Annotated in this window: 52 protein-coding genes (1 of these 52 running past the window's edge); 33 read left to right on the top strand and 19 right to left on the bottom strand. The window is 72.5% G+C overall.

The features are described from left to right. Together ACZ6C6_RS03545 and ACZ6C6_RS03540 are read right to left on the bottom strand one after the other, a co-directional pair. Positions 1-372, bottom strand: partial view of a DUF3097 domain-containing protein gene (locus ACZ6C6_RS03545; protein WP_469198650.1) — the start only. Its footprint begins 447 nt before the window's first position; 372 of the gene's 819 nt are visible here — the first part of the coding sequence; the start codon lies at positions 370-372; its stop codon lies off the left edge, out of view. A 108-nt stretch (positions 373-480) separates the two neighbouring features. Next, positions 481-1,203: an MBL fold metallo-hydrolase gene (locus tag ACZ6C6_RS03540; protein WP_469198648.1), complete on the bottom strand. Its 723-nt coding sequence runs from the start codon at positions 1,201-1,203 to the stop codon at positions 481-483. 186 nt (positions 1,204-1,389) lie between these two features. Between ACZ6C6_RS03540 and hrcA the strand changes: the two genes are divergently transcribed. The 9 genes from hrcA (at position 1,390) to ACZ6C6_RS03495 (ending at position 11,947) form a co-directional block, all read left to right on the top strand. Further along, on the top strand, positions 1,390-2,406 hold the full coding sequence (gene hrcA / locus ACZ6C6_RS03535) for a heat-inducible transcriptional repressor HrcA (protein WP_018103247.1): 1,017 nt from the start codon (positions 1,390-1,392) through the stop codon (positions 2,404-2,406). Beyond that, complete coding sequence (gene dnaJ / locus ACZ6C6_RS03530) at positions 2,407-3,543, top strand: molecular chaperone DnaJ (protein ID WP_469198646.1); 1,137 nt, start codon at positions 2,407-2,409, stop codon at positions 3,541-3,543. Positions 3,544-3,652: 109 nt separating this feature from the next. Beyond that, complete coding sequence (locus ACZ6C6_RS03525; protein ID WP_469198644.1) at positions 3,653-4,726, top strand: nitronate monooxygenase; 1,074 nt, start codon at positions 3,653-3,655, stop codon at positions 4,724-4,726. Further along, positions 4,723-5,469, top strand: coding sequence for a 16S rRNA (uracil(1498)-N(3))-methyltransferase (locus ACZ6C6_RS03520; RefSeq protein ID WP_469198642.1), 747 nt, complete (start codon positions 4,723-4,725; stop codon positions 5,467-5,469). Before ACZ6C6_RS03525 ends, ACZ6C6_RS03520 begins: the two co-directional genes overlap by 4 nt. Before the next feature lie 72 nt (positions 5,470-5,541). Next, positions 5,542-6,075, top strand: coding sequence for a hypothetical protein (locus ACZ6C6_RS03515; RefSeq protein WP_469198640.1), 534 nt, complete (start codon positions 5,542-5,544; stop codon positions 6,073-6,075). Between the two features lie 124 nt (positions 6,076-6,199). After that, complete coding sequence (locus ACZ6C6_RS03510) at positions 6,200-9,418, top strand: S41 family peptidase (protein ID WP_469198638.1); 3,219 nt, start codon at positions 6,200-6,202, stop codon at positions 9,416-9,418. A gap of 242 nt (positions 9,419-9,660) precedes the next feature. Continuing rightward, a complete protein-coding gene (locus ACZ6C6_RS03505; RefSeq protein WP_329025086.1) occupies positions 9,661-10,020 on the top strand; it encodes a histidine triad nucleotide-binding protein in 360 nt (119 codons plus the stop codon). Next, entirely contained in the window at positions 10,020-10,928 is a 909-nt protein-coding gene (locus ACZ6C6_RS03500; protein ID WP_469199313.1) for a ribonuclease Z, read from the top strand. The genes ACZ6C6_RS03505 and ACZ6C6_RS03500 overlap by 1 nt, the downstream gene beginning before the upstream one ends. A gap of 26 nt (positions 10,929-10,954) precedes the next feature. Continuing rightward, the gene (locus ACZ6C6_RS03495; protein ID WP_469198636.1) at positions 10,955-11,947 is read left to right on the top strand and encodes an adenosine deaminase; all 993 of its coding nucleotides are present in this window, start codon (positions 10,955-10,957) and stop codon (positions 11,945-11,947) included. Here ACZ6C6_RS03495 and ACZ6C6_RS03490 read toward each other — a convergent pair. Next, a complete protein-coding gene (locus tag ACZ6C6_RS03490) occupies positions 11,911-13,263 on the bottom strand; it encodes an MFS transporter (RefSeq protein ID WP_469198634.1) in 1,353 nt (450 codons plus the stop codon). The two genes, ACZ6C6_RS03495 and ACZ6C6_RS03490, sit on opposite strands and share 37 nt — an antisense overlap. Positions 13,264-13,567: 304 nt before the next feature. On the opposite strand from ACZ6C6_RS03490, the gene ACZ6C6_RS03485 reads away from it, so the two are divergent. From ACZ6C6_RS03485 to era, 7 genes are all read left to right on the top strand, one after another. Then, a complete protein-coding gene (locus ACZ6C6_RS03485; RefSeq protein ID WP_469198632.1) occupies positions 13,568-14,674 on the top strand; it encodes a carbohydrate kinase family protein in 1,107 nt (368 codons plus the stop codon). Between the two features lie 121 nt (positions 14,675-14,795). After that, positions 14,796-15,848 (top strand): PhoH family protein, encoded by a 1,053-nt coding sequence (locus tag ACZ6C6_RS03480; protein WP_469198630.1) that lies wholly within the window; start codon positions 14,796-14,798, stop codon positions 15,846-15,848. 9 nt (positions 15,849-15,857) lie between these two features. Continuing rightward, the gene (gene ybeY, locus ACZ6C6_RS03475) at positions 15,858-16,355 is read left to right on the top strand and encodes an rRNA maturation RNase YbeY (RefSeq protein WP_391265145.1); all 498 of its coding nucleotides are present in this window, start codon (positions 15,858-15,860) and stop codon (positions 16,353-16,355) included. Further along, positions 16,352-17,647: a hemolysin family protein gene (locus ACZ6C6_RS03470; RefSeq protein ID WP_365679959.1), complete on the top strand. Its 1,296-nt coding sequence runs from the start codon at positions 16,352-16,354 to the stop codon at positions 17,645-17,647. The genes ybeY and ACZ6C6_RS03470 overlap by 4 nt, the downstream gene beginning before the upstream one ends. Further along, a complete protein-coding gene (locus ACZ6C6_RS03465; RefSeq protein WP_018103261.1) occupies positions 17,644-17,997 on the top strand; it encodes an MmcQ/YjbR family DNA-binding protein in 354 nt (117 codons plus the stop codon). Before ACZ6C6_RS03470 ends, ACZ6C6_RS03465 begins: the two co-directional genes overlap by 4 nt. 61 nt (positions 17,998-18,058) lie before the next feature. After that, the gene (locus ACZ6C6_RS03460; RefSeq protein WP_469198628.1) at positions 18,059-18,421 is read left to right on the top strand and encodes a cytidine deaminase; all 363 of its coding nucleotides are present in this window, start codon (positions 18,059-18,061) and stop codon (positions 18,419-18,421) included. Positions 18,422-18,515: 94 nt separating this feature from the next. Then, the gene (gene era, locus ACZ6C6_RS03455) at positions 18,516-19,490 is read left to right on the top strand and encodes a GTPase Era (protein WP_203601714.1); all 975 of its coding nucleotides are present in this window, start codon (positions 18,516-18,518) and stop codon (positions 19,488-19,490) included. A 193-nt stretch (positions 19,491-19,683) separates the two neighbouring features. Here era and ACZ6C6_RS03450 read toward each other — a convergent pair whose 3' ends face one another. Both ACZ6C6_RS03450 and ACZ6C6_RS03445 read right to left on the bottom strand, forming a co-directional pair. Continuing rightward, complete coding sequence (locus ACZ6C6_RS03450) at positions 19,684-19,950, bottom strand: protealysin inhibitor emfourin (RefSeq protein ID WP_469198625.1); 267 nt, start codon at positions 19,948-19,950, stop codon at positions 19,684-19,686. 24 nt (positions 19,951-19,974) lie between these two features. Beyond that, positions 19,975-21,051, bottom strand: a complete 1,077-nt coding sequence (locus ACZ6C6_RS03445) for a M4 family metallopeptidase (RefSeq protein ID WP_469198623.1) — start codon at positions 21,049-21,051, stop codon at positions 19,975-19,977. Between the two features lie 315 nt (positions 21,052-21,366). Between ACZ6C6_RS03445 and leuA the strand changes: the two genes are divergently transcribed. The 7 genes from leuA to ACZ6C6_RS03410 all read left to right on the top strand — a co-directional run bounded on the left by leuA (position 21,367) and on the right by ACZ6C6_RS03410 (position 29,964). Next, complete coding sequence (leuA, locus tag ACZ6C6_RS03440; RefSeq protein ID WP_469198621.1) at positions 21,367-23,154, top strand: 2-isopropylmalate synthase; 1,788 nt, start codon at positions 21,367-21,369, stop codon at positions 23,152-23,154. 209 nt (positions 23,155-23,363) lie between these two features. Further along, positions 23,364-24,041, top strand: coding sequence for a TerB family tellurite resistance protein (locus tag ACZ6C6_RS03435; RefSeq protein WP_469198619.1), 678 nt, complete (start codon positions 23,364-23,366; stop codon positions 24,039-24,041). Positions 24,042-24,192: 151 nt separating this feature from the next. Next, positions 24,193-26,292, top strand: coding sequence for an MMPL family transporter (locus ACZ6C6_RS03430; protein WP_469198617.1), 2,100 nt, complete (start codon positions 24,193-24,195; stop codon positions 26,290-26,292). A gap of 50 nt (positions 26,293-26,342) precedes the next feature. Beyond that, entirely contained in the window at positions 26,343-27,650 is a 1,308-nt protein-coding gene (locus ACZ6C6_RS03425; protein WP_469198615.1) for a sensor histidine kinase, read from the top strand. Then, complete coding sequence (locus ACZ6C6_RS03420) at positions 27,647-28,318, top strand: response regulator (RefSeq protein WP_469198613.1); 672 nt, start codon at positions 27,647-27,649, stop codon at positions 28,316-28,318. The genes ACZ6C6_RS03425 and ACZ6C6_RS03420 overlap by 4 nt, the downstream gene beginning before the upstream one ends. Before the next feature lie 59 nt (positions 28,319-28,377). Then, positions 28,378-29,124 carry a DNA repair protein RecO gene (gene recO, locus ACZ6C6_RS03415; protein ID WP_073965270.1) on the top strand — a complete coding sequence of 249 codons (747 nt, stop codon included), beginning with the start codon at positions 28,378-28,380 and terminating at the stop codon, positions 29,122-29,124. A gap of 21 nt (positions 29,125-29,145) precedes the next feature. Then, positions 29,146-29,964: an isoprenyl transferase gene (locus tag ACZ6C6_RS03410; protein WP_469198611.1), complete on the top strand. Its 819-nt coding sequence runs from the start codon at positions 29,146-29,148 to the stop codon at positions 29,962-29,964. Between the two features lie 38 nt (positions 29,965-30,002). Here the strand turns inward: ACZ6C6_RS03410 and ACZ6C6_RS03405 are convergent, their stop codons facing one another. The 4 genes from ACZ6C6_RS03405 to ACZ6C6_RS03390 all read right to left on the bottom strand — a co-directional run bounded on the left by ACZ6C6_RS03405 (position 30,003) and on the right by ACZ6C6_RS03390 (position 33,209). After that, the gene (locus ACZ6C6_RS03405) at positions 30,003-30,437 is read right to left on the bottom strand and encodes a Fur family transcriptional regulator (protein ID WP_469198606.1); all 435 of its coding nucleotides are present in this window, start codon (positions 30,435-30,437) and stop codon (positions 30,003-30,005) included. A 65-nt stretch (positions 30,438-30,502) separates the two neighbouring features. Beyond that, positions 30,503-31,396, bottom strand: coding sequence for a metal ABC transporter permease (locus tag ACZ6C6_RS03400; RefSeq protein WP_469198600.1), 894 nt, complete (start codon positions 31,394-31,396; stop codon positions 30,503-30,505). Between the two features lie 2 nt (positions 31,397-31,398). Then, complete coding sequence (locus ACZ6C6_RS03395; RefSeq protein WP_469198598.1) at positions 31,399-32,181, bottom strand: metal ABC transporter ATP-binding protein; 783 nt, start codon at positions 32,179-32,181, stop codon at positions 31,399-31,401. 74 nt (positions 32,182-32,255) lie between these two features. Further along, on the bottom strand, positions 32,256-33,209 hold the full coding sequence (locus tag ACZ6C6_RS03390; protein ID WP_469198596.1) for a metal ABC transporter substrate-binding protein: 954 nt from the start codon (positions 33,207-33,209) through the stop codon (positions 32,256-32,258). A gap of 143 nt (positions 33,210-33,352) precedes the next feature. Between ACZ6C6_RS03390 and ACZ6C6_RS03385 the strand changes: the two genes are divergently transcribed. Then, positions 33,353-34,735: a glycine--tRNA ligase gene (locus ACZ6C6_RS03385; protein ID WP_469198594.1), complete on the top strand. Its 1,383-nt coding sequence runs from the start codon at positions 33,353-33,355 to the stop codon at positions 34,733-34,735. Positions 34,736-34,980: 245 nt separating this feature from the next. After that, a complete protein-coding gene (locus tag ACZ6C6_RS03380) occupies positions 34,981-35,211 on the top strand; it encodes a DUF6243 family protein (protein WP_469198592.1) in 231 nt (76 codons plus the stop codon). Positions 35,212-35,290: 79 nt separating this feature from the next. Here the strand turns inward: ACZ6C6_RS03380 and ACZ6C6_RS03375 are convergent, their stop codons facing one another. Beyond that, entirely contained in the window at positions 35,291-36,763 is a 1,473-nt protein-coding gene (locus ACZ6C6_RS03375) for an MFS transporter (protein ID WP_469198590.1), read from the bottom strand. A gap of 112 nt (positions 36,764-36,875) precedes the next feature. Between ACZ6C6_RS03375 and ACZ6C6_RS03370 the strand changes: the two genes are divergently transcribed. After that, positions 36,876-37,766 carry an MmyB family transcriptional regulator gene (locus ACZ6C6_RS03370; RefSeq protein ID WP_469198588.1) on the top strand — a complete coding sequence of 297 codons (891 nt, stop codon included), beginning with the start codon at positions 36,876-36,878 and terminating at the stop codon, positions 37,764-37,766. Here the strand turns inward: ACZ6C6_RS03370 and ACZ6C6_RS03365 are convergent. Then, positions 37,736-39,205, bottom strand: a complete 1,470-nt coding sequence (locus ACZ6C6_RS03365) for an MFS transporter (RefSeq protein WP_469198586.1) — start codon at positions 39,203-39,205, stop codon at positions 37,736-37,738. The two genes, ACZ6C6_RS03370 and ACZ6C6_RS03365, sit on opposite strands and share 31 nt — an antisense overlap. Before the next feature lie 15 nt (positions 39,206-39,220). Beyond that, entirely contained in the window at positions 39,221-40,141 is a 921-nt protein-coding gene (bla, locus tag ACZ6C6_RS03360) for a class A beta-lactamase (protein ID WP_469198584.1), read from the bottom strand. Positions 40,142-40,296: 155 nt separating this feature from the next. Here bla and dusB point away from each other — a divergent pair, with 155 nt between their 5' ends. The 4 genes from dusB to ACZ6C6_RS03340 all read left to right on the top strand — a co-directional run bounded on the left by dusB (position 40,297) and on the right by ACZ6C6_RS03340 (position 46,583). Then, positions 40,297-41,445, top strand: coding sequence for a tRNA dihydrouridine synthase DusB (gene dusB, locus ACZ6C6_RS03355; protein ID WP_469198581.1), 1,149 nt, complete (start codon positions 40,297-40,299; stop codon positions 41,443-41,445). Between the two features lie 418 nt (positions 41,446-41,863). Beyond that, entirely contained in the window at positions 41,864-44,575 is a 2,712-nt protein-coding gene (gene ppdK / locus ACZ6C6_RS03350; RefSeq protein ID WP_469198580.1) for a pyruvate, phosphate dikinase, read from the top strand. Positions 44,576-45,078: 503 nt separating this feature from the next. After that, positions 45,079-46,065 (top strand): ArsR/SmtB family transcription factor, encoded by a 987-nt coding sequence (locus ACZ6C6_RS03345; RefSeq protein ID WP_469198578.1) that lies wholly within the window; start codon positions 45,079-45,081, stop codon positions 46,063-46,065. A 113-nt stretch (positions 46,066-46,178) separates the two neighbouring features. Next, a complete protein-coding gene (locus ACZ6C6_RS03340; protein WP_469198576.1) occupies positions 46,179-46,583 on the top strand; it encodes a VOC family protein in 405 nt (134 codons plus the stop codon). Position 46,584: 1 nt separating this feature from the next. Here ACZ6C6_RS03340 and ACZ6C6_RS03335 read toward each other — a convergent pair whose 3' ends face one another. The 3 genes from ACZ6C6_RS03335 to nirB all read right to left on the bottom strand — a co-directional run bounded on the left by ACZ6C6_RS03335 (position 46,585) and on the right by nirB (position 50,547). Beyond that, the gene (locus tag ACZ6C6_RS03335; RefSeq protein ID WP_469198574.1) at positions 46,585-47,508 is read right to left on the bottom strand and encodes an oxidoreductase; all 924 of its coding nucleotides are present in this window, start codon (positions 47,506-47,508) and stop codon (positions 46,585-46,587) included. An 85-nt stretch (positions 47,509-47,593) separates the two neighbouring features. Next, positions 47,594-47,953 carry a nitrite reductase small subunit NirD gene (gene nirD / locus ACZ6C6_RS03330; protein ID WP_469198572.1) on the bottom strand — a complete coding sequence of 120 codons (360 nt, stop codon included), beginning with the start codon at positions 47,951-47,953 and terminating at the stop codon, positions 47,594-47,596. Further along, positions 47,953-50,547, bottom strand: a complete 2,595-nt coding sequence (gene nirB / locus ACZ6C6_RS03325) for a nitrite reductase large subunit NirB (protein ID WP_469199311.1) — start codon at positions 50,545-50,547, stop codon at positions 47,953-47,955. Before nirB ends, nirD begins: the two co-directional genes overlap by 1 nt. A 282-nt stretch (positions 50,548-50,829) precedes the next feature. Between nirB and ACZ6C6_RS03320 the strand changes: the two genes are divergently transcribed. Beyond that, complete coding sequence (locus ACZ6C6_RS03320) at positions 50,830-51,618, top strand: sulfite exporter TauE/SafE family protein (RefSeq protein ID WP_365679917.1); 789 nt, start codon at positions 50,830-50,832, stop codon at positions 51,616-51,618. A gap of 18 nt (positions 51,619-51,636) precedes the next feature. Here ACZ6C6_RS03320 and ACZ6C6_RS03315 read toward each other — a convergent pair whose 3' ends face one another. From ACZ6C6_RS03315 to ACZ6C6_RS03305, 3 genes are all read right to left on the bottom strand, one after another. Beyond that, positions 51,637-52,260, bottom strand: coding sequence for a class F sortase (locus ACZ6C6_RS03315; protein WP_469198570.1), 624 nt, complete (start codon positions 52,258-52,260; stop codon positions 51,637-51,639). A 98-nt stretch (positions 52,261-52,358) separates the two neighbouring features. Further along, entirely contained in the window at positions 52,359-53,180 is an 822-nt protein-coding gene (locus tag ACZ6C6_RS03310; RefSeq protein ID WP_469199360.1) for a hypothetical protein, read from the bottom strand. A gap of 426 nt (positions 53,181-53,606) precedes the next feature. Further along, positions 53,607-54,407, bottom strand: coding sequence for an aminotransferase class IV (locus ACZ6C6_RS03305; protein ID WP_469198568.1), 801 nt, complete (start codon positions 54,405-54,407; stop codon positions 53,607-53,609). Between the two features lie 93 nt (positions 54,408-54,500). Here ACZ6C6_RS03305 and ACZ6C6_RS03300 point away from each other — a divergent pair, with 93 nt between their 5' ends. Both ACZ6C6_RS03300 and cutA read left to right on the top strand, forming a co-directional pair. Continuing rightward, on the top strand, positions 54,501-55,124 hold the full coding sequence (locus ACZ6C6_RS03300; RefSeq protein ID WP_469198566.1) for an NADPH-dependent FMN reductase: 624 nt from the start codon (positions 54,501-54,503) through the stop codon (positions 55,122-55,124). 67 nt (positions 55,125-55,191) lie between these two features. Then, the gene (cutA, locus tag ACZ6C6_RS03295; protein ID WP_469198564.1) at positions 55,192-55,533 is read left to right on the top strand and encodes a divalent-cation tolerance protein CutA; all 342 of its coding nucleotides are present in this window, start codon (positions 55,192-55,194) and stop codon (positions 55,531-55,533) included. 7 nt (positions 55,534-55,540) lie between these two features. Here cutA and ACZ6C6_RS03290 read toward each other — a convergent pair whose 3' ends face one another. Beyond that, positions 55,541-56,275 carry a SanA/YdcF family protein gene (locus ACZ6C6_RS03290; RefSeq protein WP_469198562.1) on the bottom strand — a complete coding sequence of 245 codons (735 nt, stop codon included), beginning with the start codon at positions 56,273-56,275 and terminating at the stop codon, positions 55,541-55,543. Between the last annotated feature and the right edge of the window lie 92 nt (positions 56,276-56,367).

Raw genomic sequence — 56,367 nt, 5'->3', positions numbered from 1 at the left:
CAGCTCCGCGTCGTGCCGCCCCTCCACGTAGATCCGCCCGGCCCGCGCCACCCGCGCCCGCGCCCCGGGCACCGCCACCGAACCGGAGGCCGTACGCGTGGGCCGCACCGGGCCCCCGGCCGACGGGCGGACCAGCGTGACGACCCGGCCGTCGAGCAGGAAGCCGCGCGGCGTCATCGGGAAGACCCGGTGCTTGCCGAACCGGTCCTCCAGGGTCACCGTCGGCCCCTCGGCGGTCTTCTCGCACCGGATGACCGCGCCGCAGAAACCGGTGACGGCCTCCTCCACGACCAGATCGGTCTCGGCGGGCACCTCCGGGGCGGGGGCGGACTTCTTCCACGGCGGGGTCAGATCGGGCTGGTAGCTGCGCATCGCACGACGATAAGCGGGGAAGACCCACGACACGCCGAACCGGGTGGCCGTCCGGCCGCCCCTCTTCCCGGCCGGGACGCGGTCGGACCCCACCGCCCCCACGACGCGCTACGACACCCCGAACCGCCCCGCCAGCGCCTCCCGCTGGGCCCGGACGAAGGCCGCGTCCACCACCGCCCCGTGCCCCGGCACGTACAGCGCGTCGTCCCCGCCCAGCTCCAGCAGCCGGTCCAGCGCGGCCGGCCAGCGCGCCGGAGCGGCGTCCGGGCCCGCCTGCGGCTCGCCCGACTCCTCGACCAGGTCCCCGCAGAACACCAGCGCCGGGGAGCCCGGGACCAGCACCGCCAGGTCGTGGCCGCTGTGCGCCGCGCCCATGTTCACCAGGACCGCCTCCCGGCCGCCGCCCAGATCCACCGTCAGCTCCCCGCGCACCTCGTGGCGCGGGGCCACCAGCAGATCGGCGGACCCGGCCGCGTCCGCCTCGGGCAGCCCCTGCGCCACCGCGTCCGCGTACAGCTCGGCGGCCCCGCGCCGCAGCAGCTCCGCCGTGCCCTCGGAGCCGTACACCTGTGCCCCGGCGAACGCGGCCGTGCCCAGCACATGGTCGAAATGGGGGTGGCTGAGTGCGATGTGCGTCACCCTCCGGCCGAGCAGCGCCTCGGCCTGGGTGCGCAGTTCCACCCCCTCGCGCAGTGACGAACCGGTGTCGCAGAGCAGCGCGCCGTGCGGGCCCGCCACCAGCAGGGCCGTCGCGTCCCAGACCGGAAGGCGCCGGCGGCCGGTTCCGTGACCCAGCCGCTCCCATCCGAAGTCTTCCCAAGAGACATCCATGCGGCGACGCTATCGGCAGCGACCTGCGCGGTCGGGTGGCACCGTGGCCGGTCGCCCTTGCTAGGGCACCACCCCGTCGCCGTACACTGGCCGGGGATCGCTGGCACTCGTACGCACAGAGTGCCAGGAGGAATCCCGGGAACGGCCCGGGAGCCACCGACGTGGAGAGCTGGAGGTGTGCGCGCGATGCTCAGCGAACGCAGACTCGAAGTGCTGCGCGCGATCGTCCAGGACTACGTCGGGACCGAGGAGCCCGTCGGCTCCAAGGCGCTCACGGAGCGGCACAAGCTGGGGGTCTCCCCGGCGACCGTCCGCAACGACATGGCGGTGCTGGAGGAGGAGGGCTTCATCGCCCAGCCGCACACCAGCGCCGGGCGTATCCCGACGGACAAGGGCTACCGGCTCTTCGTGGACAAGCTGGCGGGCGTCAAGCCCCTCTCCTCGCCCGAGCGCCGCGCCATTCAGAACTTCCTCGACGGCGCGGTCGACCTGGACGACGTCGTGGGCCGCACCGTGCGGCTGCTCGCGCAGCTGACCCGGCAGGTCGCCGTCGTGCAGTACCCCTCGCTGACCCGTTCGACGGTGCGGCACGTGGAGCTGCTGTCCCTGGCCCCGGCGCGGCTGATGCTCGTGCTGATCACGGACACCGGCCGGGTCGAGCAGCGGCTGGTGGACTGCCCGGCGCCGTTCGGCGAGACCTCGCTCGCCGATCTGCGGGCCCGGCTCAACAGCCGGGTGGTGGGGCGCCGGTTCGCCGATGTCCCGCAGTTGGTGCAGGACCTGCCGGAATCCTTCGAGAGCGAGGACCGGGGAACCGTGTCCACCGTCCTCTCGATCCTGCTCGAAACCCTCGTCGAGGAGACGGAGGAGCGGCTGATGATCGGCGGCACCTCCAACCTCACCCGCTTCGGACACGACTTCCCTGTGATGATCCGGCCGGTGCTCGAAGCACTGGAGGAGCAGGTCGTGCTGCTGAAGCTGCTCGGCGAGGCCAAGGACTCGGGCATGACCGTACGCATCGGGCACGAGAACGCCCACGAGGGGCTCAACTCCACGTCCGTCGTCGCGGTCGGCTACGGTTCGGGCGACGAGGCAGTCGCCAAACTCGGCGTGGTCGGACCGACCCGCATGGACTACCCCGGAACGATGGGAGCGGTACGCGCAGTGGCACGTTACGTCGGACAGATCCTGGCGGAGTCGTAAGTGGCCACGGACTACTACGCCGTACTCGGCGTGCGCCGCGACGCTTCCCAGGACGAGATCAAGAAGGCATTCCGGAGGCTCGCCCGCGAGCTGCACCCGGACGTCAACCCCGATCCGAAGACCCAGGAGCGGTTCAAGGAGATCAACGCCGCTTACGAGGTCCTGTCGGACGCGCAGAAGAAGCAGGTCTACGACCTCGGCGGGGACCCGCTCTCGCAGTCCGGCGGCGCCGGCGCGGGCGGCTTCGGCCAGGGCGGCTTCGGCAACTTCTCCGACATCATGGACGCGTTCTTCGGTACGTCGTCGCAGCGCGGGCCCCGTTCGCGCACCCGGCGCGGCCAGGACGCCATGATCCGGCTGGAGATCGACCTCACCGAGGCGGCCTTCGGCACCACCAAGGACATCCAGGTCGACACCGCCGTCGTCTGCACCACGTGCAGCGGCGAGGGCGCGGCCCCCGGCACCTCGGCGCAGACCTGCGACATGTGCCGCGGCCGCGGTGAGGTCTCCCAGGTCACCCGGTCCTTCCTCGGCCAGGTCATGACCTCGCGGCCCTGCCCCCAGTGCCAGGGCTTCGGTACGGTCGTGCCGACCCCGTGCCCGGAGTGCGCCGGCGACGGCCGCATCCGCTCGCGGCGCACGCTGACCGTGAAGATCCCCGCCGGTGTCGACAACGGCACCCGCATCCAGCTCGCGGGCGAGGGCGAGGTCGGCCCGGGCGGCGGCCCCGCCGGGGACCTCTACGTCGAGATCCACGAGCTGCCGCACGCGGTGTTCCAGCGCCGCGGCGACGACCTGCACTGCACGGTGACCATCCCCATGACGGCGGCGTCCCTCGGCACCAAGGTGCCGCTGGAGACGCTGGACGGCCTGGAGGAGGTCGACATCCGGCCGGGTACCCAGTCAGGCCAGTCCGTCCCGCTGCACGGGCGCGGCATCACCCACCTGCGGGGCGGCGGACGCGGCGACCTCATCGTGCACGTCGAGGTGACCACCCCGGTCAAGCTCGACCCCGAGCAGGAACGCCTGCTGCGCGAACTGGCCAAGCTGCGCGGCGAGGAGCGGCCCACCGGGCAGTTCCAGCCGGGCCAGCAGGGCCTGTTCTCCCGCCTGAAGGACGCCTTCAACGGCCGCTGACGGCTCGCGCACACGGTACGGACCCGGGCTCCGGGTCCGTACCGCGCTCCGCCCGGCCCCGTCGCGGGGCGGGCATCACGGGACAGGCAGGACATGACACGATGCGGTCATGCCCTCCGCGCTGACCGCTCTCTGCCGGTATCCCCTCGTGCAGGCCCCCATGGCCGGCGGTCCGTCCTGCCCGCAGCTCGCCGCCGCCGTCTCCGAGGCCGGCGCGCTCGGCTTCCTGGCCGCCGGCTACAAGACGGCGGACGCCCTGCGCGACGAGATCCGGCAGGTGCGCGCCCTGACCGGGCAGCCCTTCGGCGTCAACCTCTTCATGCCGCAGTGCGAACCGGCGGACCCCGCCGCGCTGGCGGACTACCGCCGTCGGCTCGCGAGCGAGGCCACCGGTTACGAGACCGCCCTCGGCGACCCGGACGTCCCCGGCGACGACGGCTACGAGGACAAGCTCGCCGTGCTCCTCGACGCCCCGGTCCCGGTCGTCTCCTTCACCTTCGGCTGCCCCTCGCGCGACACGCTCGACGCCTTCGCGGCCGCCGGTACGTACACCGTCGTCACCGTCACCTCGCCGGAGGAGGCCCAGGCCGCCGAGTGGGCCGGGGCCGACGCCGTCTGCGCCCAGGGCACCGAGGCGGGCGGCCACCGCTCCACGTTCCACGACGACCCGGCGACCGAGGACGGCGGGACCGGGCTGCTGAGCCTGGTCGCCCAGGTCCGCGAGACCGTGCAGATACCAGTCGTGGCCGCCGGGGGCCTGATGCGCGGCGCCCAGATCGCCGCCGTCCTCGCGGCGGGCGCCGACGCCGCCCAGCTCGGCACCGCCTTCCTGGCCTGCCCGGAGTCCGGCGCCCACGTCCTGCACAAACAGGCCCTGACCAACCCGCTGTTCGTCCGGACCACCCTGACCAGGGCCTTCTCCGGGCGCCCGGCCCGCGGCCTGGTCAACCGCTTCGTGCGCGAGCACGGCCCGTACGCCCCCGCCGCCTACCCCCAGGTCCACCACATGACCTCCGTGCTGCGCAAGGCCGCCGCCCGCGTCGGGGACGCCCAGGGCATGGCGCTCTGGGCGGGGCAGGGCCACCGCATGGCCCGCGAGCTGCCCGCCGGCCGGCTGGTCCGGCTGCTCGCCGAGGAACTGGACGCCGCACGGACGGCAGTGAGCACAAGGAGCGCACAGTGACGGCACCCGTCTTCGTCGTCGGACACCTGCCGGACGCACCCGAGTTCGTCCTCGACGGGCCCGAGGGACGCCATGCCGTCTCCGTGAAGCGCCTGCGCAGCGGCGAGGAGGTGGTCCTCACGGACGGCCGCGGCCGGTGGGCCCAGGGGGTCGTGCGCGCCGCCGAGGGCAAGGACCGGCTGGTCGTCGGCGACCTGGCCGAGGTCCACGAGGAGCCGCGCCCCGCGCTGCGGATCACCGTCGTCCAGGCCCTGCCCAAGGGGGACCGGGGCGAGGTCGCGGTGGAGACGATGACGGAGACCGGCGTCGACGCGGTCGTCCCGTGGCAGGCGGCGCGCTGCATCACCCAGTGGAAGGGCGACCGCGGCCTCAAGTCCCTGGCCAAATGGCGTGCCACGGCCCGGGAGGCCGGCAAGCAGTCGCGCCGGGTGCTCTTCCCGGACGTGGCGGACCTGGCCACCACCAAGCAGGTCGCGGGCCTGCTGGCCGCGGCGGACTTCGCGGCCGTGCTGCACGAGGACCGCGACTACCCGAGCGAACCGCTGGCCACCGCCGCCCTGCCCGACGAGGGCGAGATCGTGCTGGTCGTCGGCCCCGAGGGCGGTGTGTCGCCGGACGAGCTGACCGCGTTCGCCGACGCCGGGGCCCGCACCTGCCGCCTCGGCCCCACGGTCCTGCGCACCTCGACGGCGGGCACCGCGGCCACCGCGCTGCTCCTGGGACGCACGGGGCGCTGGTCGTAAACCGTCCCCGATGGGGTGGTTGTGCCCGGAAGCGGTCTACCGCGTCGTCAGACGGGGTGGGAAGCTGCCCGTATGGGGACATCAAGGGCACGGGGCCATCATGCGGCCCGTCGTTTTCCGGCCGCGCTCTGCCTCGCCGCGGCCGCCGTCGCCGGGCTCACCGCCTGTGAACCGGGCGACGCCACCGGCGCGTTGAACACCGCGTCCGTCGCCTTCACCACGGACCGGACCGCCACCCGCGCCCTGGAGCACGAGGGCGTCCAGGTGCGCTGGCTGACCTGCACGGCCGCCCTCGACGGAGGCGGCGCCGCCCGCTCGACGGCGCCCACCGCCACGCGCCGGGCGGCCGAGGTCCACTGCGACGGCAAGACGAGGTCCGGCGGCGACATCGCGCTGGACGGGCAGGTGACCTACGCGGTCGAAGGCCGGTGCGTACGCGGCGACATGACCGCCAGGACCGGTGGGCGCGCCGTCTTCCGGGCCACCCTGCTCGGCGACTGCACCGCCGCCCCGGCCACGACCGCGCCGCCCGCCGGAGCCCCGGGCCCGGGCAACGGCCCGACGGCCACCGTGACGGTGACCGTCACCGCTTATGCCGGCAAGTAGCGTCGCGACCGCGGCGGTTGACGGGCGACCCGGTGCGCAGGCCCCCGGGGGCACCGGCGCCGGCGCATGACGTACTCCGGCCAACCCCGTGCCACCAGGCACACCAGCGGCCTAGGGTGATCGTGTGACACAGCCTTCCTACCTCCGGTACCCCCATGTCCAGGGTGATCTGATCGCCTTCACCGCCGAGGACGACGTCTGGCTCGCCCCGCTCGACGGTGGCCGGGCGTGGCGGGTCAGCGCAGACAACCGACCCGTCACCCAGCCGCGCATATCTTCCGACGGCACCCTCGTCGCCTGGACGTCCACCCGCGACGGCGCGCCCGAGGTGCACATCGCCCCCGCCGACGGCGGGCCCTCCCGGCGGCTCACGTACTGGGGCGACGCCCGCACCACCGTGCGCGGCTGGACCCCCGAAGGCGACGTACTGGTCACCAGCACCCAGGGCCAGGTCTCGCTGCGCCGCAGCTGGGCCCGGGCCGTCCCGGTCGACGGCGGTCCCGCGCGGACCCTCCCGTACGGCCCCGTCGGCTCCCTCGCGTACGGACCCGGCGGACGCGTCCTGCTGCTCTCGGCCACCATGGGCCGCGAGGCCGCCAGTTGGAAGCGCTACCGGGGCGGCACGGCCGGCAAGCTCTGGATCGCTGCGGAGGACGACCCGCTGGAGTTCGCCCGGATCCACGAGGACCTCGACGGCAACATCGAGTGCCCGATGTGGGTGGGCGAGCGCATCGCGTTCCTCTCCGACCACGAGGGCACCGGCGCCCTCTACTCCTCGCTGCCCGACGGCACCGGCCTGCGCCGGCACACCCCCGTCGACGGCTTCTACGCGCGCCAGGCCACCACCGACGGCACCCGGGTCGCCTACGCCTCGGCCGGTGAACTCTGGCTCCTGGACGGCCTGGAGGGCGACGAGCCGCGCCGCGTCGAGATCCTGCTGGGCGGCCAGCGCGCCGACCTCCAGCCCTACCCGCTGCACGCCGACAGCCACCTGACCAGCGCCTCGCCCGACCGCACCGGCCGGGGCAGCGCCGTCCTGTCGCGGGGCGCCGTGCACTGGGTCACCCACCGCGAGGGCCCGGCCCGCGCGCTCGCCGCCGAGCCCGGCGTACGGGCCAGGCTGCCGCGCACCTTCCAGGCCGACGGCGACCAGCACGTCGTGTGGGTCACCGACGCCGAGGGCGACGACGCGCTGGAGATCGCCGCCGCCACCGGCACCGCACCCGGCGCCGCGCCCCGCCGCCTCGCGGCCGGCCGGCTGGGCCGCGTCCTGGACCTCGCCCCCGCCCCCGACGGCAGCCGGTTCGCGGTCGCCGCGCACGACGGGCGGGTGCTGATCGTCGAGCGGGAGAGCGGCGAGATCCACGAGGTGGACCGCAGCGAGAACGGCGACGCCTCCGGCCTGACCTGGTCGCCCGACTCCGCGTGGCTCGCCTGGTCGCACCCCGGCCCCGAGCCGCTCAGCCAGCTCAAGCTGGCCCACATCGCCGACCTGTCGGTCTCCGAGGCGACGCCCCTGCGGTTCCGGGACTTCGCGCCCGCCTTCACGGCCGACGGAAAGCACCTGGCCTTCCTCTCCGAGCGCGCCTTCGACCCGGTCTACGACGCCCACGTCTTCGACATGGCGTTCATCGGCTCCTGCCGGCCGCACCTGCTCACCCTCGCGGCGACCACGCCCTCCCCGTTCGGACCGCAGCTGCACGGCCGCCCCACCGAGAAGGAGAAGGGCGGCGACGGCGAGGACAACCCCACCGCGCTCCCCATCACCCGCATCGACCTGGACGGCCTCGCCGACCGGATCGTGCCCCTTCCCGTCGAGGCCGCCGTCTACTCCTCGCTGCGCACCGCGCGGGACGGGCTGCTCTGGCTGCGCCACCCGCTCACCGGGGTCCTCGGCACCAGCGGCGCCGGTCCGGACGCCCGCCACCCGGACACCGTCCTGGAGCGGTACGACCTGGAGAAGCTGCGCTGCGAGGAGCTGTCCTCGGACGTCAGCCGGTTCGCGGTCAGCGGTGACGGGAAGCGGCTGGCGATCGTCCACCACGGCAAGCTGTCCGTCGTCCCCTCCGACAGCCGGGTGTCCGTGGGCGACGACGACCACGACGACGCCGTCACCGTCGACCTCTCCCGCATCCGCCGCATCCTCGACCCGGCCGCCGAGTGGCGCCAGATGTACGACGAGGCCGGGCGCGTCATGCGGGACAACTTCTGGCGCCCCGACATGGGCGGAGTCGACTGGGGCGGGGTCCTCGACCGCTACCGCCCGGTCCTGGAGCGCGTCGCGACCCACGACGACCTCATGGACCTGCTCTGGGAGGTCCAGGGCGAGCTGGGCACCTCGCACGCCTACGTCACCCCGCCCGGCGGGTGGCGCGACGACGCGGCCCGGCAGGGGCTGCTCGGGGCGGACCTCTCCCGTGCGGAGGACGGCAGCTGGCGCATCGACCGCGTGCTGCCCTCCGAGACGTCGGACCCGGCCGCCCGCTCGCCGCTCGCCGCGCCGGGCGTCGCGGTCCGGGCGGGGGACGCGATCGTGGCCGTCGACGGACACCCCGTCGACCCGCTCACCGGGCCCGCGCCGCTGCTCACCGGCTCGGCCGGAAAGCCCGTCGAGCTGACGGTCTCCCCGGCCGACGGGGGCGACCGGCGCCACGTCGTCGTGGTGCCCGTCGCCGACGAGGAGGCCCTGCGCTACCACGCGTGGGTCGCCGGCCGGCGGGCCTACGTGCGTGAGCGGTCCGGTGGGCGTCTGGGCTACCTCCACGTCCCCGACATGGTCGGCGGCGGCTGGGCCCAGATCCACCGCGACCTGCGCACCGAGATGGCGCGCGAGGGACTGGTCGTGGACGTCCGGGAGAACCGCGGCGGCCACACCTCGCAGCTCGTGGTCGAGAAGCTGGCCCGCCGCATCGTCGGCTGGGACCTGCCGCGCGGCATGCGCCCCGCGAGCTACCCGGGCGACGCGCCGCGCGGGCCTGTGGTGGCCGTGGCGAACGAGTTCTCCGGGTCGGACGGCGACATCGTGAACGCGGCGATCAAGGCGCTGAAGATCGGGCCCGTGGTCGGGGTCCGGACGTGGGGCGGCGTGGTCGGCATCGACAGCCGCTACCGGCTGGTGGACGGGACGCTGGTCACGCAGCCGAAGTACGCGTTCTGGCTGGAGGGATACGGGTGGGGCGTCGAGAACCACGGCGTGGACCCGGATGTGGAGGTCGTGATGACGCCGCGGGATCACGCCGAGGGGCGTGATCCCCAGCTGGACGAGGCGATCCGGATCGCGCTGGAGTCGCTGGAGCGGGTGCCGGCGAAGGTGGCACCGGACCTGCCGGGCCTGCCGGACTGAGGCGGCGGGGCGGGGCGACGCCTGCGGCGGGCCTGTTCCCCACCCCGCCCCTTCCCGTAACCGGGGCTCCGCCCCGGACCCCGCTCCTCAATCGCCGGAGGGGCTGAAAATGCCGCCGCAGATGTGAGGCGGCAGCGGCAAATTCAAGCCCCTCCGGCGATTGAGGAGCGGGGGACCGGGGGCAGCGCCCCCGATAGGCTGGACCGCAACGGATCACCCGAGCCCAAGGAGCGCGTAAGCGAATGGCAGGAGAACCGCAGCCCGACTGCCTGTTCTGCAAGATCGTCTCGGGGGAGATCCCGGCCACCCTCGTTCGCGAGACCGACACCACCGTCGCGTTCCGCGACATCAACCCCCAGGCCCCCACCCACGTGCTCGTCATCCCGCGCCTGCACTACCCGGACGCCGCATCGCTCGGCGCCGCCGAACCGCAGGTGCTGGCCGACGTGCTGTGCGAGGCGGGCAACGTCGCCGCCGACGAGAAGATCGACGGCACGGGGTACCGGGTCGTGTTCAACACCGGCGCCGGGGCCGGCCAGACCGTGTTCCACGCGCACGCGCACGTCCTGGGCGGCCGCGGTCTGGAATGGCCGCCCGGATAGTGTCCGCCCGCGAACTCGTCGTGCTCGGGACCGCCAGCCAGGTCCCGACACGGCACCGGAACCACAACGGCTATCTGCTGCGCTGGGACGGCGAGGGCATCCTCTTCGACCCCGGCGAGGGCACCCAGCGCCAGATGCTGCGGGCCGGGGTCGCCGCGCACGACATCAACCGGATCTGCGTCACGCACTTCCACGGCGACCACTCGCTGGGCCTGGCCGGGGTGATCCAGCGGATCAACCTCGACCAGGTCCCGCACCCGGTGACCGCTCACTATCCGGCGAGCGGGCAGCGCTTCTTCGACCGGCTGCGGTACGCCACCGCCTACCGCGAGACCGTGCTGCTGACCGAGTCCCCGGTCGCCGCCGACGGACCGCTGGCCACCACCGCCGCGTACACGCTCGACAGCCACCGGCTCTCGCACCCCGTCGAGTCGTACGGCTACCGGCTCACCGAGCCCGACGGGCGGCGGATGCTGCCCGCGAAGCTCGCCGAGCACGGCATCAGGGGGCCGGACGTCGGACGCCTCCAGCGCGAGGGCGTCCTCGGCGGGGTCACCCTCGCCGACGTGTCCGAGCACCGGCGCGGACAGCGGTTCGCGTTCATCATGGACACCAGGCTCTGCGACGGGGTCCACGCCCTCGCCGAGGGCTGCGACATGCTGGTCATCGAGTCGACGTTCCTCGACGCGGACCGGGGGCTGGCCGCCGACCACGGCCACCTGACCGCCTCACAGGCGGCCCGGGTCGCCAGGGAGGCGGGCGTACGCCACCTCGTCCTGACACACTTCTCCCAGCGCTATCCGGAGCCGGAGGCGTTCGAGGCCGAGGCCCGGGCGGCCGGCTACGAGGGCGAACTGACCGTCGCCCAGGACCTCACCCGCGTACCGCTCCCGAGCCGGAACGCGTAGCAACACCCAGACGATTGAGAAACACCGTGCACCTCCCCAAAGCCGAACTCCACCTCCACATCGAGGGGACCCTCGAACCGGAACTGGCCTTCGCGCTCGCCGCGCGCAACGGTCTGACCCTGCCCTACGCGGACACCGAAGCCCTGCGCACCGCGTACCTCTTCGAGGACCTGCAGAGCTTCCTGGACCTCTACTACGCCCTGATGACCGTGCTGCGGACCGAGGACGACTTCGCCGAGCTCGCCGACGCCTACCTCGCCCGCGCCGCCGCCCAGGGCGTCCGCCACGCCGAGATCTTCTTCGACCCGCAGGCGCACACCGCGCGCGGCGTGCCCATCGGCACCGTGGTCGAGGGGCTGGGCCGGGCGCTGGAGCGCAGCGAGGAGAAGCACGGCATCTCCACCCAGCTGATCATGTGCTTCCTGCGCGACCAGTCCGCCGAATCGGCCCTGGAGACCCTGGAGGCGGCCCGGCCGCACCTGCACCGGATCAGCGCCGTCGGCCTGGACTCCGCCGAGGTCGGCCACCCGCCCGCGAAGTTCCGCGAGGTGTACGAACGGGCCGGGGAGCTCGGCCTGCGCAAGGTCGCCCACGCGGGCGAGGAGGGGCCGCCCGAGTACATCCGCGAGGCGCTCGACGTCCTCGGCGTGGAGCGCATCGACCACGGGCTGCGCTGCATGGAGGACCCGGACCTCGTGAAGCGGCTGGTCGCGGAGCGCGTACCGCTCACGCTGTGCCCGCTGTCCAACGTGCGGCTGCGCGCGGTCGACACCCTGGAGCAGCACCCGCTGCCCGCCATGCTGGAGGCCGGGCTGCTCTGCACGGTGAACTCCGACGACCCCGCCTACTTCGGCGGGTACGTCGGTGACACCTTCCACGCCGTCCACGAGGCGCTCGGCCTGGACCGCGAGCAGCTGCGCACCCTGGCCCGCAACAGCTTCCGGGCGGCCTTCCTCGACCACGACGAGGAGCGCAGGGCGCGCTACTTGTCCGAGGTCGAGGCGTACGCGTTCGACTGACCGCCCTCCGGGCCGGCCGTCCGGAACGCGTTCCTGCCGAGGCGCCTGCGGCGCAGGGCCGGGATGCTGATCTCCGCGACGGCCTGCTCGGGCGCGCCCAGCCTGGGGACCGCCCCGGGCACCGCGCCCGTGGTGACCGCCAGCAGGGCCGCCGGCGCACCGCCCCGGCGGCGTACCGAACCGGGCACCAGCGGACGGCCGCCGGTGTGCAGGGCGACGGCGGTCACCGGCAGCGCGACCAGCAGGGTCGCCGCGCCCAGGATCAGGCCCATCCCCGGGAACCCGGCCTCCTCCGACAGCACACTGCCGAGCACCGGCCCGCAGGCGACGCCCACGGACGACGCGGACCCCGCGAGGACCGCCCAGCGGCCGCGTACGTCGAGCGAGGCGGCCAGACCGATCAGGTACGACAGGACCACCGGATAGACGGTGTTCCACAGGATCTCGCCGGTCGCGAAGGAGCCGAGGCTCCCGGCGGACGAACTGAGCACGATGCTCCCCGCGATGACGGCGGTGCCCACACCGATCGGGACCGCGCGCCCCAGCTTCGAGCCCAGCACCCCGGCGCCCATCACACCGAGCAGCCCGGCGCCGAGCGCGGCGGCGAAGACGGCGCCGATCGTCACCTCGGACAGCCCGACCTGGTCCACGCCGATCCGGCTGCTGACGCCCCACAGCGCGTTCTGCGCCATCGACCAGACGAGCATGCCGCCCGCGAGCACCAGTCCGGAGCGGCGGTGCGGCAGCCGGCCCTTCGCGGGGACGGCCGGTCCGGCCGCGGCCGAGCCGCCGAGCCGGGAGGTGGCCGGCCAGACCAGGAGCGCGACCAGGGCGATCGAGGCGAACGGCAGCCGGTGACCGCCGCCCAGGTGCGGCACCGTCAGATACAGGGCGCCCGCGGTCGCCGAGACGCTCAGCAGGCCCAGGGACGAGGTGCGGTGCGGGTCGCTCTGGGCGGCGATGCCCGCCGCCGCGACGGCGGTCGCCGTACCGGAGCCGAAGCCGCCGACCACCGCGCCCGCGACCACCAGCGGCACGGTGCCGGCCAGCGCAGCGCAGCCGTACCCCACCGCGCACAGGACCAGCCCCACGCGTGCCGGTCTGCACGGCCCGTACGTCTCCACGCGTCCCGCCAGGGAGAAGCCGGCGGAGGCCGAACTCAGCAGCAGCGCACTGCCGACGAGCCCGGCCTGAGCCGTGCTGAGGCCCAGGTAGACGGAGAGCCGTCCCACGATGGTGGGGAGGAGGTAGGCGGCGAGGTAACCGGCGGTGAACACGGCGACCAGGGGCCACGCGGCGCGAGGGCGCGAGGACATGGGCGTTCCTGAAGACGTGCCGAGATACGGCAGAAGGCAGAGGGGGGAAATGCGAAGAGATCGGCGCTTCCGTCGGGTACGTCTCCAACGGTGCTCGCGGGCCAATTTGTATCAAGTGCTCCCGGCCCACCGAAAGCCGGAGTTCTGTGATCTGGGCCACTTTTGTGTTTACTGGGGTCGCCGATGGGTAGCGAGGCATATTTGCGCAGGTCAGCGACTGTGAACACACGCACGGCGCGCACTCGTCCATCACCGCCGCGTATCGGGCACACTGGCCGCAACCGCCACGACCGGGGAGTGCAAGGTGAACGCTGACCTTCCGCAGATCGACCCGCTGGACGGCCTGCGCGCTCCGCAGGACCCCGACTGCGACGTCTTCCTCACCGGCACGGTCTTCCTGGACATCGTCTTCACCGGCCTGGACAGCGCCCCCGTGCGGGGCACCGAGTCCTGGGCGCGCGGCATGGGCTCCAGCCCCGGCGGCGTCGCCAACATGGCGACCGCGCTCGCCCGCCTCGGCCTGCGCACCTCCCTGGCCGCCGCGTTCGGCGACGACCACTACGGCGAGTACTGCTGGGACGCGCTCGAACAGGGCGAGGGCATCGACCTCTCCGGCTCGCACACGGTCCGGGGCTGGCACTCTCCGGTGACCGTCTCCATGGCGTACGAGGGCGAGCGGACGATGGTCTCGCACGGCCACGAGGCCCCCTCGCTCCCCACCACCGCCTCGCCGGAGGCCCCGGCCTTTCCCCGCTGCCCGCCCAGGGCCCGGGCCGCCGTCACCTCGCTCGTGCCCGGCCGCACCGAACCCTGGGTCGCCGAGGCCGCCCGCCGGGGGGCCCTGATCTTCGGGGACGTCGGCTGGGACGAGACCGGGCGCTGGGACCTGGACGCCCTGAGCGGCCTGGAGCACTGCCACGCCTTCCTGCCCAACGCCGAGGAGGCGATGCGCTACACCCGTACCGACTGCCCCCGGGCCGCCGCGCACGCCCTCGCCGAACGCGTACCGCTCGCCGTCGTCACCCTGGGCTCCGAGGGCGCCTACGCGGTCGACGCCGCCACCGGTGCCGCAGCCGAGGTCCCGGCCATCGAGGTCGAGGCGCTGGACCCGACCGGCGCCGGCGACGTCTTCGTGGCCGGCTTCGTCACCGGCACCCTGGCCGGCTGGCCCCTCGCCGACCGCCTCGCGTTCGCCGGGCTGACCGCGGCCCTCTCCGTCCAGGAGTTCGGCGGCTCGCTCTCGGCCCCCGGCTGGGCGGAGATCGCCGCCTGGTGGCAGCAGGTGCGCACCTGCGCCGGACAGGACCCGGCCGCGCTGAGGCGCTACGCCTTCCTGGACGACCTGCTGCCGGCCGCCGCCCGGCCCTGGCCGCTGCGGCGGGCCGTGCCCACGATCGGGTTCCGTCCGTAACCCCACCGCCCCGTAAAACCTCTGGTGTTGTCAGTGCGGAGTCGTAGGCTTGAGGGACACGAGGTTCTCGAGCGGCGAGGACCCTGCAACAGGAGGTATGCGCAGGCCCGAGGGCCGGCCCATGACTCAGTCACCCACACAGCCGCAGGCGCGTGCCCACATCAGCATCCCGGCCGCTCACCCGATGGTGATGCTCCTGGGAGCGGGCGACTCGCTGCTGCGCGTGATCGAAGCGGCGTTCCCGGCGGCCGATATCCACGTCCGGGGCAATGACATAAGCGCGACGGGCAACGCGGCGGACATCGCCCTGATCCAGCGCCTGTTCGACGAGATGGTGCTGGTGCTCCGCACCGGGCAGCCGATGACGGAGGACGCCGTGGAACGGTCGATCGCGATGCTCAAGGCCACCGACAACGGCCAGGCGGACGGCACGGAGACCCCGGCCGAGGTGCTGACGCAGAACATCCTCTCCAGCCGGGGCCGCACGATCCGCCCCAAGACGCTCAACCAGAAGCGGTACGTCGACGCGATCGACAAGCACACGATCGTCTTCGGAATCGGCCCCGCCGGTACGGGCAAGACCTACCTGGCCATGGCCAAGGCGGTCCAGGCCCTCCAGTCCAAGCAGGTCAGCCGGATCATCCTGACCCGCCCCGCCGTCGAGGCGGGCGAGCGCCTGGGCTTCCTCCCCGGCACGCTGTTCGACAAGATCGACCCGTATCTGCGCCCGCTCTACGACGCCCTGCACGACATGCTCGACCCCGACTCGATCCCGCGCCTGATGGCGGCGGGCACCATCGAGGTCGCGCCCCTCGCGTACATGCGCGGCCGGACCCTGAACGACGCGTTCATCATCCTGGACGAGGCGCAGAACACCAGCGCCGAGCAGATGAAGATGTTCCTGACCCGGCTCGGCTTCGACTCCAAGATCGTCGTCACCGGTGACATCACGCAGGTCGACCTGCCCACGGGGACCAAGAGCGGTCTGCGCCAGGTGCAGGAGATCCTGGAGGGCATCGACGACGTGCACTTCTCCCGGCTCACCTCGCAGGATGTCGTCCGGCACAAGCTGGTCGGCCGTATTGTCGACGCGTACGAGAAGTACGACAACAGCAAGGGCGAGCAGGACGGCGGGGGCCCTCGGGGTCGCGGCCGTCACAACGGGAAGCAGTAGCAGCGCACCATGTCGATCGACGTCAACAACGAGTCCGGAACCGAGGTCGACGAGCAGGCGATCCTCGACATCGCCCGCTACGCGCTCGCGCGCATGCGGATCCACCCGCTCTCCGAGCTCTCGGTGATCGTGGTGGACTCCGCGGCCATGGAGCAGCTGCACATCCAGTGGATGGACCTCCCGGGCCCGACCGATGTCATGTCCTTCCCGATGGACGAGCTGCGTCCGCCGGCCAAGGACGACGAGGAGCCTCCGCAGGGGCTCCTCGGTGACATCGTGCTCTGCCCCGAGGTCGCCAAGAGGCAGGGCGAGGAGGCCGAGACCCAGCACTCCATGGACGAGGAGCTCCAGCTGCTCACCGTCCACGGGGTGCTGCACCTGCTCGGCTACGACCACGAGGAGCCGGACGAGAAGGCCGAGATGTTCGGTCTCCAGGCGGCCATCGTGGACGGCTGGCGCGGTGAGCGCGGGCTGACCGGTCCGTCCCCCGCCCCGACCGTCTCGTGAGCCTGCCACTGATCTTCGGCGTCGTCCTGCTGCTCGTCGTCGGCTGGCTCGCGGCCTGCGCCGAGGCGGGCATCGCGCGTACGTCGAGCTTCCGGGCGGCCGAGGCGGTCCGCTCGGGCCGGCGCGGCAGCGCCAAGCTGGAACAGGTCGCGGCCGACCCGACGCGCTATCTCAACGTCGCCCTGCTGGTGCGGGTCGCCTGCGAGATGGCCGCCGGGGTGCTCGTCACGTACGCCTGCCTGAAGGAGTTCCCGGAGACCTGGGAGGCGCTGGCCGTCGCCATCGGCGTGATGGTCCTCGTCTCCTACGTCGCGATCGGCGTCTCCCCGCGCACCATCGGCCGCCAGCACCCGCTGAACACGGCGACCGCCTCGGCGTACGTGCTGCTGCCGCTGGCCCGCATCATGGGGCCCATCCCGCAGCTGCTGATCCTCATCGGCAACGCGCTGACGCCCGGCAAGGGATTCCGCAAGGGCCCGTTCGCCAGCGAGGCCGAGCTGCGGGCCATGGTGGACCTCGCCGAGCAGGAGTCACTGATCGAGGACGAGGAGCGCCGCATGGTGCACTCCGTCTTCGAGCTCGGCGACACGCTCGTGCGCGAGGTGATGGTCCCGCGCACCGACCTCGTCTGCATCGAGCGCTACAAGACCATCCGTCAGGCGCTCACCCTCGCCCTGCGCTCCGGCTTCTCCCGGATACCGGTCACCGGCGAGAACGAGGACGACGTCGTCGGGATCGTCTACCTCAAGGACCTGGTCCGCAAGACGCACATCAACCGGGACTCGGAGGCCGATCCGGTCTCCACCGCGATGCGCCCGGCGTCGTTCGTGCCGGACACGAAGAACGCCGGCGACCTGCTGCGCGAGATGCAGCAGGAGCGCAGCCACGTCGCCGTCGTGATCGACGAGTACGGCGGCACGGCGGGCATCGTCACCATCGAGGACATCCTGGAAGAGATCGTCGGCGAGATCACCGACGAGTACGACCGCGAGCTGCCCCCCGTCCAGGAGCTGGAGAACGGCTGCTTCCGGGTCACCGCCCGGCTCGACATCGGCGACCTCGGCGAGCTGTTCGGCCTGGACGAGTACGACGACGAGGACGTGGAGACGGTCGGCGGGCTCCTCGCGAAGGCGCTGGGCCGGGTCCCGATCGCCGGCGCGTCCTCGGAGGTCGAACTGCCCGACGGGCGGCGGCTCCGGCTGACCGCGGAGTCCCCGGCGGGCCGGCGCAACAAGATCGTCACGGTGCTGGTGGAGCCGGTGGCTCCCGAGGAGGAGGAGACGCCGGAATGACCCCGCAGCAGCTGAGGGCCTTCTGCCTGAGCTTCAACGCGAGCGCCGAGGAGTTCCCGTTCGGGCCCGAGGCGTCCGTCTTCAAGGTGCTCGGCAAGATGTTCGCGCTCAGCGCGCTGGACGGCCGGCCGCTGACGGTGAACCTCAAGTGCGACCCCGACGAGGCCGTGCGGCTGCGCGAGGAGTACGAGGCCGTGGTGCCCGGCTGGCACATGAACAAGCGCCACTGGAACACCGTCACCGTCTCCGGACTGCCCGACGCGAAGCTGCGCGAGCTGATCGAGGACAGCTACGACCTGGTGGTGGCCGGGCTGCCGAAGGCCGAGCGGCTGCGGCTCGACCGCCCCTGAGGCGCACCCGGCCGGGCCTCCCGCCCGCCCCGGCCCGCGCCGGGCTTCGTATGCTCGGCACATGACTGAGAGCACCGGCACCCCCGACCTCGGCGCCGAGGACCGCAAGATCGTCACCCTGGCGCGCAGCGCCCGCGCCCGCAACGGCGTCCCTGAGGGCGCGGCCGTCCGGGACGAGACCGGACGCACCTATGTGGCCGGGACCGTGGAGCTGGAGTCGCTGAAGCTCAGCGCGCTGCGGACGGCCGTCGCGATGGCGGTGGCCAGCGGGGCGAAGTCCCTGGAGGCCGCCGCGATCGTCTCCGAGGCGGACGCCCCCTCCGACGAGGACCGGGCCGCCGTACGGGACCTGGGCGGGGCCGGCACGCCGGTGCTGCTCGCCGGGCCGGACGGACAGCTCCGGCTCAGCGTCACGGCCGGCTGACCCCGCACGGGGGGCGGGGCCCGGGGCCGTCCGGCCGGGGCCCGGAGGCCGTGGCGGGCGCCTCGGTGCCCCGGCGCTCCCGGGATCGGGGACAATGGGCGCCATGAGCGTTCGACCTAACCCTGAAGCCGCCGCGCGGCAGGCCGAGAACCCCGCCCCCCACCGGGCCGGCTTCGCCTGCTTCGTGGGCCGCCCCAACGCGGGCAAGTCCACCCTGACGAACGCTCTGGTCGGCAGGAAGGTGGCCATCACCTCCAACCGTCCCCAGACGACCCGGCACACCGTGCGCGGCATCGTGCACCGGCCGGACGCCCAGCTGATCCTGGTCGACACCCCCGGGCTCCACAAGCCGCGCACCCTGCTGGGCGAGCGGCTGAACGACATCGTGCGCACCACCTGGGCGGAAGTCGACGTGATCGGCTTCTGCCTGCCCGCCGACCAGAAGCTCGGCCCTGGCGACAAGTACATCGTCAAGGAGCTCGCGGGCATCCGGAAGACGCCCAAGATCGCGATCATCACCAAGACCGACCTGGTCGACTCCAAGCAGCTCGCCGAACAGCTGCTGGCCGTCTCCCGGCTCGGCGAGGAGCTGGGCTTCGAGTGGGCGGAGATCATCCCGGTCTCGGCCGTCAAGGACCAGCAGGTCGACCTGCTCTCCGACCTGATCGCCCCGCTCCTGCCCGAGAGCCCGCCGCTCTACCCCGAGGGCGACCTCACCGACGAGCCGGAGATGGTGATGGTCGCGGAGCTGATCCGCGAGGCCGCGCTCGAAGGCGTGCGCGACGAGCTGCCGCACTCCATCGCGGTCGTCGTGGAGGAGATGCTGCCGCGCGAGGACCGGCCGGCGGACAAGCCGCTGCTGGACATCCACGCCAACGTCTACATCGAGCGCCCGAGCCAGAAGGGCATCATCATCGGCCCGAAGGGCAAGCGGCTGAAGGACGTCGGCACGAAGTCCCGCAAGCACATCGAGGCCCTGCTCGGCACTCCCGTCTACCTCGACCTGCACGTCAAGGTCGCCAAGGACTGGCAGCGCGACCCGAAGCAGCTGCGCAAGCTGGGGTTCTGAGCGGCACCGGGAACCGGCGGCCGGAGGTCGACGCAGCCGCCCGAAGCCGCTGAGGCCCCCAGGGGCCGAAGGGTGCGAGGGGGGCGGTGGAGATGGGTCCCGAAGCAGCTGCGGAAGCTGGGGTTCTGAGGGGCGGGCTCCTCGGTCTCCCCGTCTCAGGGCTTCCCGCCCCGTACCCGGCGGCCACCCCGTCTCACGCGCCCTCCTTCAGGACGCGTGAGATCAGGGCACGCTGGGCCTCGGTCAGGCGGGGGTCCGCGCAGTGCACGGTCCTGCCGTCGACCGTTATCCGGTAGCTGAAGCCGTCCGGGACGCCCCGGGGCGCGGCGGCCTGGCCGTCGGCGAGCGCCGAGCCGGCCAGGGCCTCCCACTCCTGGGCGTCGGGCCGCCCGGAGGTGTCGATCTCGCGGTGGCGCGCGATGCCGGCGAAGCCGCCGGTCCTGCTCACCTGGATCCGCATGCGGTGTCCTCCAAAGGAAAAGCCCTAGTCGGTCGGAACACCCACCTCCGACCACGCCTTGAGGACGGCCTCGACCTCGTCGCCCTCGCCGAAGCGGCTGCGCGCCGCCGCCACGGTCAGCCGGGCGAAGTCCGCGAAGTCCGCGTCCACCGCCAGTTCACCACCTGTGAGCACATCGAACCAGAGCTGGCCCGCCCGCTCCCAGGAACTGCCGCCGAGCGCGGTCGCCAGGAGGTAGAAGGCGCGGTTGGGGATGCCCGAGTTGAGGTGGACCCCGCCGTTGTCGTCGCCGGTGTGGATGTAGTCGTCCATCGACGCCGGCTGCGGGTCCTTGCCGAGCACGTCGTCGTCGTACGCCGTGCCGGGTGCCTTCATCGAGCGCAGCGCCACACCCTGGACCCGGGGCGCGAGCAGCCCCTCGCCGATCAGCCAGTCCGCCTGGTCGGCGGTCTGGCCCAGCGAGTACTGCTTGACGAGGGAGCCGAAGACGTCCGAGACCGACTCGTTGAGCGCGCCGGACTGTCCGTAGTAGCTCAGATTGGCCGTGTACTGCGTGAGCCCGTGGGCCAGTTCGTGGGCGATCACGTCGAGGGCGACGGTGAAGTCGAGGAAGATCTCCCCGTCCCCGTCGCCGAAGACCATCTGTTCGCCGTCCCAGAAGGCGTTGTTGTACTTCTCGTCGTAGTGGACGGACCCGATCAGCGGGAGTCCGTTGCCGTCGATGGAGCGGCGGCCGTAGGCGGTGAGCAGCAGGTCGAAGGTGGCGCCCAGGCCCGCGTACGCGCGGTTGACGCTGGCGTCCTTCGTGGGCTTCTCGCCCTCGCCGCGGACCTTGGTGCCCGGCAGGTCCGTGCCGTGGCGGCAGTCGTAGAGCGTGCGGCGGGGCTTGGCGGCGCCCTCGTCGTCCGGCTCGGCGGGGGTGGTGGGCCGGGCGGCGGTCGTCACCTGGCGGCGGGTGCGGCGGGCCGCGTCGGACTCCAGGGTGCGGCGGGCCGGATCGGCGAGGACGGGGTCGTCGGACTGGGACAGCTTGTCGAGGACGTGGGGCGGGACGATGGTGCAGAAGACGGGGTGGAACCCCTGCTGTGAACGAGGCTGCATACACACGACTGTGGCAGTACGTGAGCACGGTGTCACTGGTTGCAACCGGGGTTGCTGAAATGGAGTGATTGGTCACTGTTGGGCGTTTAGACCGTCCCGTACGGGTAAGAGCGGCCGCCGATCCCGCATACTGAAACGGCACCCACGTCTCGGGCGCCCCTCGGCTAGTCTCGACGCATCATGCGTTTCGGGCTGCTTCTTCTTAGCTGCCGCGGCGAGGGCCTGTAGTCGAGGCCGACCCCCTCCCCGCGGAGTCTGGTGTTGCAGTAACACAGTCGGCCGTCCCGGAGAAGGACACCCGAGGAGCCCTGCGCCATGACCGAAGTGAACCCCGCCCAGACCCCCGCCTCGCACGCCGTCGGCCGGCCCACGCCGATCACCAACGCCACGGTGCTGCAGAAGCCGTCCGGGATGCCGGTCCACAAGTACGGCCGCTACGAGGCCGTCGACATCCCCGACCGCACCTGGCCCGAGAAGCGGATCACCAAGGCGCCCCGCTGGCTCTCCACCGACCTGCGCGACGGCAACCAGGCCCTGATCGACCCGATGTCGCCGGCCCGCAAGCGCGAGATGTTCGACCTGCTCGTACGCATGGGCTACAAGGAGATCGAGGTCGGCTTCCCGTCCTCCGGCGAGACCGACTTCGCCTTCGTCCGCTCCATCATCGAAGAGGGCGCGATCCCCGAGGACGTGACGATCTCCGTCCTGACGCAGGCCCGCGAGGAACTGATCGAGCGCACCGTCGAATCACTGGTCGGCGCACGCCGTGCCACCGTCCACCTGTACAACGCGACCGCCCCGACCTTCCGCCGCGTGGTCTTCCGCGGCTCCCGCGAGGAGGTCAAGCAGATCGCGGTCGACGGCACCCGGCTGGTCATGGAGTACGCCGACAAGATCCTGGGCGACGAGACGATCTTCGGCTACCAGTACAGCCCCGAGATCTTCACCGACACCGAGCTGGACTTCGCCCTGGAGGTCTGCGAGGCGGTCTGTGACGTCTGGCAGCCCGAGGAGGGGCGCGAGATCATCCTCAACCTGCCCGCCACCGTGGAGCGTTCGACGCCGTCCACGCACGCGGACCGGTTCGAGTGGATGTCGCGCAACCTGTCGCGCCGCGAGTTCGTCTGCCTGTCCGTCCACCCGCACAACGACCGCGGCACCGCCGTCGCCGCCGCCGAACTGGCCCTGATGGCCGGGGCGGACCGGATCGAGGGCTGCCTGTTCGGCCAGGGCGAGCGCACCGGCAACGTCGACCTGGTGACGCTGGGCATGAACCTGTTCTCGCAGGGCGTCGACCCGCAGATCGACTTCTCGCAGATCGATGAGATCCGCCGCACCAGCGAGTACTGCAACCAGATGGAGGTCCACCCGCGCCACCCCTACGCGGGCGACCTGGTCTACACCGCCTTCTCCGGCTCCCACCAGGACGCCATCAAGAAGGGCTTCGACGCCATGGAGGCCGACGCGGCCGCCCAGGGCAGGACCGTGGACGACATCGAGTGGGCCGTTCCGTACCTGCCGATCGACCCGAAGGACGTCGGCCGCTCCTACGAGGCGGTCATCCGCGTCAACTCGCAGTCCGGCAAGGGCGGCATCGCGTACGTCCTGAAGAACGACCACAAGCTGGACCTGCCCCGCCGGATGCAGATCGAGTTCTCCCGGATCATTCAGGCCAAGACCGACGCCGAGGGCGGCGAGGTCACGCCGACGCAGATCTGGAGCGTCTTCCAGGACGAGTACCTGCCCAACCCGGACAACGCCTGGGGGCGCGTCCAGATCCGCTCCGGCCAGAGCACGACCGGCTCCGACGGCCGCGACACGATCACCGTCGAGGCGACCGTGGACGGCGCCGACACCGTGCTGACCGGCACCGGCAACGGGCCGATCTCCGCGTTCTTCGAAGCGCTGCAGGCCATCGGCATCGACGCCCGGCTGCTGGACTACACCGAGCACACCATGAGCGAGGGCGCGAGCGCGCAGGCCGCCTCGTACATCGAGTGCGCCATCGACGGAAAGGTGCTGTGGGGCATCGGCATCGACGCCAACACCACCCGCGCCTCCCTGAAGGCGGTCGTCTCGGCCGTCAACCGCGCCACCCGCTGACCCGGCGCCCGAAGGGCCCGAAGTCGTACGGTCCGCGAACCCCGCCCACCCGCTTCCGGGGGGGCGGGGTTCGGCCATTCTCCGGGCGTTTGTGACGGGCGGGGTGCTGACGGCACCACGGGGATGTGGTTAACATCACGTCGACACGGCAGTGTTGCCGGAGTGTTACGGAGGTGTGCGACGTGCGGTCAGCCCTGGGACAACGCGCCATGAAGCTGCGTATCTGCGGCATCCGTACGCTGTGGGACGCCACCGGGGACGGGGAGTTCTTCTGCCCCGGCTGCGGCGGTGACCGCAACTACCGCCGCCTCACCGGCCGCCGCCGCTTCGCCGTGCTGGGCGTGCCCCTGCTGCGGCGCGGCACCACGGACCCGGTCGTCGAATGCGCCGCCTGCCACCAGCACTTCGACCCGGAAGCGCTCGACCACCCCACCACCACCCGGTTCTCCGCGATGCTCAGGGACGCCGTGCACACCGTGGCACTCGGCGTCCTCGCGGCCGGCGGCAGCACCTCCCGCACGGTCCTGGAAAGCGCCGCCGAGACCGTGCGCGGCGCCGGCTTCGAGGACTGCACGCCCGAACAGCTCGCCACCGTGGTCGAGGTGCTGTCCGCCGACATCGGCCAGGGCTCCGCGTTCGACCCGGCGGCCGAGGCGTGCGGCGCGGCCCTCGCCATCGAGCTGCACGAGGCGCTGGAACCGCTCGCCCCGCACCTCGCCCCCACCGGGCGCGAATCGATTCTGCTCCAGGGCGCCCGGATCGCCCTCGCCGACGGCGCGTACAGCACCGCCGAGCGCGAGGTGCTGACCACCGTCGGCGGGGCGCTGAGGCTGCGTGCCGAGGACACCGCCCGGCTGCTCGCCGAGGCGGCGCGTACGCCCTCCTGATCCACCCCGGTCCGTTACTCCCCAGGGAGTAACGGACCCGCCGCGCCCACCCCGGCAGTAGCCGGGAAGTCGGCCCCTGGCGCGACGAAGTTCCCCCGCCCCGACGGGAGTCTGGACACGACCGGACACCCGAACGGAAGGGGGGCCTCCCATGAGGACCGCGGAACAGGACAGCGGCAGACGCACACGAACGGTGAGCCGGTGGCGGCTGCTGCCCTGGGCGGTCGTCGCCCTCTGGGCCGCCGCCATGGCCGTCGCCGGACCGTTGGCGGGCAAGCTGGGGGACGTACAGGTCAACCGGGCCGTCGACTACCTCCCGGCGAGCGCGGACTCCACCCAGGTCGCGAAGATCCAGGACGCCCTGCCCGGGGGCGAGTCCACCGACCTCGTCCTCGTCTACCACCGCGACGGCGGCCTCACCGCCGCCGACCGGGCGCTCGCGGCCCGGCAGACCGCCGAGGTGGCGAGCGGCCACACCCTCACCGCGCCCCCGCGCGCCGTGCCCTCGGAGGACGGCACCACGCTGATGTACCCGGTCTCCACGACCGAGCCGGGCCAGGACGACGAGGCCCGCACCGCGTTCGTGGACGGCATCCGCGAGACCGTGCGCGGCGGCGGGGGACTGGGCGCCGAGGTCGGCGGGCCCGGGGCGATGGACGTGGACGCGAAGAAGGTCTACGGCTCGCTGGGCGGACCGCTGCTCTACACGACCGTCGGCGTCGTCGCGGTACTGCTGATCCTCATCTACCGCAGCCCTCTGCTGTGGCTGGTGCCGCTCGTCGTCGCGGGCCTGGCCGACGCCCTGTCCATGGCCGTCGTCCACACGCTGAACCAGGGCTTCGACGTCACGGTCACCAGCCAGAGCTCCGCCGTGATGACCATCCTCGTCTTCGGCGCCGGAACCGACTACGCCCTGTTGCTCGTCTCGCGCTACCGCGAGGAGCTGACCCGCGCCGAACACTCCCGCGACGCCATGGCGGCGGCGCTGCGCGGCTGCGGACCGGCCGTCCTAGCCTCCTCCGGGACCGTCGCCGCGGGCCTGCTGTGCCTGCTCGCGGCCGACCTCACCAGCAGCCGGGGAATGGGCCCGATCGCGGCCGTGGGCGTGCTGTGCGCCCTCCTGGCCATGCTGACACTGCTGCCGGCCGTGCTGGTCCTGCTGGGCCGCCGGGTCTTCTGGCCGCTCGTGCCCGTGTACGGCTCCGAGCCGCGCCGCCGCCGTTCGCTCTTCGCGGCCATGGGCGGCTCCGCCGGGCGCCGTCCCGTCGCGGTCCTCGTCACCGGCGGGGTGCTGCTGGGCGCGCTGTCGCTCGGGGTGTTCCGGCTGCCCGGCAACCTCAAGCTGGAGGACTCCTTCATCACGAAGCCGGAGTCGGTCACCGCGATGAAGACCCTCGCCGACGCCTACCCCGGCCGCTCCAGCCAGCCCGTCATCGTGACCACGCCCACCGACGGGGCCCCCGGCGCGCTGGCCCTGGCCCGTACCACCGACGGCGTCGCGGCCGCCGAGCGCGGCCGCAGCGGCGGCGGCTGGACCGAGCTGTCCGTCACCCCGGAGGCCGCCCCGGAGTCGGCCGGCGAGCGGGCCACCATCCTCGCCCTGCGCGAACGCCTCCCCGGCAGCCACGTCGGCGGGCCCAGCGCCCAGCAGATGGACCTGGAGAAGGCCGGCACCCGGGACCTGAGGACCATCGTCCCGCTCGTCCTGCTCTCCGTCCTCCTCATCCTGATCGCCCTCCTGCGCAGCCTCGTCGCGCCCCTGCTGCTCGTCGCCGCCGTCGTCGCGGTCTGGGGCGCGTCCCTCGGCATCGGGGGACTGCTCTTCGGACCGCTCCTCGGCCTCAAGGGCACCGACCCCGGGCTGCCCCTGCTCTCCTTCGTCTTCCTGGTGGCCCTGGGCGTCGACTACGGCATCTTCCTGATGCACCGGGTCCGCGAGGAGGCCAGGCGCGGCGCGGAGCCCACCGAGGCGGCGCTCACCGGCCTGCGCACCACCGGCGGGGTCATCGCGTCGGCCGGGCTCGTGCTCGCTGCCACCTTCGCCGTCCTGGTGAACATGCCGATGACGGCGCTGGCCGAGATGGGCTTCGTGATCGCCGTCGGCGTCCTCCTCGACACCTTCCTGGTCCGCACCTACCTGGTGACTTCGGCGAGCGTGGCGCTCCAGCGCAGGATCTGGTGGCCCGGTGCGCTCAGCCGCCCCGCCCCAGCCGCCGAGCCCCGCGCACCGGAACTCGTAGGGACCCCGTGAAGGAGCCGGCCGCGCTGACAGCGCCCCGCCCCGTAGCGGAGGATGGCGACGTGCCTCCAGCCCCCACCCCGGCCACGAGCCGCCGCGACCGCATACTGGCCGTCGTCAACCGCGACCCGATGCAGGCGCCGCACCGGACGCGCAACGACGCCCTGATCGCCGCGGCCGCCGCGGTGCTCTCCACCGCCCTCGCGCTGGCCGCCGGGGGCGCCGGGAGTCTGGGCGCGGCGGGCTGGGCCCTGCTCCTGGGCAGCGCCGTGCCGCTCGTCTGGCGGCGGCGCGCCCCGGTGCCGGTCCTGATCGCCATGGTGCCGTTGCTGGCGCTCTACCACGGCGCCGACAACCTCCACACGGCGCCGATGCCGCAGACCTGGATCGTGCTCTACACGGTGGCCGTCACCGGCCGCCCCCTGCGCACCCTGGTCGTCGGCATCGGCGTCACCTCCGTGATGGTGACGGTGGTGCTCGCCCTCAGCGCGCACGACGGGCTCGAACTGCTGAGGATCTCCGGGTGGATCGTCGCGGTGCTGTTCTGCGGGGTCGACGTGCGCATCTACCGCCAGTACGTCGCCTCGGTGCTGGAGCGCGCCGAACGCGCCGAGCGGACCCGGGAGGAGGAGGCCGCCCGCCGGGTCGCGGAGGAGCGGCTGCGGATCGCCCGCGATCTGCACGACCTCCTCGCGCACAGCATCACCGTCATAGGGGTGCGGACCTCGGTCGCCTCGCACATCCTGACCGTCGACCCGGAACGGCTCGACCGGCGGGCCGTGGCCGCCGCGCTGGACGACATCGCCGACACCTGCCGGGATGCCAGGGCGGAGCTCCGGACCACCCTCCAGGTGCTGCGCGGCACCGGCCGGGACGGCGACGGAGCGGACGCCGAGGGCCCGCTGCCCGACCTGGCCGCCCTGCCCGGCCTCGTACGGGCCGCCGAGGCGGCCGGGGCGCGGGTCGAGCTCGACACCGGCGTCCCGCCCGGCCGCCTCGCCCCGGCCGTCGGGGCGGCCGCCTACCGGATCGTCCAGGAGTCCCTGACCAACGCGGTACGCCACGCGGGCGCCGGGGTCCGGGTGCGCGTCGTCGTCGCCCCGGCGGCCGGGGCGCTGCGGGTCACGGTCACCGACGACGGCACCGGCCCGGTGGCGGACGGCACCGCGTCCGGGTTCGGGATCGTCGGAATGCGGGAACGCGCCCGCTCCACGGGCGGCACCCTCACGGCGGGCCCCCGCCCCGGCGGCGGCTTCGAGGTGTCGGCCCTGCTGCCTCTCCCGGCCTCGCCCCCGGGAAACCAGCCGGACGGGCTACGCACGGACGCGCATGAACACGCATCGGCACGGGAAGCGGAGACCACCTCATGATCCGGGTACTGCTCGCGGACGACCAGACGCTCGTCCGGGCGGCCTTCGCGATGCTCGTCGGCTCCGACCCGGAGATGGAGGTGGTCGGCGAGGCCGCCACCGGCCTGGAAGCGGTCGCGCTCGCCCGCTCGGCCCGCGCCGACCTCGTCGTCATGGACGTCCGGATGCCGGAGCTCGACGGCATCGAGGCCACCCGCCGGATCGCCGCCGACGAGGATCTGGCCGGGGTGAAGGTGCTGGTCCTCACCACCTACGACACCGACGACCACATCGTCGAGGCGCTGCGCGCCGGTGCCTCGGGCTTCCTGGTCAAGGACACCCGGCCCGCCGACCTGCTGGCCGCGATCAGGACCGTCGCGGCCGGGGACTCCCTGCTCTCGCCCGGCCCGACCGCCCGCCTCATCGCCCGGGTGCTCAGCGCCCCGAGCGCCCCCGCCGGGCCCGGGCCCGAGGACCTCGGCATGCTCTCCGAGCGGGAGTGCCAGGTGCTGGCCCTGGTCGCGCGCGGCCTCAACAACACCGGGATCGCCGAGAGCCTGGGCCTCAGCCCGCTCACCGCCAAGACCCACGTCAGCCGGATCATGGGCAAACTGGGCGCCCGGGACCGGGCCCAGCTGGTCATCGCCGCCTACGAGTCGGGGCTCGTGGTGCCCGCCGGGGGCAGCTGACCGGGCCGCCTCACAGGGGCGGGCCCCGGGTGTCGGTGGCGTACCGGACAATGGGACGCATGAGCTTGTTCCGGGACGACGGCGTGGTGCTGCGCACGCAGAAGCTGGGCGAGGCCGACCGGATCATCACGATACTGACCCGGGGCCACGGCCGGGTGCGGGCCGTCGCGCGCGGGGTGCGGCGCACCAAGTCGAAGTTCGGCGCCCGCCTCGAACCGTTCTCCCACGTGGACGTGCAGTTCTTCGCGCGGGGCAGCGAGCTGGTCGGGCGCGGGCTGCCGCTGTGCACCCAGAGCGAGACGATCGCCCCGTACGGCGGCGGGATCGTCACGGACTACGGGCGCTACACCGCCGGGACCGCGATGCTGGAGACCGCCGAGCGCTTCACCGACCACGAGGGCGAACCCGCGGTCCAGCAGTATCTGCTGCTGGTGGGCGGGCTGCGCACGCTGGCCCGGGGGGAGCACGAGCCGCATCTCATCCTGGACGCCTTCCTGCTGCGCTCCCTGGCGGTCAACGGCTACGCCCCCAGCTTCGACGACTGCGCCCGCTGCGGACTGCCGGGCCCGAACCGTTTCTTCTCGGTGGCGGCGGGCGGAGTCGTATGCGGCGACTGCCGGGTGCCCGGCAGCGTCGTACCCTCGGCTGAGGCCGTCGCCCTGCTGAGCGCCCTGCTCACCGGCGACTGGGAGACGGCGGACGCGTGCGAGGCGCGTCATGTCAGGGAGGGGAGCGGGCTGGTGTCCGCGTATCTGCACTGGCATCTGGAGCGCGGGCTGCGTTCACTGCGGTACGTAGAGAAGTGACACAGGGAGACTGAGAAGCTCATGGCAGTACGCGGGATGCTCGGCGGCCGTAACCGGCGCGACTACAAGACCCCGGAGCCGCACCCGTCCGGTGCCGTGCCCCCGAAGATCCCCGGTGAGCTGGTGCCCAAGCACGTCGCCATCGTGATGGACGGCAACGGCCGCTGGGCCAAGGAGCGCGGCCTGCCGCGCACCGAGGGACACAAGGTCGGCGAGGGCGTCGTCATGGACGTGCTCAAGGGCTGCATCGAGATGGGCGTCAAGAACCTCTCGCTGTACGCCTTCTCGACGGAGAACTGGAAGCGGTCCCCGGAGGAGGTGAAGTTCCTGATGAACTTCAACCGGGACGTCATCCGCCGCCGCCGCGACGAGATGGACGAGCTCGGCATCCGTATCCGCTGGGTGGGCCGCATGCCCAAGCTGTGGAAGTCGGTCGTGCAGGAGCTCCAGGTCGCCCAGGAGCAGACCAAGGACAACGACAAGATGACGCTGTACTTCTGCGTCAACTACGGCGGCCGGGCCGAGATCGCGGACGCCGCGCAGCGGATCGCCCGGGACGTCGCCGCCGGGCGGCTCGACCCGTCGAAGGTCAACGAGAAGACGTTCGCGAAGTACATCTACTACCCGGACATGCCGGACGTGGACCTGTTCGTGCGGCCCAGCGGCGAGCAGCGCACCTCGAACTACCTGATCTGGCAGAGCGCGTACGCCGAGATGGTCTTCCAGGACGTGCTGTGGCCCGACTTCGACCGCCGCGACCTGTGGCGCGCCTGTCTGGAATTCGCCCAGCGCGACCGCCGGTTCGGGGGCGCCGAGGAGGTCGCGGCCTCGGGGAGCTGAACGGAAGGGCCGGCGGGGTGTCCCCGCCGGCCCGCTTCCTACGTGTCGCCGCCCGCGCAGTCCGCGCAGGTGCCGAAGACCTCGACCGTGTGCGCCACGTTGACGAAGCCGTGCTGGCTGGCGATGGTCTCGGCCCACTGCTCGACCACGGGCCCCTCAACCTCGACCGCCTTGCCGCACACGCGGCAGACCAGGTGGTGGTGGTGCTCGCCGGTCGAGCAGCGCCTGTAGACGGACTCGCCCTCCGTGGTGCGCAGGACGTCCACCTCACCGGCGTCCGCGAGGGACTGGAGGGTGCGGTAGACCGTCGTCAGGCCGACGGAGTCCCCCCGGTGCTTGAGGACGTCGTGCAGCTCCTGGGCGCTGCGGAACTCGTCCACCTCGTCCAGCGCCGCCGCGACGGCTGCCCGCTGCCGGGTCGAGCGGCCGCGTACCGGAGCCGCGTTCGTACCACTGATCGGCGCCGTCGCCACAGGAGCCTCCTCGTGTCGCCCGTACATCTGTCGGGCCATTGTGCCAGCCCGCCCCTTCCGGGGGTTCAGACTCGGACGTCGTCCGGTGCCGGGCGGGCCCCCGGTACTTCCAGGGTGCACCGGTCGGCATCGGTCTCGCGGCGCCGGGCGCGGCCGCGGGCGAGCGGGGCGGCGAGCAGCGTCAGGAGGACGAAGACGCCGATGGCCATCAGCACGATCGTCGCGCCGGGCGGTACGTCCTGGTAGTACGAGGTGATGGTGCCGGACAGGGTGACGCCGACGCCGATGACGACCGCGAGCACGAACGTCACCTTGAAGGACCGGGTGATCTGCTGCGCGGCGGCGACCGGGACCACCATCAGGGCGCTGACCAGCAGCAGCCCCACGACCCGCATCGCGACCGTCACGGTCACCGCGGCGGTGACCGCGACGAGCAGGTTCAGCAGCCGCACCGGCAGACCGGTCACCCGGGCGAACTCCTCGTCCTGGCTGACGGCGAACAGCTGCCGCCGCAGCCCCACCGTCACCAGCAGCACGAACGCGGCGAGCAGCGAGATCGCGGTGATGTCCTCGGAGGAGACCGTGGACAGCGAGCCGAAGAGGTACGAGGTCAGGTTGGCGTTCGAGCCGGTGTCGGAGAGGTTGATCAGCAGGACACCGCCCGCCATGCCGCCGTAGAAGAGCATGGCCAGCGCGATGTCGCCGCGGGTGCGGCCGTACCAGCGGATCAGCTCCATGACGACCGCGCCCGCGACGGCGACGGCGGTGGCCATCCAGACCGGGCTGGTGGAGAGCAGGAAGCCGAGGCCGACGCCGGTCATCGCGATGTGGCCGATGCCGTCGCCCATCAGGGCCTGGCGGCGCTGCACGAGATAGATGCCGACGGCGGGCGCGATGACGCCGACCAGCATGGCGGCGAGCAGCGCCCGCTGCATGAAGGGAGGGTTGAGGAATTCCATGATCAGCTCAGCAGTCCCGTCCGGACGGGCTCGGAGGCCGCGTGGGGGTGTACGTGGTCGTGGCCGGGCAGCGCGTGCTGCCCGACGGCCTTCGGGGGCGGCCCGTCGTGCAGGACGCAGCCGTCGCGCAGGACGACCGCCCGGTCGATCAGGGGCTCCAGCGGGCCCAGCTCGTGCAGGACGAGGAGCACGGTGGTGCCGGCGGCGACCTGCTCGCGCAGGGTGGCGGCCAGGATCTCCTGGCTGGCCAGGTCCACGCCCGCCATCGGCTCGTCCATGATCAGCAGATCCGGTTCGGCGGCGAGCGCCCGGGCGATCAGCACGCGCTGGTGCTGGCCGCCGGAGAGGGCGTTCACCGAGTCCTTCGCGCGGTCGGCGAGGCCGACGAGCTCTATGGCCCGGTCGACGGCGGCGCGGTCGGCCTTGCGCAGGAGGCCCAGCCGGGCGCGGGAGAGCCGTCCGGCGGAGACGACCTCGCGGATCGTGGCGGGCACGCCGCCGGCCGCCGTGGTGCGCTGAGGTACGTAGCCGACCCGGGCCCAGTCGCGGAAGCGGCGCAGCGGGGTGCCGAAGAGCTCGACGGTGCCGCCGGTCAGGGGGACCTGGCCGATGACGGAGCGGACGGCGGTGGACTTCCCGGAGCCGTTGGCGCCGAGCAGGGCGACGACCTCGCCCGGGAGCACGGTCAGGTCGACGCCGCGCAGCACGGGGCGCGCGCCCAGCGTTGCGGTGGCGTCGCGTACGGCGATCACGGGTTCGCGGGTGGGGTGCTGGGGCTCGGGCATGAGCGCCTCCGGTGCTGCTGCGCGGTTCGGGCCGGCGGGTGCGGTGGGATCGCCGGGTGCGGTGGGGTCGTCGCTCACTTCGCGCCGAGCGCGGAGCGCAGGGCGGCGAGGTTGGACTTCATGACCTCGATGTAGTCATCGCCCTTGGAGCTGTCGGTGATTCCCTCCAGCGGGTCCAGGACACCGGTCTTCAGACCGGTGTCGCGGGCGACGGTCTTCGCGGTCTTGTCGCTGGCGAGCGTCTCGAAGAAGACGGTGGTGACGTTCTTCTCCTCGGCGATGGCGTGCAGGGCGCTGATGCGGGCGGGGCTGGGCTCGGCCTCGGGGTCGATGCCGGCGATGCCCTCCTGGGTGAGGCCGTAGCGCTCGGCGAGGTAGCCGAAGGCGGAGTGCGTGGTGATGAACGTCTTCGTGCTGGTGTTCTCCAGCCCGGTCCGGTACGCGGTGTCGAGCGCGCCCAGGTCCTTGACCAGGGCGTCGGTGTTCTTGCGGTAGTCCGCGGCGTGGTCCGGGTCGGTCTTCTCCAGGGACTTGCCGACGCCCTTGGCGACCTCGGTGTACTTCACCGGGTCCAGCCAGATGTGCGGGTCGGCACCGGCCTCGTCGCCCTCGTGCTCGTGGCCGTGTTCGTCCTCGCCGGTCTCGGTGCCGTGGTCCTCCAGCGTGGTCAGCGTCGCGGCGTCGAGGGTGTGGGAGGCGCCGGACTGCTTGATCGCCTCGTCGACGGCGGGCTGGAGGCCCTTGAGGTAGAGGATGAAGTCCGCGTCGCTGAGCCTGCCGGTCTGCCGGGGGCTGAGCTCCAGGTCGTGGGGTTCCACGCCGGGCTTGGTGAGGCTGGTGACCGAGACGTGGTCGCCGCCTATGCGCTCGGCCAGGAACTGCATCGGATAGAAGGACGCCACCACGTCCAGCCTGCCGCCGCTCTTGGAGTCGGAGCTGTCGGACGAGGAGCAGGCGGTGACGGCGGTGAGGCCGAGCGCGACCGCGCCGGTGACGGCGGCGGCCGGTATGAGGCGGCGTATGTTCATGACACTCATTTTCAACAAAAGTGGAAACGATTGTCAACAAGCGGGGTTCGTGAACGGGACCGGTACCGATTTGATCGAAGGGGAGGCGCCGCCGGTAATCTGGGCCCTTCGCCCGCCCGTTCCGTCGTAATGAAGAGAGCACCGTGGCCGCCGACAAGATCGACACCATCGTCAGCCTGAGCAAGCGCCGTGGCTTCGTCTACCCCTGCAGCGAGATCTACGGTGGTCAGAAGGCCGCCTGGGACTACGGGCCGCTGGGCGTCGAGCTCAAGGAGAACCTCAAGCGCCAGTGGTGGCGCTACATGGTCACCTCGCGCGAGGACGTCGTCGGCATCGACTCGTCGGTCATCCTGGCCCCCGAGGTGTGGGTGGCCTCCGGTCACGTCGCCACGTTCTCGGACCCGCTGACCGAGTGCACCTCCTGCCACAAGCGCTACCGCGCGGACCACCTGGAGGAGGCGTACGAGGAGAAGCACGGCAAGGCGCCCGCGGGCGGCCTCGCCGACCTCAACTGCCCCAACTGCGGCAACAAGGGCACCTTCACCGAGCCCAAGCAGTTCTCCGGCCTGCTCTCCACGCACCTGGGCCCGACCCAGGACTCCGGCTCGGTCGCCTATCTGCGCCCCGAGACCGCCCAGGGCATCTTCACCAACTTCTCCCAGGTGCTGACCACCGCGCGCAAGAAGCCCCCGTTCGGCATCGCGCAGATGGGCAAGTCCTTCCGCAACGAGATCACTCCGGGCAACTTCATCTTCCGCACGCGCGAGTTCGAGCAGATGGAGATGGAGTTCTTCGTCAAGCCGGGCGAGGACGAGCAGTGGCAGGAGTACTGGATGGAGCAGCGCTGGAACTGGTACACCGGTCTCGGCATGCGCGAGGAGAACATGCGGTGGTTCGAGCACCCGCAGGAGAAGCTCTCCCACTACTCCAAGCGCACCGCTGACATCGAGTACCGCTTCCGCTTCGGCGGCAGCGAGTGGGGCGAGCTGGAGGGCGTCGCCAACCGCACCGACTACGACCTCACCGCCCACTCCAAGGCGTCGGGCACGGACCTCTCCTTCTTCGACCAGGAGAAGAGCGAGCGCTACACCCCGTTCGTCATCGAGCCCGCGGCCGGTGTCGGCCGCGCGATGCTGGCCTTCCTCCTCGACGCGTACAGCGAGGACGAGGCGCCGAACGCCAAGGGCGTCATGGAGAAGCGCGCCGTGATGCGCCTCGACCCGCGCCTGGCGCCGGTCAAGGTCGCGGTACTCCCGCTCTCCCGCAACCCGCAGCTCTCGCCGAAGGCCAAGGGCCTCGCCGCCGACCTCCGGCAGAACTGGAACATCGAGTTCGACGACGCCGGTGCCATCGGCCGCCGCTACCGCCGCCAGGACGAGATCGGTACGCCGTTCTGCGTCACCGTCGACTTCGACACCCTGGACGACAACGCGGTCACCGTCCGCGAGCGCGACACGATGAAGCAGGAGCGCGTCTCCCTGGACCAGATCCAGGGCTACCTCGCCTCCCGCCTGCTCGGCTGCTGACGCCCGCACCCGCTGAACGAAGCCCCCGGTTCCGCGCCCGCCGCGGAACCGGGGGCCTCGTGCGTCAGGGGGCCGGAGAGCGGAAAACCGGGTGAGCCGGGCGCCCGGTATGGGTACCGTCTTGCCCATGTATTCGTTCTTCCAGATCTACGAGTGAGAGCGCGGCGGGCCCGACCACCCGCCGCCCCCCGGATCGATCCGAGGTCACGAGAGACCTCACCGAGACCACACATTGGGAGAACCCCATGGCCAAGAGCCGCAACAACCTCCTCGGCGTCGGCGGACAGCGCAAGAAGCTGTCCCGCTCCGGCGCGCCGGGTGCCGGCCCCGCCGGAGAGGCCGCCGACCGCAGGACGGCCGCCGACCAGAAGCAGGAGCTGCTCCGCAAGATGCGGGAGCGGGCCGCCGGTACCGAGCAGCCCGACAACGCGGACGCCGAAGAGGCGCAGGCCCCGGAGGCCCCGGCACAGAGCTGACGCCCCCGCGCACGGCCGGAGGCCCCGGCGGCCGGACCACCAGGTCCGCCCGCCGGGGCCTCCGTGCTGTCGGCCGCCCCTACCCCACCGTGCGCGGCAGCCGCAGGCTCAACGCGGTCGTCAGGGCGACCGCCGCCAGCTGGACCAACAGCGTCACGATCAGGGCGTCCCGCATCCCCGACCCCGGCACCAGGGCCAGGAACAGCGAGCCGAGCGTTGCCACGCCCAGGGTCAGCGTCGCCTGCTGGGTCGTCGTCATCACACCGCCGCCCACCCCGGCCCGCTCCGGCGGCACGTCGGACAGGATGATGCGGAAGATGACGGGCAGCTGGAGGCCCTGACCGAAACCGGCGACCGCCATGCCGGGCAGCAGGCCCGCCATGCCCAGGTCCGGCCAGCCGCGCCACACGGTGAGCGCGAGCACCGCCACGCCCACCGCCTGGATCAGCCCGCCTGCCGTCACGACCCGGCTGCCGTACCGCCGCACCAGCCGGGGACCGGCCAGCGAGGCCACGAAGAAGGCCGCCGCCATCGGGGCCATCGACAGGCCGGACCGCGCCGGACCCAGCTCCAGGCCCTGCTGGAGCGCGACCGCGATGACGAACATGAAGCCGCCGAAGCCCACCGAGAACGGCACCACGAGGGCGAGACCGCGCCGCAGCGACTCCAGGCGCAGCAGGCTCGGCGGCACCAGCGGGACCAGCCCGCGCCGGTCCGCCCGCCGCTCCACCCGGTAGAAGGCCGCCGCCGCGAACGGGAACAGCGCGAGGCACACCCAGGTCCACAGCGGCCAGCCCGCCGCCCGGCCCTCGGTGAGCGGGGCCAGCAGCGTCAGCAGCGACACTGCGAGCAGCAGCGTGCCCGGTACGTCGACGGGCGCGGGCCGGTCCGCCCGCGTCTCCGGGACCGCGCGCGCCGCCAGCACCAGACCCAGCGCCGCGACGGGCACGTTGACCAGGAACACCGACCGCCAGCCCGCGCTCTCGCCGAACACCGAGGACAGCGGCGCGGCGGCGACCAGCGCCCCGCCCAGGATCTGGCCCGCGACCATGGAGAGCCCGGCCGTCGCCCCGTACAGGCTCATCGCCCGGGCCCTGCGGTGGCCGGACGTGGCCGCCTGGATGGTGGCGAGGACCTGCGGCAGCATCAGCGCCGCCGACGCGCCCTGCGCCACCCGCGCCCCGACCAGGGTCCAGGCGGTCGGCGCGAGCCCGCAGGCCAGCGAGGTGAGCCCGAAGGCCGCGATCCCGGTCAGGAAGAGCCGGCGCCGGCCCGCCATGTCGCCGAGCCGCCCGCCGAGGACCAGCAGCACGGCATACGCGAGGCCGTAGCCCGCGACGACCAGTTCGAGCAGGGCCGGGCCCGCCGCCAGGTCGCGGTCGATGGTGGGCAGGGCCACGTTGACGATGAAGAAGTCGATCAGGGGAAGGGCCGCGCCCAGCAGCACGGTGAACAGTCCCAGCGTGCCGAGCACCGGGGCGGGATGGTCGTGCCGCACCACCGGGGAGGCGGGGGCGGCTGCCGTTGACGTCCGTACAGAGGATTCACTCACACCACCGACGATCGCTCCGCCCGCAGCCTGGTACCAGAGTGTCTTTATCCTGGTACAAGGACCACCAGGCACCAGCCGCCCGGAGCCCGTACCGGGCCCGCATCCTGGAGGAATGACGACGATGGCGACGCCTCTGGCACGGCCGGCCGCCCCCGGCGCGAACGAGCCCGACATCCGGCGGCACGAGCTGGCGAACTTCCTGCGCAGCCGCCGCGAACGGATCACCCCCGAGCAGGTCGGTCTCGTCCGGGGCCGCAGGCGGCGCACCCCGGGGCTGCGCCGCGAGGAGGTCGCCCAGCTCTCCGCCGTCGGCGTCACCTGGTACACCTGGCTCGAACAGGCCCGGGACATCCAGGTCTCCCCCCAGGTCCTCGACGCCCTCGCCCGCGCGCTCCTCCTGGACCGCAGCGAGCGCAGTCACCTCTTCTCGCTCGCCGCGGCCATCGACCCGGCCCCCGGCACGGACTGCCCGCACCTCACCCCGGCGCTGCGGACCATGCTGCGGCAGCTGGAACCGATCCCCGCCTGCGTGCAGAACAGCCGGTACGACATCCTCGCCCACAACCGCACGTACGGGCGGCTGCTCTGCGACCTGGAGGCGGTCGCCCCCGAGGACCGCAACCTCATGCTGCTCGCCCACACCAACGAGCAGTGGCGGGCTTCGGTCATGGACACCGCCGAGGTCACCCGCTACATCACCGCCAAGTTCCGCGCGGCGATGGCGGAACACCTCGCCGAGCCCGCCTGGAAGGAGCTGCTGGGGCGCCTGGAGGCGGCCTCGGAGGAGTTCCGCGAGAACTGGGCCCGGCACGAGGTCGTCGGCGCGGGCAGCCGGTCGAAGGTCTTCCGCAATGCCTGGGTGGGGCTGCTCCGCGTGGAGGCCACCGACCTCTGGCTCGGCCCCTCGGCCGGGCCGCGCCTGGTCAGCTACGCGCCCCGGGACGACGAGACGTACGAGCGGCTGGCGCGCCTTCAGGAGCTGGTGCGCGCCGCCGAGGACTGAGCGGCCGGCTCCCCGGCCACCGGCTCCGCCAGCCGTTCCGCCGTCCGGCGGGCGGTGGACCGGGCCCAGCGGCCGCTGCTCAGGGCGCCGACCAGCAGGACGGCGAGCCCGCAGCCGGTGACGATCCACCAGCCGGGCCGGCTCGCCGCCACGAAGCCGTCCGAGCCGCCCGGGTCCGCCATGCCCGCCGCCAGGACCGCGCCGATCACGGCGACCCCGAGGGTCTGCCCGATCTGCCGGCTGGTGGAGGCGACCGCCGCTGCCACGCCCGCCTGCGAGCGGGGCATGCCCGAGACCGCGGTGTTGGTGATGGGCGCGTTCACCGAGCCGAAGCCCAGGCCGAACAGCACGTACGCGGCGAACATCGAGACCGTCCCGGTCTCCGCGTCGAACGCCGCGAGCATCAGCCCGCTCACCGCCATCGCACCGCCCGCGATCAGCAGCGGGACGCGCGGGCCGCGACTGGCCACGAGCCGCCCGGACAGCGGTGACAGCAGGCACACCACGGCCGCCATGGGCAGCGTGTAGAGACCGGCGTCCAGCGCGCTCAGGCCCCGGACGTCCTGGAGGTAGAGCGTGTTGAGGAAGAGGAAGCCGCCGAGCGCGGCGAAGGCGCTGACCGCGATGACCGTGGCACCGCTGAACGGCACGCTGTGGAAGAACCGCAGGTCGATCAGCGGATCGGCGCGCCGGGGCTCGTACACCAGCAGGCCCGCCAGGGCCGCCGCCGCGAGCCCCGCGAAGAGCAGGATCCCGGCGGAGGTCCACCCCTTCTGCGGGGCCTCGATGATCGCGTACGTCAGCGAGCCCAGCAGCGTGATCACCAGGAGCTGGCCCAGCGGGTCCGGGCGGCGGGCCCGGTGGGCGCGCGACTCGGGGACGTAACGCCAGGTCAGCAGCAGGGCGGCGAGGCCCACCGGGAGGTTGACCCAGAAGATCGACCGCCAGCCGACCGAGTCGACCAGGCCGCCGCCGACCACCGGTCCCGCCGCCATGGAGATGCCGACGACCCCGCCCCAGACACCGATCGCGCGGGCGCGCTCACGGGGGTCGGTGAAGGTGTTGGTGATGATCGACATCGCGACCGGGTTGAGCATCGAGCCGCCCACGGCCTGCACCATCCGGAAGGCGATGAGCGCCTCCAGGTTCGGCGCCAGCGAACAGAGCGCCGAGCCCAGGGTGAAGAGGACCAGGCCGGCCATGAAGACCTTCCGCCGGCCGATCCGGTCGGCGGTGGAACCGGCGAGCATCAGCAGGGACGCGAGGACGAGCGTGTACGCGTCGATCGTCCACTGCATCCCCGCGACGCTCGCGTCCAGCTCCCGGCGCATGGCGGGCAGGGCGACATTCAGGGCGGTGGTGTCGAGGCTGACGATCAGCAGGCTCATGCAGCAGATCGCCAGCACCAGCATCCGCCGCCGGTGGCTGAGCTCAGGCATCCATTGATAGTACGACTAACTAACGACCGCCTCCGCCAGGGCCTCCGCCGCGTCCCGCACCAGCGGGTGATCGCCCCCCGCGTCGGAGGCACCCGCCGGCTTCGTCGTCAGGACCGCCAGGACCACCGGCACGCCCTCCGGAGTCCACGCGACGCCCACGTCGTTGCACGAGGCGTACGAGCCGCCGCCCGTCTTGTCGGCGACCGTCCACTCCGGCGGCAGCCCGGCCCGGAACCGCGTACCGCTCGTCCGGCAGTTGAGCAGCCAGTACGTCAGCCGCTCGCGGTCCCGGGGCTCCAGCGCGTTCCCCAGGACCAGCCGGGCGTAGTCGCGGGCGAGCGCGGACGGGGTCGTGGTGTCGGTGACCCGGCCAGGCTCGGCGGAGTTCAGTACGGGCTCCCAGCGGTCCAGCCGGGTCACACGGTCGCCCAGGGAACGGGCGAAGCGGGTGACGGCCTGCGGGCCGCCGAGCTCGCGCAGCAGCAGATTGCCCGCGGTGTTGTCGCTGTCGCCGATCGCGGCGTCGCAGAGCCGGGCGATGCTCAGCCCGCTCGCGATGTTCTCCGGGGTGTTGGTGACCGGGGAATCGGAGACGCAGTCCGCCTCCGTGTAGTGGATCACCTTCTCCAGGACCTCGCCGTCCCGGTCCAGATCCCGCAGGACGGCCGCCGCGGCGAGCGTCTTGAACGTGGACAGCATCGGGAAGCGCTCGTCCGCCCGGTGCCGCACCGCGACCCCCGTGGCCACGTTGTACGCGAAGGCACCGACGCGGGCGCCGTGCGTCCGCTCCAGCTCGCGCAGCCGGGCGGTCGCGGAGCCGGCGGCCGCGCGGGCGGTGCCCGACGTGCCGACGAGCAGCGCGCCGGTGACACCGAGCGCGAGCAGCCCGCGACGGCTGGGGGAGCCGAGAGCTAAGCGGGACATGGGCGTGGTCATGATTCATGTCTCCTTGGTTCGCCAGAAACCTTTACCGGCCCGTCGCCGGAATCCCCACGCTACGGCGGGGGTCGGACAACGCCCCCTCTTTCCCCCGGTCCCGGCGGGCCGCCACCGCCCCCGGAGCAGTCGCCGGCGTACGGGACAATGGGGCCATGACCACGCTCGCCCCCTCGCCCTCGCTGCTCCGCATCGGCCCGCACACCGTGCAGCCGCCGGTGGTCCTCGCCCCCATGGCCGGCATCACCAACGCCCCCTTCCGCACGCTGTGCCGGGAGTTCTCGGGCGGCAAGGGGCTTTTCGTCAGCGAGATGATCACGACGAGGGCCCTGGTCGAGCGCAACGAGAAGACCATGCAGCTCATCCACTTCGACGCGACCGAGACGCCGCGCTCGATCCAGCTGTACGGAGTGGACCCGGACACGGTCGGCAAGGCCGTCAGCATGATCGTGGACGAGAACCTCGCCGACCACATCGACCTCAACTTCGGCTGCCCGGTCCCCAAGGTCACCCGCAAGGGCGGCGGCTCGGCCCTCCCGTACAAGCGGCCGCTGCTGCGCGCGATCCTGCACGAGGCGGTCTCCCGGGCCGGGGACCTGCCCGTCACGATCAAGATGCGCAAGGGCATCGACGACGACCACCTGACCTATCTCGACGCCGGCCGGATCGCGGTCGAGGAGGGCGTCACGGCGGTCGCCCTGCACGGCAGGACCACCGCCCAGCACTACGGCGGCACCGCCGACTGGGACGCCATCGCCCGGCTCAAGGAGCACGTCCCGGAGATACCGGTGCTCGGCAACGGCGACATCTGGTGCGCGGACGACGCCCTGCGCATGATGCGCGAGACCGGCTGCGACGGCGTGGTCGTGGGGCGCGGCTGCCTCGGCCGCCCCTGGCTCTTCGGCGACCTGGTCAGCGCGTTCGAGGGCACGGAGACGCGGCAGGCGCCCACCCTGCGCACCGTCGCCGACGTGATGCTGCGGCACGCGACGCTCCTGGGGGAGTGGATCGGCGACGAGGCGCGGGGAGTGATCGACTTCCGCAAGCACGTCGCCTGGTACCTCAAGGGCTTCGCGGTCGGCTCCGAGATGCGCAAGAAGCTGGCGATCACCTCCTCGCTGGAGGAGCTCGGCTCCCAGCTCCGGGAGCTGGACCTCGACCAGCCCTGGCCGGACGGCGCCGACGGCCCGCGCGGCCGCACCTCCGGCAACAACCGGGTGGCCCTCCCGGACGGCTGGCTGAAGGACCCGTACGACTGCGCGGGCGTCAGTGCCGACGCGGAGCTGGACACCTCCGGGGGCTGAGAACGCTACCGACGTGTGGGGGGCACTGAGTGCCTCCCACACGCATTTTCGCTCATCCGAGCGGCCCCTCCATCGAGTGATTCTCGCCACCTTGAGACACGGTGCGCTCGGATGAGCGCAAAATCCCGGGCTGCACTTCTCAAAGGGTGGCACTGGGTGCCACCCGGGCGTACTTTGATCGATCGACGCTTCGATCACTTTCAGCCACCGAACCGGGGGTTCCGGTGCGCGCTGCGTCATCCTGCGTACGACTCCTGAACGCGCCGTTCCGGAGAGCTTCCGGACGGCTGACTTTCGATCTGCTGGCGGACGGGTGGTTACGGCCGCACGACGCGCAAGTGGACGTACCCAGGCACCTTCGATCTGGGTATGTTCCTCGCCGTCAGGGCAGCCACCGCGTCTTCGAGGAGTCGAGACCGTGTCGGAAAACAAAGATGTGCAGAAGTTCGTCTACGACTTCACCGAAGGCAACAAGGATCTGAAGGACCTCCTCGGCGGGAAGGGGGCCAACCTCGCCGAGATGACCAACCTCGGGCTCCCCGTCCCGCCCGGCTTCACCATCACCACCGAGGCGTGCAAGGTCTACCTGGACAGCGGTGAGGAGCCGGCCGCCCTCCGCGACGAGGTGAGTGCGCACCTCGACGCGCTGGAGACGCGGATGGGCAAGAAGCTCGGCCAGGCCGACGACCCGCTGCTGGTCTCCGTGCGCTCCGGCGCCAAGTTCTCCATGCCCGGGATGATGGACACCGTCCTCAACATCGGCCTCTCCGACGCCTCCGTGGTGGGCCTCGCCGCCCAGGCCGGGGACGAGCGGTTCGCGTGGGACTCGTACCGCAGGCTGATCCAGATGTTCGGCAAGACGGTCCTCGGGGTGGACGGCGAGCTCTTCGAGGAGGCGCTGGAGGCCGCGAAGGAGGCCAAGGGCGTCAAGGTCGACGTGGATCTCGACGCGGGCGACCTGAAGAAGCTGGTCAAGGAGTTCAAGAAGATCGTCGCCCGGGACGCGGGCCGCGACTTCCCGCAGGACGCGCGCGAGCAGATGGACCTGGCCATAAACGCGGTCTTCGACTCGTGGAACACCGACCGGGCCAAGCTCTACCGCCGCCAGGAGCGCATCCCCGGCGACCTCGGCACCGCCGTCAACGTCTGCTCGATGGTCTTCGGCAATCTCGGCCCCGACTCCGGCACGGGCGTCGCCTTCACCCGGGACCCGGCCAGCGGTCACCAGGGCGTCTACGGCGACTACCTCCAGAACGCGCAGGGCGAGGACGTCGTCGCGGGCATCCGCAACACCGTGCCGCTCGCCGAGCTGGAGTCGATCGACAAGCAGTCGTACGACCAGCTGCTGAAGATCATGGAGACGCTGGAGACCCACTACAAGGACCTCTGCGACATCGAGTTCACCATCGAGCGCGGCCACCTGTGGATGCTTCAGACCCGGGTCGGCAAGCGCACCGCCGGTGCCGCCTTCCGTATCGCGACCCAGCTGGTGGACCAGGGGCTCATCGACGAGGCCGAGGCCCTTCAGCGGGTCAACGGCGCCCAGCTCGCCCAGCTGATGTTCCCGCGCTTCGACGACACCGCGAAGACCCGGCGGCTCGGCCGGGGCATCGCCGCCTCGCCCGGTGCGGCGGTCGGCAAGGCGGTCTTCGACTCGTACACCGCCGTCAAGTGGTCCCGGTCCGGCGAGAAGGTCATCCTGATCCGCCGTGAGACCAACCCGGACGACCTGGACGGCATGATCGCCGCCGAGGGCATCCTCACCTCGCGCGGCGGGAAGACCTCGCACGCCGCCGTCGTCGCGCGGGGCATGGGCAAGACCTGTGTCTGCGGCGCCGAGGAGATCGAGGTCGACACCAAGCGCCGGCGCCTGACGGTCGGGGACATCGTCGTGGAGGAGGGCGACATCGTCTCCGTCGACGGCTCCACCGGCAAGGTGTACCTCGGCGAGGTCCCCGTCGTGCCGTCCCCGGTGGTCGAGTACTTCGAGGGCCGCATGCACGCGGGCGCCGACGACGCCGACGAGCTGGTCGCCGCCGTGCACCGGATCATGGCGTACGCGGACCGGGTGCGCCGGCTGCGGGTGCGGGCCAACGCGGACAGCGCGGAGGACGCCCTGCGCGCCCGCCGCTTCGGCGCCCAGGGCATCGGCCTCTGCCGCACCGAGCACATGTTCCTCGGCGAGCGCCGCGAGATGGTCGAGAAGCTGATCCTGGCCGACACCGACCAGGAGCGCGAGACCGCCCTGGAGCAGCTGCTCCCGCTCCAGAAGGCGGACTTCATCGAGCTGTTCGAGGCGATGGACGGGCTGCCGGTCACCGTACGGCTCCTCGACCCGCCGCTGCACGAGTTCCTGCCGGACATCACGGAGCTCTCGGTGCGGGTGGCCCTCGCCGAGGCCCGCAAGGACGCCAACGAGAACGACCTCAGGCTCCTCCAGGCCGTGCACAAGCTGCACGAGCAGAACCCGATGCTGGGGCTGCGCGGGGTGCGCCTCGGCCTGGTCATTCCCGGCCTGTTCGCCATGCAGGTGCGGGCCATCGCCGAGGCGGCCGCCGCCCGCAAGAACGCCAAGGGCGACCCGCGCGCCGAGATCATGATCCCGCTCGTCGGCACGGTCCAGGAGCTGGAGATCGTCCGCGAGGAGGCGGACCGGGTCATCGCCGAGGTCCAGGCCGCCACCGGCACCGACCTCGGGCTGAAGATCGGCACCATGATCGAGCTGCCGCGCGCCGCGCTGACCGCCGGGCAGATCGCGGAGGCGGCGGAGTTCTTCTCCTTCGGCACCAACGACCTGACCCAGACGGTGTGGGGCTTCTCCCGCGACGACGTGGAGGCCTCCTTCTTCACCGCCTACCTGGAGAAGGGCATCTTCGGGGTGTCGCCGTTCGAGACGATCGACAAGGACGGCGTCGGCTCGCTGGTCAGGAGCGCGGTCGCGGCAGGCCGGGCCACTCGCCCGGACCTGAAGCTGGGCATCTGCGGGGAGCACGGCGGCGACCCCGAGTCGGTGCACTTCTTCCACGAGGCCGGTCTCGACTACGTCTCCTGCTCGCCGTTCCGCATTCCGGTGGCGCGCCTTGAGGCGGGCCGGGCGGCGGCCGGGGCGCGGGCGAGCGACAGCCGCTGACGCGCCACACCGACCGATTCCGCTTCCGCCGCCGGCGATCCCACCCTCACCCGAACCGGCGGTGGAAGCGGAATTCCGGGGACGGCGGCACCCTGTGCGGGGGTGCCGCCGTCTTGTCGTACGGGACCGGGCGGGACACGAGCTTGTCATGTCCCGGTAAATACGATGGCCGGTGTCCATTGCTTCGTTTAATGCGCAAAGAAATCGAGCTGAACGGACCGGGGTGCGGCTCGTGGATCCCCATCCACGGGCCGCACCCGGCTTACCCCCATCGAGTGCGGAGCCGCACCTTTGCCAACCGCCGCCGAACGAGCAAAACCCCCCACGGCCTTCACTCGCTCTTCCGGTGGCTCCGGAATCGCACCCGACGCCGTACAGCTTTTCGTCCGGCGGCCGGTCCCGGCGAGGCGTTTCACCTCTGGCCGAAACCCCGTGGTGACGTGCTGTTACGATTCGCATACTCTTGCGAGGGGGGAATTGCAGGTGCAAGGGGTGGGAGTTCGGTGCTGCGTATCCATGTCTCCGGATGGGACCTTTCCAGAGTGCGGATGGCCTCCGGGCCGGACGCGCTGTGGGAGACCATTCTCAGCTTTCACCGGCTGAGGGACCGGAGGGCTTCCGCGGTCTTCGGGAAATGGCGCACCGAAACCCGCCCACGGTTGAGCGGTGAAGTACGTCTGCTGTCCGCGGTGGTCCCGCAGCGCGGATATTTTCCCGACTTCCTGACGCCTTCTCAGGAAAGCGCCGAACCGCTCGGACTCGAAGCCGGAATGGAAGCCGTGCGCGCCACTCCGCCCGAGCGCCTGCGCGCCGAGATCGCCCTCCTCGGGGACCCCGGGGCGCGGCGGGCCGCCCGCCTGGACCCCCTGCGCGAGGGTGGCGCCGAACCCCTGGGCCGGCTCGTCGCCGCCTTACGGGACTACCACCGCGCCGCCGTCGAGCCGTACTGGCCGCACATCCGCTCCGCCGTCGAGGCCGACCGGGCGATCCGGGGCCGGGCCCTCCTGGACGGCGGTGCCGACGAACTGCTCGCCTCGCTGCCCCCGGTCATCCGGTGGCGGGCGCCCGTCCTGGAGGCGGACTATCCCGTGGACCGCGAACTCCACCTGGACGGGCGGGGGCTGCTCCTCCAGCCGTCCTACTTCTGCCGGGGCACCCCCGTCGTGCTGCGCGACCCCCTGCTGCCGCCGGTCCTGGTCTACCCGGTCGTCCATCGGGCCGCGCCCGCCTTCGCCGACCCGGGCCCCTCGCTCGGCCGGCTCCTCGGGCAGACCCGCTCCACGGTCCTGCGGGCCATCGGCGACGGCTGCACCACCAGCGAACTGGCCCGGCGCGCCGGGGTCTCCCTCGCCTCGGCCAGCCAGCACGCCTGCGTCCTGCGCGAGGCGGGGCTCGTCCACACCCTGCGGCACGGCAGCTCCGTCCAGCACACCCTGACCCCGCTGGGCGGCTCGCTGCTGAGGGGCGGGGCGCCGGTCGCGGTTTCCTGAGCCGGTCCGCGCGGAAAGGATCTGCGGCCCGCACCGATGAGTTCCGGGCGGCCCCGGCGTCTACCTGTCGAGAAGACGCACACCGAACCAGAGCACGAGAGAGCGAGACGGCCATGCCCCAGATGATCTTCGTGAACCTGCCGGTCAAGGACCTGGAGACGTCGAGGAACTTCTTCACGAAGCTGGGCTACTCCTTCAACCCGCAGTTCAGCGACGAGCGCACCGCCTGCCTCGTCATCAGCGACACGATCTTCGCGATGCTCCTCCAGGAGGAGCGCTTCAAGGACTTCACCAAGAAGGACATCGCCGACGCGTCCGCCTCCACCGAGGTGATCCTCGCGCTCAGCGCCGACAGCCGCGAAAGGGTGGACGAGCTGACCGACGCGGCCCTCGCCAACGGCGGATCGCCCGCCAACGAGCCGCAGGACCTCGGCTTCATGTATGGACGCTCCTTCCAGGACCCGGACCACCACATGTGGGAGGTCGTCTGGATGGACCCGTCCTCCATCGAGGGCTGAGCTACAGCCCCGCGTACGTCACCCCGGTCAGCTGCTCCGAGGCCACCCACAGGCGTTCGCCCGCCACGTCGTCGCGCGTCCAGACCGCCCGCCAGGACGGACTGGGCGCGCCGCGCCAGCCCAGCACCCGGGGGCCGGTGAACGAGTCGGGGCGCACGCCCGGCGCGGTGGCCGCGTACAGCGTGGGCAGGGCCCCGGCCGACGCGGGCTGGGCGACGACGCGGTTGGCGAGGCTCATGACCCGCTCCGCCGCCCTGCGGTCCTCCATCCGGGCCGCCGCCGCCTGGAGGTTGGTCGAGGCGTAGCCGGGGTGCGCGGCGGCGGCGACCAGTCCGCTGCCGGCCGCCGCCAGCCGCCGGGCCAGCTCGTGGACGAAGAGCAGGTTCGCGGTCTTCGAGCGGCCGTAGGCGGTCCAGCGGCGGTAGCGCCGTTCGCTGTTGAGGTCGCCCATGTCGATGTTGCCCAGGGCGTGCAGCCCGCTGGAGACGCTGACGATTCGGGCGCCCCCGGTGGCCAGCAGCTTCGGGAGCAGCAGCCCGGTGAGTGCGAAGTGCCCGAGGTGGTTGACGCCGAACTGGGTCTCGAAGCCGTCGGCGGTCCGTCCGTACGGCAGGGCCATCACCCCGGCGTTGTTGACCAGCAGGTCGAGCCGGTCCGCCCGGAGGCCCTTGGCGAACGCGCGCACGGAGGACAGGTCGGCCAGATCGAGCGGGACGAACTCCACGTCCGCGCCGCGCACCGCGTAACGGATGCGGGCCGCCGCCTCCTCGCCCCGCCGCTCGTCGCGGCAGGCGAGCAGCACCCTGGCCCCGCAGCGGGCCAGTTCGCGGGCGGTGATGAGCCCGATGCCGCTGTTGGCCCCCGTCACCACGGCCGTGCGGCCGCTCTGGTCGGGTATGTCGCGCGCGCTCCAGCCCTGGGTCATGGATCAAGCGTACGACCGGGGACACGGATGACCGGAAGCACCCGTTCGGGGGTACTTCCGGCCGTCTCCGCGTGGGCGGAGGCGCTCAGTCCGCGCGTACCTCGAAGACCGGTACGGAGACCTCGTCGTCGTCCAGGCAGGCCCCCGTCGCCAGGTCGAACCGCTGCTTGAGCAGGGGCGACGCGACGAACGGCTGCCCGCCTTCCGAGCCGACCAGACCGCGTGAGAGGACGTAGGCCCCGGTGAACGGGTCGCGGTTGTCGATGGCGTACGTCCGCCCCGCCCGGTCCAGGAAGAGCGCGACCTGCCGGCCGTCCGGGAGGAGGGCGGCGACCCCGCGGCCGGGGGTCAGCAGCGAGCGGTCGCACACCGTGAGCCAGCCGTCCGCGGCGGCGAGCCGGACGGTCCGGGTGTCCTGCGCGGTCTCCAGCGTCTGCGTGGTCATCAGGAGGCGGTCCCTTCAAGAGTGCGGATGGCGAGAACCGGGCCGGCGAGGATGTCCAGGTCCGGCTTGACCTGGTCGCGTTCCGGGACGAACTTGACCGACGGATCGGGCGCGTCGGGCGCGTTGACGAAGGTCACGAACCGGCGTAGCCGCTCGGGGTCGTTGATGGTCTCGGCCCACTCGTCGCGGTAGCCGCGCACGTGGTCGGCCATCAGCCGCTCCAGCTCCTCGCAGAGCCCGAGCTTGTCGTGCACCACGACGTCCCGGACGTGCTCCAGGCCGCCGTCGATGCGCTCCAGCCAGGCCGAGGTGCGCTCCAGCCGGTCCGCGGTGCGGATGTAGAACATCAGGAAGCGGTCGATCAGCCGTACCAGTTCGGCGTCCGACAGGTCCTGGGCGAGCAGGTCGGCGTGGCGCGGCGTGGCGCCGCCGTTGCCGCCCACGTAGAGGTTCCAGCCGCCGGCCGTGGCGATGATCCCGAAGTCCTTGCCCCGGGCCTCCGCGCACTCCCGGGCGCACCCCGAGACCGCCGACTTCAGCTTGTGCGGGGCGCGCAGCCCCCGGTATCGCAGCTCCAGGTCGATCGCCATCTTCACGGAGTCCTGCACGCCGTAGCGGCACCAGGTCTGCCCGACACAGGACTTGACCGTGCGCAGCGACTTGCCGTACGCGTGCCCGGACTCGAAGCCCGCGTCGACGAGCCGGGTCCAGATCAGCGGCAGCTGGTCGACGCGGGCGCCGAAGAGGTCGATGCGCTGACCGCCGGTGATCTTGGTGTAGAGGCCGAAGTCGCGGGCCACCTCGCCGATCACGATCAGTTTGTCCGGGGTGATCTCGCCGCCGGGTATGCGCGGCACGATCGAGTACGAGCCGTTGCGCTGGAGGTTGGCCAGGAAGTGGTCGTTGGTGTCCTGTAGGGCCGCCTGCTCGCCGTCCAGGACGTAACCGCTGGCGCCGACGGTCGGGGCGAGCGAGGCGATGACCGAGCCGACCGCCGGTTTGCAGACCTCGCAGCCGTCGCCGCCCCGTGCCTCCTCGCGCCCGTGGGAGTCGAGGAGGTCCGCGTACGAGGTGATGCGCAGGGTGCGGACGATCTCGTACAGCTCGCTGCGGGTGTACGCGAAGCATCCGCACAGGCCCGCGTCCGCGCTCTGCGGGAGCAGCTGGCCGATCACCTTGACGCAGCTGCCGCAGCCGGTGCCCGCCTTGGTGCACTTCTTCACCTCGGGGAGCGTGGTGTGCTCGCAGATCGCGCCCTTGGTGACGTTGTGGCAGGAGCAGATCACCGCCTCGTCGGGCAGCGCGGAGGGGCCGAGCGCCACCGGGCCGCCCGCCCCGGCCGGGAGCACCAGCTGCTCGGGGGTGACCGGCAGCACGCTCCCGGTCATCGGGCGCAGCGTGCCGTACTGGTCGGCGTCGCCCACCAGGACCCCGCCCAGCAGGGTGCCGTCCGCCGCCATCACCAGCTTCTTGTAGACGCCGGAGCGGGCGTCCGAATACACCACGTCGAGGCAGCCCTCGGCGGTGCCGTGCGCGTCGCCGAACGAGGCCACGTCCACCCCGAGCAGCTTCAGCTTGGTCGACAGGTCGGCGCCGGTGAACGCGGCCGCCTTCCCGGCGATCACCTCGGCGGCCGTCAGCGCCATCTCGTAGCCCGGCGCCACCAGCCCGTACACCCGGCCGTCCGAGGCGAGCGCGCATTCGCCGATGGCGAAGACCGCCGGGTCGGAGGTCCGGCACTCCTCGTCCACGACGATCCCGCCGCGCTCCCCGACCGCGAGCCCGCAGTCCCGGGCCAGCTGGTCGCGCGGGCGCACCCCGGCCGAGAACACGACCAGGTCCGTGGCCAGCGCGGACCCGTCGGAGAGCGCCATCCCGTTCACCGCGCCGTCCTCGCCCGCGGTCACCTCCTGCGTACCGACCCCGGTGTGCACGGTCAGGCCCATGTCCTCGATGGTGCGCAGCAGCGCCGCGCCCCCGCCCTCGTCCACCTGGACGGGCATCAGCCGGGGCGCGAACTCCACCACGTGCGTGTCCAGGCCGAGGCCCTTCAGCGCGCCGGCCGCCTCCAGCCCGAGCAGCCCGCCGCCGACCACCGCGCCGGTCGTCGCGTTCTTCGCGTACTCCTCGATGGCGAGCAGGTCCTCGATCGTGCGGTAGACGAAGCAGCCGGTGCTGTCCTTGCCGGGGACCGGCGGCACGAACGGATAGGACCCCGTGGCCAGCACCAGCGTGTCGTACGCGAAGACCTCGCCGGACCGCGCGGTGACCGTACGGGCCGCGCGGTCCACGGCCACCGCCGGGTCGCCGAGCCGCAGTTCGAAGCCGTGCCGCTCCATGAAGCCGTCCTCGACCAGCGACAGCTCGTCCGCGGTCCTCCCCGCGAAGTACGAGGTCAGCTGGACCCGGTCGTAGGCGGCGCGGGGCTCCTCGCACAGGACGACGACCCGGGCGGTCCCGGCGGCGCCGGTCAGACCGCGCTCGGCCAGGGCCTCCAGGAAACGCTGGCCGACCATTCCGTGCCCGACGACCACGAGCGTCGGCACGGCGGCAGGGCCTGAGGTGGGGGCGGTCGGGGGAGTGGACACCGGCATCTCGGGGCCTCCGTCGTCGGTGAGCAGATTCGGCAGGGCCACAGGCGCCGGGCCTGTGTGCTCATGACCGGAAGCGTGTCCGGGCGGTGTTACCCGGCCGGTTCCCCGCTGTTTCCCGGGAGGAACCTTGCGCTCAGCACCCGCCGAAAAGGGCTGTGAGGCGGCCGGCGGAGGCCGGAAAAGGGGCGTTGTCCTGCGGAAACCTCAGAGTTGGCTCAACTTTCCCGGTGCCGCCCCGGAACGGTTGGACGGTGCACGCATCCTCTCCATAGGGTCGCGCTCATGCCGGACATCACTCTGACCACCCTGGTCGTGCTGTGCCTCGCCGCCGCCGCGGCGGGCTGGGTCGACGCCGTGGTCGGCGGCGGCGGACTGCTCCTGCTGCCCGCGCTGCTGCTCGGTCTGCCGCACCTGCCGGCCGCGCAGATCCTGGGTACCAACAAGGCGGTCGCCATCGTCGGCACCTCGGGTGCCGCCGTCACCTACGCGCGCAAGGCGCCCGTGAAGGTGGGCACGGCGGTCCGGATCGGGCTCGCGGCCCTGGCCGGGTCGATGACCGGTGCCTTCTTCGCCGCCGGGATCAGCAGCGAGGTGCTGCGGCCGGTGATCATGGTGGTGCTGCTGGCGGTCGCCGCGTTCGTGATGCTGCGGCCCCAGTTCGGCCGGTCCGCGGGGGAGGGCGTCCCGCCGCAGGTCACCCGGGCCCGCAGGATCACCGCGATCGTCCTGGTGGGCGGCGGCATCGGCCTGTACGACGGGCTGTTCGGACCCGGCACGGGCACCTTCCTGGTGCTCGCCCTGACCGCCGTGCTCCACCTCGACCTGGTCACCGCGTCGGCGACCGCGAAGATCGTCAACGTCTGCACCAACGCCGGGGCGCTCGCGATGTTCGCCCATCAGGGCAACGTCCTGTGGCAGCTGGCGGCGCTGATGGCGGTGTTCAACCTGGCGGGCGGGCTGCTGGGCGCGCGGATGGCGCTGCGCAAGGGCAGCGAGTTCGTGCGCGGGGTGCTGCTGGTGGTGGTGTTCTCGCTGGTGGCGAAGCTCGGCTTCGACCAGTGGCAGAGCTGATTCCTCGTACGGCGGGGCTCAGCGCACGTCCGTGAGGTGGGCGTACGCCACCACGTTCCCCCGGTAGCCGGTCGCGTCGGAGTAGCCGCCGCCGCAGGTGATCAGGCGCAGCGAGGCATGCTCGGAGGCGCCGTAGACCCGCTGGTCGGGGAAGTCGTCGTTCTCGTACACCTCGATCGCGTCGAGCGTGAAGACGGCGGTACGGCCGTCCTGCCGGTCCACCTCGACGGTGCTGCCCTTCTTCAGTGAGCCCAGGTCGTAGAAGACCGACGGCCCCTCCGCGTTGTCGACGTGCCCGGCGACGATCGCGGTGCCCTTGGCGCCCGGCGGCGTGCCGTCCTTGTACCAGCCGACGATGTCCGTGTTCCCGGCCGGCGGCACGTCGAGGCTGCCGTCGGCCCCGAGCCCGAGCCGCATCATCGGCGCGTCGACCCGGATGCTGGGAATCCGGATGCGTACGGGCGCGGAGGGGCGCAGCGGCTCGGCGACCGGGGAGCCAGGCAGCAGGGCGGGCCCGGCCGCGAACGCCTGGGCGGCGGCCGGGCCCGGCGGGGTGAGCCGGGTGCCCGCGCCGTTCTGGATCAGCCAGACACCGGCCAGCGCCACGACGACGAGCAGCCAGCCCTTGGCCTTCTGGGACACGGTGGTCCTCCGGGGTGCGGGAACGGAAACGGTCCCGTCCCGGTGGCGCGGGGCCACCGGGACGGACACCGGGCGGTACGGAGGGGTGGATGCCTCCGTCAGCCGGCGTCCCGCGTGCCGCTCGCCCGGCGACGCAGGAGCCAGGCTCCGCCGACGGCGGCAGCGGCGAGTACGCCGGCTCCCGCCGCGATCTGGGTGGTGTCCGGGCCGACGCTGCCGCCGACTCCGGTCTTCACGTGCCCCGAGGGGGCGGTGGGCGCGGCCGATGTGCGGTGCCCGGAGGGCGTCTCACGCCCGGACCCGCTCTCGTCCCAGTCGGACGACCCGGTCGGGCGGCCGGTGGGGGCGGGGCGCTCGGTGGGCGTGGAGCGGCCGGCCTCGGCGGGGGCGGGGGCGTCCGGGACGAGGCCGGAACCGGCGGCCTCGGCGTCGAGTCCGTCCAGGCCCTCCGTGTCCTCGTCGCCGCCCAGCCCTCCGATGCCGGAGAAGTCGTACGCGGGCGAATCGGTGGCGCCCGCGGTGTCCTCGGCGTCCTCGTCGCGTGAGGAGCCGGCGGCCTTCACCTCGATCTCGCCGGTGGCCTTCTTGCCGTTCGCGCAGTCCACGCCGATGCCGTACGACCCGGGCGCGACGCCGCCGGGCACCCGGAAGGAGCCGGCCAGGGCCTCTTCGAGGGAGGCGGGTGCCAGCGGGAACTCCGGAGCGTCCAGTGCGCTCGCGTCGCCGGTGGCCGTGCTGTCGCCACCGCAGGCCGTGGTGTCCACGGTGACCGTGGCGCCCGGCGCTGCGCTGGCGGGGGTGATCGTCAGTGGCGCCGCCTCGTCCCCGTACGCGGACGGGGCGGCGGCGCTGAGGCCGAGCGCGGCGGCGGCCAGGGCCGCGGCGGCGGTGCCGGTCACGAGTCGGGCAGGACGGCGCATGGGGGTTTCCTCCGAGCAGGGGGCGCTGGCGGGTGTGTCCTGGCTCCGAGCCAACAGCCGGACCGGCCCTCATGCCTGCTGACACCAAGTCAGCTCTCACCCGTACGGCCCGGCGCGCCCTCCTTGCCAAGGTGTGTCGTCGCAGGTCACGGGGGTGAGGGTGGGTAGGGTGCGCGGTTCGCCGCACCCTGGTGCCGTTCGGGTGACGGGCCCGCCGGGCAATGTGGCGCACATCACATGAGTGAGTGGCTGCTGAGCGGGAACACGCATCACAACCCCCCACGGGACGGTGTGCACAGCCGCCCCCGGCCTCCGCCCCCTCCGGACCTCTCCCCCCTGGGCCCGGAGGGGGCGGATTGCGTCAGGGCCACCCGGCGCGGGCCCCGGCCACCCGGTCACCGGCGGCCGCGCGTGCGCCCCCGCGGGTCAGACCGCCTCGCCCGGTGCCGCCTCGTACGCCGCCGCCAGCCGCCTCATCAGCTCCGCGTCGACCGTGAACGCGGTGCCGTCGATCCGGGCGACCGGGGCCATGCCCAGCGAGTTGGTGAGGAACGCCGACCGGAACGCCCCGAGCCCGTCCAGGGTCACCGGGCGGCGCAGCGACGTCAGGCCGGCGCCCGGGAGCTCGCGTTCCAGGACGCCCATGGCCACGCCGGAGAGGGCCGGGGCCTGCGGCCAGGTGATCGCTTTCCCGTCCCAGAAACCGATGTTGGTGAACGCCCCCTCGGTCACCGAACCGTCGGGCAGCGTCAGCAGCGCGTCGTCGTAACCGGCGCGGCGGGCCAGGTTCGCGTGGTAGGTCTGGCCGAACTCGCCGGGCCGCTTGAGGTGCGGGGCGGTCCGGGCGAACGGGACGGACATCAGGCTCTTCGGCCCGGGCTCCATCCCGCCCGGTTCCCGTACCGTCACCATCACGGTCGTCGCGGTGCTCCCAGGCGGCAGATACGCGTGCACCCGCACCGAGGCGTCCGCCGCGCCCGCGCCCGCCAGCGCGTGCCGGATCAGCCGGCGCACCAGGTCCCCGGCCAGGGGGAGTCCGAACAGCTCGCGGTTGGCCGCGTCCAGCCGGGCCAGGTGCAGATCCAGGCCGCGCACCCGGCCCTCGCGTACCTGCATCGCCGTGAAATGGCCGTAGTTGAAGAACAGCGCCCGGCTCAGATCGTCCTCGGTGGCGGGCCGGCCGTCGAACTCTGCGTACGGGAGGGCCGCCGCTGCTGGAGTCGTCATACGGCCACGGTATGCGGCCGCCGCCACCCGGCGGGAGGCGTGTTCCCGGCCGCGCTTGACCTCAACCATGGTTGATGTACGAACGTCTTCGCCATGGACCTCACCACCGCGGAATCCACCGCCACCGCCCTGCCCGCGACCGCCCCCCTCAAGGTGGCCGTCATCCTCGCCAGCAACCGCGAGGGCCGGTTCGCCCCCGTCATCGCCGACTGGTTCCTCGCCCACGCCGACGCCCATCCCGCGATCGGGACGGACGTGGTCGACGTCGCCGCCCTCGATCTGCCCACCGCCCTCTCCTACCGCCTGGAGCCCGGGGCCAGGGAGGTGCTGGCCGGGGTCTCGGCCCGGCTGGCCGAGGCGGACGCCTTCGTCGTCGTCACCCCCGAGTACAACCACTCCTACCCGGCGCCCCTGAAGAACCTCATCGACTGGCACCGCGACGAGTGGCAGGCCAAGCCCGTCGCGTTCGTCTCCTACGGCGGGGTCTCCGGCGGGCTGCGCGCGGTCGAGCACCTGCGCCAGGTCTTCGCCGAGCTGCACTCCGTCTCGATCCGCGACACCGTCTCCTTCCACAACGCCGGCGCCCAGTTCGACGACGAGGGCAGGCACCGCGACCCGGCCGGCCCGGACGCGGCCGTGAAGACGCTGCTCGACCAGCTCGTCTGGTGGGGCCGCGCGCTGCGGGAAGCGAAGAGGGCCCACCCGTACGGCGGCTGATGGCGCGGCGGGCGGCGGCGGCCCACAATCGTGGAGCAACCGCCGACCGCTGCGAGGAGACGCCGAAGTGAGCACCACACCGGCATGGCTGACCGTTCTGACCACGACGGACAGCGAGGAGAAGGCCAGGGAACTGGCGCGGGGAATGGTCGAGGCGCGGCTCGCCGCGTGCGTGCAGATCTCCGCGCCCGTCACCTCCGTCTACCGCTGGCAGGGCGCCATCGAGGCCACCGAGGAGTGGCAGCTGTTCTGCAAGACGACGGCCGAGCGGTACGAGGAGCTGGAGGCCCACCTCCAGGAGGCGCACGACTACGACACCCCGGAGATCATCGCCCTGCCGGTTCTCCGGGGCAGCGCGCGCTATCTGGGCTGGGTCTCCGCCGAGACGGCCCCGGTCACCTCGGTCTGAGGGGCGGTCAGCGGGAGGCCGCCGCCAGCGCCTCGGCCACACCCCGTTCCCGCGGGCCCAGGAAGTGCGGGTCGGGCTCGAACAGGGCGTCGAGCGCCGCCTTCCCCGCCGCGAACACCTCCCGCGTCCCGCCGTAGTACCAGGTGACGTCGTGCTTGGCGTCCACCCCGACCCCGTACGCGTCGATCCCCGCCGCCCGGCACAGCGCGAGGGCCCGGCGGATGTGGAAGCCCTGGCTCACCAGCACCGCCCGGTCGACGCCGAAGATCTTCTTCGCCCGCACGCACGAGTCCCAGGTGTCGAAGCCCGCGAAGTCGCTGACGATCCGGTCGTCCGGCACGCCCTTCCGGACCAGGAAAGCCCGCATCGCGTCCGGCTCGTCGTACTCCACGCGGCTGTTGTCCCCGGTCACCAGGACGACCTTCACCTTGCCGTCCCGGTAGAGCGCGGCGGCCGTCCGCAGCCGGTTCGCGAGGTACGGGGACGGCTTCCCGTCCCACAGCCCCGCCCCGAACACCACCGCGACCTGCCGCGCGGGCACGTCCTCGACGGTCCTGATCCGGGCATCGGCCACCACATGCAGCCAGGCCGCCGGGGCGAGGGCCAGCACACACGCGGCCATCAGCCCCTGCACCGCCCGCCGTTGCCCCCGGCGGGTCCTCGGCACCCGGGGCCGCAGCCGGCGGACGGCCCTCAGCAGCCGGGCGCTCCGCGCCCGCTCACCCTCCGGCGTCCGCCGCATCCGTACCCTCACGTGCCCCGCCCTCACTCGCCCGCCCCTGCCGCCGGGGCCGAGCAGCCCCTGCCCTACTGGACGTTCCGAAGGCCGAAAGG

Source organism: Streptomyces sp. NPDC041814, assembly GCF_055590565.1.
Note: the sequence above shows the minus strand (reverse complement) of the source record. Positions and strands in the feature narration are given on the sequence as shown.

What these genes read in the sequence shown, in the direction of transcription:
- ACZ6C6_RS03540 (WP_469198648.1), bottom strand. Translation starts at nt 1,203, where the DNA reads ATGGATGTCTCTTGGGAAGACTTCGGATGGGAGCGGCTGGGTCACGGA.
- hrcA (WP_018103247.1), top strand. Translation starts at nt 1,390, where the DNA reads ATGCTCAGCGAACGCAGACTCGAAGTGCTGCGCGCGATCGTCCAGGAC.
- ACZ6C6_RS03525 (WP_469198644.1), top strand. Translation starts at nt 3,653, where the DNA reads ATGCCCTCCGCGCTGACCGCTCTCTGCCGGTATCCCCTCGTGCAGGCC.
- ACZ6C6_RS03515 (WP_469198640.1), top strand. Translation starts at nt 5,542, where the DNA reads ATGGGGACATCAAGGGCACGGGGCCATCATGCGGCCCGTCGTTTTCCG.
- ACZ6C6_RS03505 (WP_329025086.1), top strand. Translation starts at nt 9,661, where the DNA reads ATGGCAGGAGAACCGCAGCCCGACTGCCTGTTCTGCAAGATCGTCTCG.
- ACZ6C6_RS03490 (WP_469198634.1), bottom strand. Translation starts at nt 13,263, where the DNA reads ATGTCCTCGCGCCCTCGCGCCGCGTGGCCCCTGGTCGCCGTGTTCACC.
- ACZ6C6_RS03480 (WP_469198630.1), top strand. Translation starts at nt 14,796, where the DNA reads ATGACTCAGTCACCCACACAGCCGCAGGCGCGTGCCCACATCAGCATC.
- ybeY (WP_391265145.1), top strand. Translation starts at nt 15,858, where the DNA reads ATGTCGATCGACGTCAACAACGAGTCCGGAACCGAGGTCGACGAGCAG.
- ACZ6C6_RS03465 (WP_018103261.1), top strand. Translation starts at nt 17,644, where the DNA reads ATGACCCCGCAGCAGCTGAGGGCCTTCTGCCTGAGCTTCAACGCGAGC.
- ACZ6C6_RS03460 (WP_469198628.1), top strand. Translation starts at nt 18,059, where the DNA reads ATGACTGAGAGCACCGGCACCCCCGACCTCGGCGCCGAGGACCGCAAG.
- era (WP_203601714.1), top strand. Translation starts at nt 18,516, where the DNA reads ATGGGCGCCATGAGCGTTCGACCTAACCCTGAAGCCGCCGCGCGGCAG.
- ACZ6C6_RS03450 (WP_469198625.1), bottom strand. Translation starts at nt 19,950, where the DNA reads ATGCGGATCCAGGTGAGCAGGACCGGCGGCTTCGCCGGCATCGCGCGC.
- ACZ6C6_RS03445 (WP_469198623.1), bottom strand. Translation starts at nt 21,051, where the DNA reads ATGCAGCCTCGTTCACAGCAGGGGTTCCACCCCGTCTTCTGCACCATC.
- leuA (WP_469198621.1), top strand. Translation starts at nt 21,367, where the DNA reads ATGACCGAAGTGAACCCCGCCCAGACCCCCGCCTCGCACGCCGTCGGC.
- ACZ6C6_RS03435 (WP_469198619.1), top strand. Translation starts at nt 23,364, where the DNA reads ATGAAGCTGCGTATCTGCGGCATCCGTACGCTGTGGGACGCCACCGGG.
- ACZ6C6_RS03430 (WP_469198617.1), top strand. Translation starts at nt 24,193, where the DNA reads ATGAGGACCGCGGAACAGGACAGCGGCAGACGCACACGAACGGTGAGC.
- ACZ6C6_RS03420 (WP_469198613.1), top strand. Translation starts at nt 27,647, where the DNA reads ATGATCCGGGTACTGCTCGCGGACGACCAGACGCTCGTCCGGGCGGCC.
- recO (WP_073965270.1), top strand. Translation starts at nt 28,378, where the DNA reads ATGAGCTTGTTCCGGGACGACGGCGTGGTGCTGCGCACGCAGAAGCTG.
- ACZ6C6_RS03410 (WP_469198611.1), top strand. Translation starts at nt 29,146, where the DNA reads ATGGCAGTACGCGGGATGCTCGGCGGCCGTAACCGGCGCGACTACAAG.
- ACZ6C6_RS03400 (WP_469198600.1), bottom strand. Translation starts at nt 31,396, where the DNA reads ATGGAATTCCTCAACCCTCCCTTCATGCAGCGGGCGCTGCTCGCCGCC.
- ACZ6C6_RS03395 (WP_469198598.1), bottom strand. Translation starts at nt 32,181, where the DNA reads ATGCCCGAGCCCCAGCACCCCACCCGCGAACCCGTGATCGCCGTACGC.
- ACZ6C6_RS03390 (WP_469198596.1), bottom strand. Translation starts at nt 33,209, where the DNA reads ATGAACATACGCCGCCTCATACCGGCCGCCGCCGTCACCGGCGCGGTC.
- ACZ6C6_RS03380 (WP_469198592.1), top strand. Translation starts at nt 34,981, where the DNA reads ATGGCCAAGAGCCGCAACAACCTCCTCGGCGTCGGCGGACAGCGCAAG.
- ACZ6C6_RS03370 (WP_469198588.1), top strand. Translation starts at nt 36,876, where the DNA reads ATGACGACGATGGCGACGCCTCTGGCACGGCCGGCCGCCCCCGGCGCG.
- ACZ6C6_RS03365 (WP_469198586.1), bottom strand. Translation starts at nt 39,205, where the DNA reads ATGCCTGAGCTCAGCCACCGGCGGCGGATGCTGGTGCTGGCGATCTGC.
- bla (WP_469198584.1), bottom strand. Translation starts at nt 40,141, where the DNA reads ATGACCACGCCCATGTCCCGCTTAGCTCTCGGCTCCCCCAGCCGTCGC.
- dusB (WP_469198581.1), top strand. Translation starts at nt 40,297, where the DNA reads ATGACCACGCTCGCCCCCTCGCCCTCGCTGCTCCGCATCGGCCCGCAC.
- ACZ6C6_RS03340 (WP_469198576.1), top strand. Translation starts at nt 46,179, where the DNA reads ATGCCCCAGATGATCTTCGTGAACCTGCCGGTCAAGGACCTGGAGACG.
- ACZ6C6_RS03335 (WP_469198574.1), bottom strand. Translation starts at nt 47,508, where the DNA reads ATGACCCAGGGCTGGAGCGCGCGCGACATACCCGACCAGAGCGGCCGC.
- nirD (WP_469198572.1), bottom strand. Translation starts at nt 47,953, where the DNA reads ATGACCACGCAGACGCTGGAGACCGCGCAGGACACCCGGACCGTCCGG.
- nirB (WP_469199311.1), bottom strand. Translation starts at nt 50,547, where the DNA reads ATGCCGGTGTCCACTCCCCCGACCGCCCCCACCTCAGGCCCTGCCGCC.
- ACZ6C6_RS03320 (WP_365679917.1), top strand. Translation starts at nt 50,830, where the DNA reads ATGCCGGACATCACTCTGACCACCCTGGTCGTGCTGTGCCTCGCCGCC.
- ACZ6C6_RS03310 (WP_469199360.1), bottom strand. Translation starts at nt 53,180, where the DNA reads ATGCGCCGTCCTGCCCGACTCGTGACCGGCACCGCCGCCGCGGCCCTG.
- ACZ6C6_RS03305 (WP_469198568.1), bottom strand. Translation starts at nt 54,407, where the DNA reads ATGACGACTCCAGCAGCGGCGGCCCTCCCGTACGCAGAGTTCGACGGC.
- ACZ6C6_RS03300 (WP_469198566.1), top strand. Translation starts at nt 54,501, where the DNA reads ATGGACCTCACCACCGCGGAATCCACCGCCACCGCCCTGCCCGCGACC.
- ACZ6C6_RS03290 (WP_469198562.1), bottom strand. Translation starts at nt 56,275, where the DNA reads ATGCGGCGGACGCCGGAGGGTGAGCGGGCGCGGAGCGCCCGGCTGCTG.